28 protein-coding genes are annotated in these 49637 nt (G+C 45.5%); 16 read left to right on the top strand and 12 right to left on the bottom strand.

Features of this window, described 5'->3' with window-relative positions; genetic code table 11:
* Positions 1-64: 64 nt before the first annotated feature.
* Complete coding sequence (locus QZ135_RS14025) at positions 65-1675, bottom strand: DUF6377 domain-containing protein (RefSeq protein ID WP_294610412.1); 1611 nt, start codon at positions 1673-1675, stop codon at positions 65-67.
* Between the two features lie 270 nt (positions 1676-1945).
* On the opposite strand from QZ135_RS14025, the gene QZ135_RS14030 reads away from it, so the two are divergent.
* The 4 genes from QZ135_RS14030 to QZ135_RS14045 all read left to right on the top strand — a co-directional run bounded on the left by QZ135_RS14030 (position 1946) and on the right by QZ135_RS14045 (position 10387).
* Positions 1946-4234, top strand: coding sequence for a TonB-dependent receptor (locus tag QZ135_RS14030; RefSeq protein ID WP_294610415.1), 2289 nt, complete (start codon positions 1946-1948; stop codon positions 4232-4234).
* Between the two features lie 42 nt (positions 4235-4276).
* Entirely contained in the window at positions 4277-6466 is a 2190-nt protein-coding gene (locus QZ135_RS14035) for an alpha-galactosidase (protein WP_294610418.1), read from the top strand.
* A 150-nt stretch (positions 6467-6616) separates the two neighbouring features.
* Complete coding sequence (locus QZ135_RS14040; RefSeq protein WP_294610477.1) at positions 6617-9436, top strand: substrate-binding domain-containing protein; 2820 nt, start codon at positions 6617-6619, stop codon at positions 9434-9436.
* A 66-nt stretch (positions 9437-9502) separates the two neighbouring features.
* Positions 9503-10387, top strand: coding sequence for a PfkB family carbohydrate kinase (locus QZ135_RS14045; protein WP_294610421.1), 885 nt, complete (start codon positions 9503-9505; stop codon positions 10385-10387).
* 80 nt (positions 10388-10467) lie between these two features.
* Here the strand turns inward: QZ135_RS14045 and QZ135_RS14050 are convergent, their stop codons facing one another.
* From QZ135_RS14050 to QZ135_RS14060, 3 genes are all read right to left on the bottom strand, one after another.
* Entirely contained in the window at positions 10468-10656 is a 189-nt protein-coding gene (locus tag QZ135_RS14050; RefSeq protein WP_009132724.1) for a hypothetical protein, read from the bottom strand.
* 107 nt (positions 10657-10763) lie between these two features.
* Positions 10764-14321: a pyruvate:ferredoxin (flavodoxin) oxidoreductase gene (gene nifJ / locus QZ135_RS14055; protein ID WP_294610426.1), complete on the bottom strand. Its 3558-nt coding sequence runs from the start codon at positions 14319-14321 to the stop codon at positions 10764-10766.
* A gap of 33 nt (positions 14322-14354) precedes the next feature.
* Positions 14355-15533: an AAA family ATPase gene (locus QZ135_RS14060; protein ID WP_294610428.1), complete on the bottom strand. Its 1179-nt coding sequence runs from the start codon at positions 15531-15533 to the stop codon at positions 14355-14357.
* A gap of 119 nt (positions 15534-15652) precedes the next feature.
* Here QZ135_RS14060 and QZ135_RS14065 point away from each other — a divergent pair, with 119 nt between their 5' ends.
* On the top strand, positions 15653-16843 hold the full coding sequence (locus QZ135_RS14065) for a hypothetical protein (protein ID WP_294610431.1): 1191 nt from the start codon (positions 15653-15655) through the stop codon (positions 16841-16843).
* A gap of 15 nt (positions 16844-16858) precedes the next feature.
* Here the strand turns inward: QZ135_RS14065 and QZ135_RS14070 are convergent, their stop codons facing one another.
* Complete coding sequence (locus QZ135_RS14070) at positions 16859-18334, bottom strand: family 10 glycosylhydrolase (RefSeq protein ID WP_294610434.1); 1476 nt, start codon at positions 18332-18334, stop codon at positions 16859-16861.
* 146 nt (positions 18335-18480) lie between these two features.
* Between QZ135_RS14070 and QZ135_RS14075 the strand changes: the two genes are divergently transcribed.
* Genes QZ135_RS14075 through QZ135_RS14085 form a run of 3 tightly spaced genes read left to right on the top strand, consistent with a single transcriptional unit; the run spans position 18481 to position 20638 of the window.
* Positions 18481-19908: a carbon starvation protein A gene (locus QZ135_RS14075; protein ID WP_294610436.1), complete on the top strand. Its 1428-nt coding sequence runs from the start codon at positions 18481-18483 to the stop codon at positions 19906-19908.
* A 2-nt stretch (positions 19909-19910) separates the two neighbouring features.
* Positions 19911-20150 (top strand): hypothetical protein, encoded by a 240-nt coding sequence (locus QZ135_RS14080; protein ID WP_294610439.1) that lies wholly within the window; start codon positions 19911-19913, stop codon positions 20148-20150.
* Positions 20151-20152: 2 nt separating this feature from the next.
* Complete coding sequence (locus tag QZ135_RS14085; protein ID WP_294610442.1) at positions 20153-20638, top strand: outer membrane beta-barrel protein; 486 nt, start codon at positions 20153-20155, stop codon at positions 20636-20638.
* A gap of 421 nt (positions 20639-21059) precedes the next feature.
* On the opposite strand, the gene uvrA is transcribed toward QZ135_RS14085, so the two are convergent.
* Positions 21060-23837: an excinuclease ABC subunit UvrA gene (gene uvrA, locus QZ135_RS14090; RefSeq protein ID WP_294610444.1), complete on the bottom strand. Its 2778-nt coding sequence runs from the start codon at positions 23835-23837 to the stop codon at positions 21060-21062.
* Between the two features lie 163 nt (positions 23838-24000).
* On the opposite strand from uvrA, the gene QZ135_RS14095 reads away from it, so the two are divergent.
* Together QZ135_RS14095 and QZ135_RS14100 are read left to right on the top strand one after the other, a co-directional pair.
* Complete coding sequence (locus tag QZ135_RS14095; RefSeq protein ID WP_294610447.1) at positions 24001-25947, top strand: ATP-binding protein; 1947 nt, start codon at positions 24001-24003, stop codon at positions 25945-25947.
* A 19-nt stretch (positions 25948-25966) separates the two neighbouring features.
* Entirely contained in the window at positions 25967-27472 is a 1506-nt protein-coding gene (locus QZ135_RS14100) for a family 10 glycosylhydrolase (RefSeq protein ID WP_294610449.1), read from the top strand.
* A 67-nt stretch (positions 27473-27539) separates the two neighbouring features.
* On the opposite strand, the gene QZ135_RS14105 is transcribed toward QZ135_RS14100, so the two are convergent.
* From QZ135_RS14105 to QZ135_RS14125, 5 genes are all read right to left on the bottom strand, one after another.
* On the bottom strand, positions 27540-28088 hold the full coding sequence (locus QZ135_RS14105) for a chromate transporter (RefSeq protein WP_294610452.1): 549 nt from the start codon (positions 28086-28088) through the stop codon (positions 27540-27542).
* Positions 28089-28157: 69 nt separating this feature from the next.
* Positions 28158-28694, bottom strand: coding sequence for a chromate transporter (locus QZ135_RS14110; protein WP_294610455.1), 537 nt, complete (start codon positions 28692-28694; stop codon positions 28158-28160).
* A 6-nt stretch (positions 28695-28700) separates the two neighbouring features.
* Positions 28701-32705 (bottom strand): response regulator, encoded by a 4005-nt coding sequence (locus tag QZ135_RS14115; RefSeq protein ID WP_294610458.1) that lies wholly within the window; start codon positions 32703-32705, stop codon positions 28701-28703.
* A 186-nt stretch (positions 32706-32891) separates the two neighbouring features.
* Positions 32892-36662 carry a phosphoribosylformylglycinamidine synthase gene (purL, locus tag QZ135_RS14120; RefSeq protein ID WP_294610460.1) on the bottom strand — a complete coding sequence of 1257 codons (3771 nt, stop codon included), beginning with the start codon at positions 36660-36662 and terminating at the stop codon, positions 32892-32894.
* A gap of 194 nt (positions 36663-36856) precedes the next feature.
* Positions 36857-38941, bottom strand: a complete 2085-nt coding sequence (locus QZ135_RS14125; protein ID WP_294610462.1) for an LruC domain-containing protein — start codon at positions 38939-38941, stop codon at positions 36857-36859.
* A gap of 218 nt (positions 38942-39159) precedes the next feature.
* On the opposite strand from QZ135_RS14125, the gene QZ135_RS14130 reads away from it, so the two are divergent.
* The 4 genes from QZ135_RS14130 (at position 39160) to QZ135_RS14145 (ending at position 42940) form a co-directional block, all read left to right on the top strand.
* A complete protein-coding gene (locus tag QZ135_RS14130) occupies positions 39160-39813 on the top strand; it encodes a LysE family transporter (RefSeq protein ID WP_007664434.1) in 654 nt (217 codons plus the stop codon).
* Between the two features lie 16 nt (positions 39814-39829).
* Positions 39830-40372, top strand: a complete 543-nt coding sequence (locus QZ135_RS14135) for a DUF4924 family protein (RefSeq protein WP_294610464.1) — start codon at positions 39830-39832, stop codon at positions 40370-40372.
* A gap of 54 nt (positions 40373-40426) precedes the next feature.
* Entirely contained in the window at positions 40427-41281 is an 855-nt protein-coding gene (gene rfbD / locus QZ135_RS14140) for a dTDP-4-dehydrorhamnose reductase (protein ID WP_294610466.1), read from the top strand.
* A 90-nt stretch (positions 41282-41371) separates the two neighbouring features.
* Complete coding sequence (locus QZ135_RS14145; protein WP_294610468.1) at positions 41372-42940, top strand: peptide chain release factor 3; 1569 nt, start codon at positions 41372-41374, stop codon at positions 42938-42940.
* 172 nt (positions 42941-43112) lie between these two features.
* Here the strand turns inward: QZ135_RS14145 and QZ135_RS14150 are convergent, their stop codons facing one another.
* On the bottom strand, positions 43113-45335 hold the full coding sequence (locus QZ135_RS14150) for a beta-N-acetylglucosaminidase (RefSeq protein ID WP_294610471.1): 2223 nt from the start codon (positions 45333-45335) through the stop codon (positions 43113-43115).
* Between the two features lie 166 nt (positions 45336-45501).
* Between QZ135_RS14150 and QZ135_RS14155 the strand changes: the two genes are divergently transcribed.
* Both QZ135_RS14155 and QZ135_RS14160 read left to right on the top strand, forming a co-directional pair.
* The gene (locus QZ135_RS14155) at positions 45502-46482 is read left to right on the top strand and encodes a hypothetical protein (RefSeq protein ID WP_294610479.1); all 981 of its coding nucleotides are present in this window, start codon (positions 45502-45504) and stop codon (positions 46480-46482) included.
* A gap of 179 nt (positions 46483-46661) precedes the next feature.
* Entirely contained in the window at positions 46662-47987 is a 1326-nt protein-coding gene (locus tag QZ135_RS14160) for an ATP-binding protein (RefSeq protein ID WP_294610474.1), read from the top strand.
* Positions 47988-49637 lie beyond the last annotated feature (1650 nt).

The following is a 49637-nucleotide window of genomic DNA, read 5'->3' on the forward strand; positions in this document are numbered from 1 at the left end:
CAAGCTACAAGTAGCTGCGCTATGTTCCGAAAGGTACTTGTAGCTTGTAGCCCGTAGCTCGTAACTAATTCATAACCGCACAAAGCTCCTCCACCTGTTTCTCAAAGCTATCCCTCATCTTTGCCTTATTCTTCACCACACTCCGGTGATTATAAATCGTCTGCGGAGAATAGAACAGGAGGGTTGCTATCCTGGAACTATCCTTAATCCCCATCCGTATTAAAGCAAATATCCGAAGTTCCGTAGTCAGTATTTCCCCCCGCTTGGGCATAATCTCTTCTCCTTCGCGCAACAGGGAATTGAATTCCTTTATAAAGTTAGGATACAGATTCAGGAAAGCCGTATCGAAGTTCATAAAGAACTCCTTGGCATCCGTGTCCGAAAGTTTGGTTGCATTGGCCAGTCTCAGTAAATCATCCGTTTGCTTTGCCTTTACTTTGCGCTTCACTAAATCCTGATATTTATTCAGTTTATCTATATAGGCGGCACATAAATCCATAAACAGACTCACATACTCTTCGCGCGTATGATTCGTATCTACCAACGCTTTATTCAGATGTTGTAGTTCCTGGTTCATATCCGCCAATATCTTTCTTCGCTTATGCAACTGGTTCATCTGCCGGTAAATATAAACCAGAGAAACCACCAGTCCGATAGACAAGAGACTGATACATATCAACGATCCTTGCAACCGCCGGCTTTTGATAAGATTTTGTTCCTGATAGGAAAGCACGATGGAAGGGAACTTCCTTGCTATTTCGAGCATACGGAGGCGGTTGTTGTAGAACATGGCATCTTCCAGAGAATGGTTTAAATAGCGGTTAGCGCGTGAAACTTCTCCACTTCTGTTCTTGAAGATGTATAGAGCCAGTTCCTGTAAAGCCAGATTCTCTTTCAACGGGCACACCTGGTCGGAGATGGCTGCCATTATCAGGTAATTTTCATATTCTTCCCAATTATTGGTTTGTGAATATACCAATGCCAGTCCGTAAGTCACCATAGCATACAACCGGACATTGACAGGCAATCCCTCCAATGCCTTTTTATAGCAATCTTCCGCTTCGGCATACCTGCGGTGGCGATAGAGACTTTCTCCTTTCCAGTAATGATGCAACGGTGAACCGGCAGGCAGCACACTGATAAGTGAATCCTGATAAAGCATCTCCTTTTCATAATAGCGGGGAGCATAAACTTTATCGTTGGAATATTCGGCCCACATACTGTAAGCCCACTCATAAGCGGCATAATATTCTATCCGCAGTGCGTTGTCCAGTGTACGGCTGTCTATCTGTTCCAGGTTTTGAATGGATTCACTGAAATATCCCGAAGTGGAGAGGAGTATGGAACGGTGGATGATGCTCAGGTTACGATAGGCAGGATTGGAAAGTTTCATAGCCACTTCTTCTTCCCGGTCTACGTAGAGCATCGCCGAATCGAACCGGTAAGTATAATATTCTTCATAAATGGCATTGTACAGCCGGAAACGCTCATCATCTCCCATAGCCGGATAGAGTAAATGCTTGAGACTGTCAATCCGTGCCTCCTTCTGATGTGAATATTGACTGCGCAGTTTCAAGGCAGCTTCCAGCTCTCCGGACAAGTCAACTTTGTTCGCAGCACGGAAAGGCAGGAGTACGAATAACAGAAATAATCCCGATAATAAGCATTTCTTCATAGGGTATATTCATTAAAAGTAGACAAACACAAAGATATTAAAAGTTTCCGGTAAACGGGTACATCTACTTGCTTTTCTAAAATGGGTGCTGGCAAATAATTAATTATAAGCAGTTTATCCTTTGTGTTCCTCTCCTGTCAATCTACCTGGCGGCTACTTGCAGAAACAGTGCGTTATTATACCCCCTAACTTTGCCCTCGTTGAAAGACAAGGAGTGAAATCCTCTCCGGTTCCTTCTTCAGAATGTTTAATTTTAAATCAATGAATATTATGAAAGTCAATCTCTTTTCTTGCGTCATGTCGGCGATACTCTCATTCGCTTCTTCTGCAATGGCAAGCAATCCGGTGGAAGTAAACGACACCATTAGTACAAAGAAATCGGAAGGTAGCGAACGAAATGTGATGCTGAACGCTTCGGATGCCAACAAACCCCGTGAAATTCAAATCGGACTCCCCAGTGAGGATGTGAATGTATATGAGAACGGACTACCTGCCGTATATTCTTCGGCTGTACACAAATTGGCTACTCATTGGCGCAGTGATGCCAGTCTGGGAGAAGTGGGACTGATGAACCCGTCCGAATCTGCCATCACTACCGGAAACATCGCTTACTCGGTGAACGCTTTCTCCAAGTTGGGGCAGAAAGAATTTAAAGGAGTACTGAATTACCACACCAACCACTTCGGTTGGCAAAATGTGGATATGAATGTATCCGGTGGCATTGGCGATCGCTGGTTATATACCGCCAGCATTTATCAGAACTTCGATCCGGGCAGCTTCGCCCCTAAGTTTGAGAACTTCAGCGACCGCACCCAACTCTATCATGCCGGACTGACCCGGTTGTTCAATAACAACCGTGGCAAATTCTCCGTCATCTATAAATTCTCGAAAAGCAATGCGCTCGGTTCGATGATTAACGCAGCTCCCTTTATTTATGTGGGAGATGGCAGTGTGAAAGAAATTCCGGGCTTCAAGCTGGGTACTTCCTCGTATGCTCCCGAAGGTGGACGCTTTCAGTACATGGACGTGATGGATGGTAAGATGAAGAGCGGACGCTTCGGCGATTTCACCGATAATAAGGCGCACGAAGTAGCTATGTTGTTCGACTATACCTTCCGCAACAACCTGAACTGGACACTTAATGCCAAGTTTATGAATGCTCCCGAAGCCAATTATGTAGACTTCGGCGGTAGCAATATCAGCGAAGTAACGGTGGCAGACGGTCTTTTTATGGACGGTTCTAAAGGTGCTTACACCGGATTGGTGGAAGGAAGACGCACTTGGTTGCACTTCGGAAAAGTGAAGAACGTCCTGCTTACTTCCGAACTGAAAAAGAAAGTGGGCAATCACGATATGAGATTAGGATTGAACGAATGGTACTATCATTTGGATTATCATTCTTCCTCTTTCCAATGGATAGGCACCGTCACCGAATACCCGCAGATACTGGACCGTCGGGAAGCCGACGGAAGTACCGATAAGTTCAGAGGCTTCAATGAACTAAGTCCGGAATATACCAAAGGAACTGAAAATAAACTGGCTGCCTACTTCACGGACAACTGGCAGGTCACTCCGAAGTTTAATGTTTATTACGGTGCCCGTCTGGAATACTACCGCATGTCTGCCGACCAGATACCTTACGGACGTTATGCAGGTTTCCATATCGGCGATACCCACCAATATACAGATAATGAAGGCAACGTCCTCTCCACAGAAAAGATAGAACCGCATAAAGTGGTGAAAGATAAGCTGAATTATGCAGCAACCGCACAATTCACTTATAAGATATCAAAGAACTTCGGACTTACAGCCGATGGAACCGTTGCCACCCGCTTCCCCCGCATCAATGAATATGCCGGAACGGGACCTACTGAGGAGCAGTACAAGCGTGTCACCATCCCTTTGCTGCGTGGCGGATTGTTTTATCATAACAACTGGATGAATTTGACTTCCATGATTACATATATATCCAAGTCGAACAACATCGACCAGCAGAACGTAACGAAACCCGGTACGACGCAATCTAAAACCACCTTGCTGATATATGATATCAAGACTCTGGGTTGGACCACCTCGGCGGAAATTAATCCGTTCAAAGGTTTCCACCTGCACGCCCTGTTCACTTACCAGAAGCCGACTTATAACAACTACTTCATCAAATCTCCCTTTGAAGGAGTGCCCGACTTAAATGCCAATGGCAACATCGTGAAAGAAATTCCGCAGGTACTTGCTGAAATAGATCCCAGCTACAACATTACTCCCGATCTGCGTGTATGGCTCAGCTTCCGTTATTTCGGAAAGACATATGCCAATCTGACCAATGCCCTCTACTTCAACGGTCGTTGGGAAACCTTCGGCGGCGTGAACTGGAAGGTGAACAAGCATCTCGCATTAGGAGCTACGATTGTGAACTTCCTGAATCAGAAGGGAGCCAGCGGTACTATCAACGGCGCTGAGTTGTTGAGCAAGGAAGAAGCCGGAAAGTTCAAGGATCACTATATGAGCGGTAATTATTTGCGTCCGCTCACTCTGGAATTCAGCGCAAGTCTTTCATTCTAAATTATATTTAATCTATTTTTGTAACTAAATTCATCGTACACCATGAAAAATTTACTTGTAACTCTCTTTGCATTCGCATCCCTTACGTATGCCGATGCAGCGGAAAAAGAAACTATCCGCATTTCTACGGACAACACCGACCTGGTGCTCCAGGTAGGCGAAAACGGTCGCTTGTATCAAACGTACTTGGGCGAGAAACTCTTGCATCAGCAGGATTTGCAGAACTTCCGTTGGAATATACATGCCGGGTCGGACGGCAGTGTGAGCAAGCGCGGCTGGGAAGTATATAGCGGCTCCGGTAATGAAGATTATTTTGAACCTGCCATCGCCATCACTCATAATGATGGCAATCCGTCGACGATTCTTTATTACGTTTCTTCCTCATCCAAGTCTGTAGAAGGTGGCACGGAAACCGTGATAAACCTGCGCGATAACCAGTATCCGGTAGACGTGGCACTGCATTATGTGGCCTATCCCAAAGAGAACGTCATCAAGACGTGGAGCGAGATAAAGCATCAGGAGAAGAAACCTGTCATGCTCTCCACCTATGCCTCTACCATGCTTTACTTCAATAATTCCAGCTATTACCTGACCGAGTTTAGCAGTGACTGGGCGAAAGAAGCGCAGATGAGCAGTCAGCAATTGCAGTTTGGCAAGAAAGTGATTGACACGAAGCTGGGAAGCCGTGCTGCCATGCACACTCATCCATTCTTTGAAGTGGGACTGGACCAACCGGTGAACGAACACCAGGGCGATGTCTTGATGGGTACATTGGGCTGGACGGGCAACTTCCGTTTCACTTTCGAAGTGGACAATGTGGGTAATCTCCGCGTAATCCCTGCCATCAATCCTTATGCATCGAACTACGAACTGAAACCGAATGAAGTGTTCATCACCCCCGAATTCATCTTCACTTTAAGTTATGATGGTGCCTCGCAAGGCAGTCGCAATCTGCATGAATGGGCGCGCAACTATAGTCTGAAAGATGGTAAAGGCAGCCGCCTGACTCTTTTGAATAACTGGGAAAATACAGGTTTCAATTTCAATCAGGAGATACTTGCCGAACTGATGAAGGAAGCCAAGCATCTGGGAGTGGATATGTTTCTGCTGGACGACGGCTGGTTTGCCAATAAATACCCGCGTAAGAATGACCATGCCGGTTTGGGCGATTGGGAAGTGACCCACGATAAATTGCCCGGTGGTATTCCTGCCTTAGTAAAAGCTGCCAAGGATGCGGATGTGAAGTTCGGCATCTGGATTGAACCGGAAATGGTGAACCCCAAGAGCGAACTCTTTGAGAAACATCCGGACTGGGCCATTCATTTGCCTAACCGTGAAACGTATTATTACCGCAATCAGTTGGTACTGGATCTTAGCAACCCCAAAGTGCAGGATTATGTATATGGTGTTGTCGAAAACATTATGCAGGAAAATCCCGATGTCGCTTTCTTCAAGTGGGATTGCAACAGCCCCATCACCAATATCTATTCCGCTTATCTGAAAGACAAGCAGGGACAACTTTATATAGACCATGTGCGTGGTATATACAACGTTCTGAAACGTGTAAAGGCGAATTATCCCAATGTACCGATGATGCTTTGCTCCGGTGGCGGTGCGCGTTGCGATTACGAAGCATTGAAGTACTTCACGGAATTTTGGTGCAGTGACAATACCGATCCGGTGGAACGTGTTTATATCCAATGGGGTTTCTCCCAGTTCTTTCCGGCAAAGGCTATGGATGCCCATGTGACGAGTTGGAACAAGGCGACTTCTGTAAAGTTCCGCACCGACGTGGCCTCTATGTGCAAACTTGGCTTCGATATTGGTCTGAAAGAACTTACTGCCGATGAACTGACTTATTGCCAGACAGCGGTAGCCAACTGGAAGCGTCTGCAGAACGCCATAATGGATGGTGACCAGTATCGTTTGGTTTCTCCGTACGAAGGGAATCATATGGCGCTGAACTATGTAAGTAAAGATACAAATAAGGCGGTTCTGTTTGCTTATGACATTCATCCGCGCTTTCAGGAAAAGCTGTTGGCGGTGAAGTTGCAAGGTCTGGACCCGAACAAACAGTATAAAGTGGAGGAAATCAACCTGATGCCTGCTGCAAGTTCCGGGTTGGCAGCTAATGGGAAAGTATATTCCGGTGATTATCTGATGAAAATCGGGTTGGATGTATTTGGTTTAGGGCAAACTCAAAGCCGTGTTGTTGAGCTGACTGCTCAATGATAGGCGGCTGACAAAGTTTTTCTTTCATTATCTTGATTTGCACTGTCATAGTGCAGAATATTCAATAAATTGCACTGTTATAGTGCAATTTATTTTTATATTTGCGATACTAATGCCCTAAAAAATATGGATGATATCGCTATATATTGTATGTCGGGTGGATATAAAAATGTGTTCACGCATGGTGTTCTGAGAGCTTTTAAGGAGAAAGGATACAATGTTTACTTGTTGCTAACTTTACTTTCCCTCTTCGGGCTGGCAGCTTCGTGCGCCCGGCATGAACCCCGTTTCCGTATCGGGGTATCCCAGTGCAGCGACGATGAGTGGCGCCACCAGATGAATAACGAGATGCTGCGCGAAGCACTCTTCTATGATGAAGTGGAAATCGACATCCGCACCGTGAAGGATGATAATGCCCGTCAGATAGAGGACATCCGCAATTTCATTGAGGAAGGGGTGGACTTATTAGTCATTGCTCCCAACGAAGCCGCCCCCATCACCCCGGTAGTGGAAGAAGCATACGACCGCGGCATTCCCGTTATTGTCTTCGACCGCAAGATACTTTCCGATAAATATACCGCCTACATCGGTGCAGACAATTATGAGATAGGAAAAGCGATAGGCCGCTACGTGGTTAATATGCTCCAGGGAAAAGGAAATGTAGTGGAAATATCAGGCTTGACCGGTTCCACATCGGCGATAGACCCACATAAGGGCTTTGTCTCTGCCATTTCCCCTTACCCCGGCATCAAGCTTCTGGGGCGCGAAGATGCCGGATGGTTACGTTCTGAGGCTGGACAGAAGATGGATACGCTGCTGTCGCACTTCCCTCAGATAGATGTGGTGTATGCGCAGAATGACCGGATGGCGGCAGGGGCTTACGCTGTTGCCCGGCAGAAAGGCAGGGCGGGGGAGATGCGTTTCATTGGTACGGATGCCCTGTCCGGCGAAGGATATGGTGTGGAACAGGTGTTGAAGGGCGAACTGGATGCCACATTTATTTACCCCACCGGTGGCGACCGGGTGATACAGATAGCAATGGACATTCTGAATAAACGCGACTTCCCGCGCGAAACGATATTAAATACCTCTGTTGTGGACAGTACCAATGCCCAGATTATGCAGATGCAGACCACGCATATTGCCACCCTTGACGGAAAAATAGAGACGCTGAACGGAAAGATGAATCATTATCTTGACCGCTATGCCACACAGCAGGTGGTGCTGTTTGGTAGTCTGTTAGTGCTCCTGTTGGTTGTTGGTCTGTTGGTTGCCGTTTACCTTTCGCTGCGCACCAAGAACCGCCTGAATCGGGAACTCTCCCGGCAGAAGGAGAAACTCGAAGAACAGAAGCAACAGTTGACGCAACAGAAGGAGCAACTTATCCAGCAAAAGGAGCAGTTGGAACAATTATCCCATGAATTGGAAGCAGCCACTCACGCCAAGCTGGTGTTCTTTACCAATGTTTCTCATGATTTCCGTACTCCGCTGACGCTGATTGCTGACCCCATTAACCAGCTTCTTGCTGATAAATCCCTCGGGGAACATTCCCGTCAGTTATTGGAACTGATGAAGAAGAACGTTAATATCCTTCTTCGTCTCGTCAATCAAATCCTCGATTTCCGTAAAGTAGAGAACGGGCGTATGGAACTCCATCTGGAGCCTTTCGACCTGTTAAGTAATTTTCGTAGCTGGAACGATTCCTTCCGCATGGCCCTGCTGAAAAAGCATATCTCTTTCTCCTTTGAGGCCATGCCCAACAAAGACTTCCGCATCATGGCAGACTGTGAGAAGATGGAACGTATCTATTTCAACCTCTTGTCCAATGCTGTGAAATATACTCCTGAGAATGGAAAGATAACCGTGAAACTGGAAGGCGATGCTACGAGCCTGCGCTTCTCCGTCTTCAATTCCGGCAGTCATATTTCTTCCAAAGAAGTGGATGCCATCTTTGAGCGTTTTTATCAGATAGATGGTCATCAGGCGGGCACAGGCATCGGACTGGCTCTTGTACGCGCCTTTGTGGAGATGCATGGCGGGCAAATCACTGCTCAGAGTGATGAAAAGGGAACGACATTTACCGTCCTTCTTCCGGCTCAGAGCATTTCCCAATATCATCCTACCGTGGTGACACTGCCTGCCGGAGAGACGGAAGTTTCCGCTACGTTAGTAGAAAGCGAGTTATCGGCTGATGAAGAGGAGGCAGGAGCAACGGGACGTCCCACAGTATTGGTTATTGATGATAATGCCGATATCCGTCATTATGTAAAGACGCTGCTCGCCGAAGAATATCAGGTACTGGATGCACCGGAAGCGGCAACAGGCATACGCCTTGCCATGAAGTACGTCCCCGATGTGATTGTTTCCGATGTAATGATGCCCGGTATGGATGGCGTGGAGTGTTGCCGCCGCCTGAAAACGGAATTGCAGACTTGCCATATCCCTGTCATTCTTCTCACTGCCTGTTCGCTCGACGAGCAACGCATACAGGGGTACAATGGAGGTGCGGACTCTTATATCTCCAAGCCTTTCAATTCGCAGTTGCTCTTGTCCCGCATCCGTAATCTGATAGATTCCCGTCGTCAGCTTCGACAGTTCTTCGGTGATAACCAGACGTTGGCGAAAGAGAATATCAGCGATATGGATAAGGATTTCGTTTCCCGTTTCAAGGCTCTTGTGGAAGAGAAGATGAGAGACGCGGAACTGAATGTAGAGGACTTGGGTAAGGATATGGGATTGAGCCGCGTACAACTTTACCGTAAGTTGAAGTCACTCACCAACTATGCGCCCAATGAACTGCTGCGTCAGGCACGCCTTAAAAAGGCGGCTTCTCTGCTTGCTTCTTCGGAGATGACGATTGCGGAGATTGCCTATGAGGTTGGTTTCTCTTCTCCCTCTTATTTCACGAAGTGTTATAAGGAGCAATTCGGTGAAAGTCCTACGGATTTCTTAAAGAGAAAGAATTTATAGCTTTACAGGGGGAGGAAACAATAATAATTGCCTACTTTTGTAGTCTGAAACAGGAATAGATATTTTATGAAATACAATCTTTGTTGCATTGGATATATTACTTTGGATAAAGTAGTTACTCCGAAAAAGACAGTGCACATGCCGGGGGGAACATCTTTCTATTTTGCACATGCCATCAAACATCTGAGTACGGAAGGATTCCAACTTGTCACTGCCCTGGCGGATAGCGAGATGTCGGTGGTGGACGATTTGAGGAAGCAAAACATCGAAGTGAAAGTGCTTCCCAGTGCCCGTTCCATCTGCTTTGAGAATATCTATGGTGAGGATACCAACGAACGGAAACAACGGGTGACAGCAAAAGCGGATCCTTTCACGGTTGAAAGTCTGCAGGATGTGAATGCCCACATTTACCACTTGGGTAGTCTGTTGGCGGATGATTTCTCGTTGGAGGTCATTAAATCTCTTGCAGGTAAAGGTTTGCTCTCTCTTGATGTGCAAGGCTACTTGCGTGAAGTGCAGGGGGAAGAAGTGCTGGCGGTGGATTGGACTGAAAAGGAGGAAGCTCTGAAGTATATCCATATCCTGAAAGCTAATGAACATGAGATGGAAATGCTTACGCAGTGCGCAGACCCTTATGATGCTGCACTCAAACTGGCTGCTTGGGGGGTGAAGGAAGTTTTATTGACTTTGGGAGATAAAGGCTCGCTTATTTACGTGGACAATCGTTTTTATGAAATTCCTGCCTATCCGGTAGAGAACGTGGCGGATGCCACCGGTTGTGGGGATACGTATATGGCTGGTTATTTGTATATGCGTAATAAAGGTGCTTCTTATCAGGAGGCCGGTTGCTTTGCTGCCGCTATGTGTTCGGTGAAGTTGCAAAGCTATGGTCCGTTCAGTGGAACGGAAGAGGAAGTTCTGGAACTGATAGGAACAGTTATCAGTCAATAATATCAATCAAATAGTATCTCAAATTCCTTCTCCCGGAGAGGAGGGAAATTTGAGATACTACAGTTTACAACAATACTTGCTTATTTCAACATCTGCGGCAAGTTTTCCCTTCCCCAGAAGTAATAGACAGCCAGACCTATCCAGCTAGTCAGCAATACAAGGATGGCAACCAATAGTTTTTTCACTCCATCCACATTCCATCTCATAATTTCGAGTACAGCCTTTATGGCAAGTACTACACCGATGACCCAAATGATAAATCCAATCATAATGTTCGTTGTTTAAATTTGATTTAGAAACAAATAAAGGCTACAACCGGTTCGCGGTGCAGCCTTTATTTCTTAGAGTTTATTATTTCTTATTTCAATAATTGAAATTATTCGGCATCTGCACCCCAGTTTCCTTTAGACAGACGCTTGTAGCTGTTATAACGCCATTTAGCATTGTCTTCGGCAGCCTGGAACAGTTCAGCGGCTTCCGTAGGATATTGTTTCATTACAGAAGAGTAACGAACCTCGCTCTTCAGGAAGTCCTGGAAGCCAGCCCAATCCGGTTCTTTGCTATCCAACTGGAACGGATTCTTGCCTTCAGCTTCCAAAGCCGGGTTGTAACGCCACAAGTGCCAGTAACCGCACTTAACAGCCTTTTCTTCCTCAGCCTGGCTCTTACCCATACCTGCCTTCAAACCGTGGTTGATACACGGAGCGTAAGCGATGATGAGTGACGGTCCGGGATATGCTTCAGCTTCGCGGATTGCTTTCAGAGTCTGAGCCTGGTCAGCACCCATAGCAATCTGAGCTACGTAAACGTAACCGTAAGTAGTAGCCATCAAACCGAGGTCTTTCTTACGTACACGCTTACCGGCAGCAGCGAACTTAGCGATAGCACCCACCGGAGTAGCCTTAGAAGACTGACCACCTGTGTTAGAGTAAACCTCAGTATCCAGAACCAGGATGTTAACGTCCTTACCGCTGGCGATTACATGGTCGAGACCACCGTAACCGATATCGTAAGAAGCACCGTCACCACCGATGATCCACTGGCTGCGTTTTACTAAATATTGAGTCAAGCCTTTCAGTTCCTTGCTGATCGGGCAGCCGGCAGCGATGCCTTGCTCGATGATAGCCTCGATCTGAGGTGCAAGTTCTTTAGTCTTGTCTGCATCGTACATGTTTTCAATCCATGCTTTCAATACTTCCTTAGCTTCAGCAGGAGCATTTTCGCCTTCAAGGATCTGGTTGAACAGTTTCACAATACGGTCACGCATCTTTTCGTTAGCGAGTTCCATACCCAAACCGAATTCACAGAAGTCTTCGAACAGTGAGTTAGCCCATGCAGGACCTTGACCTTTTTCGTTCTTAGTATAAGGAGTAGAAGGTACTGAACCAGAGTAGATAGAAGAACATCCTGTTGCATTAGCTACCATTTCGCGGTCACCGAACAACTGAGTGATCAACTTCACATACGGAGTTTCACCACAACCGGAGCAAGCGCCTGAGAATTCAAACAACGGAGTAGCGAACTGAGAGTTCTTTACGTTAGCCTTAACGTCAACCAGATGTTGCTTGCTTGCTACCTTTTCAGCGCAGTAATCCCAGTTAGGAACTTGGTTCAACTGGCTTTCCAGATGTTTCATAGTCAAAGCCTTGCCACCCTTCTTCGGATTACCCGGACAGATGTCGGCACAGTTACCGCAACCCAGACAGTCGAGAACATCAACCTGGATACGGAATGTCATACCGTCGAATACTTTACCTACAGCTTTCAGCATCTCGAAGTTTGCACCCTTCTGCTCTTCAGCATCCAGAACGAACGGACGGATAGAAGCGTGAGGACAAACATAAGCACACTTGTTACACTGGATACAGTTTTCAGCATTCCATTCGGGAACGAAAGCAGCTACACCACGTTTTTCGTATTTAGCTGTACCTTGATACCAAGTACCGTCTTCGATGCCCTTGAATGCAGATACCGGCAGCAAGTCACCATCTTGTGCGTTGATCGGACGAACTACTTCGTTGATGAATGCAGGATCGTTGTTTTCAGTCTTAGCGTCGTCAGCCAGATTAACCCAAGCAGGATCAACAGTCAATTGCTTGTATTCACCACCACGGTCAACGGCAGCATAGTTCTTGTTTACGATATCTTCACCCTTCTTACCGTAAGACTTCTGGATGAATTTCTTCATCTGTTCTACAGCCAGGTCAACAGGAATTACACCTGTGATACGGAAGAATGCGGATTGCAGGATTGTATTGGTACGGTTACCCAAACCGATTTCCTGTGCAATCTGAGTTGCGTTGATATAGTATACAGAGATATTGTTCTTAGCAAAATACTTCTTCACGCGGGTAGGCAGGTTCTTAGCCAGTTCTTCGCCTTCCCAGATTGTATTCAGCAGGAATGTACCGTTCTTGCGCAAACCACGGGTTACATCATACATGTGCAGGTAAGCCTGAACGTGGCAAGCCACAAAGTTCGGAGTGTTTACCAAGTATGTAGAACGGATCGGAGTATCACCGAAACGCAAGTGAGAACAAGTGAAACCACCTGACTTCTTAGAGTCATAAGAGAAATAAGCTTGGCAGTGTTTGTCGGTGTTGTCACCGATGATTTTTACAGAGTTCTTGTTAGCACCTACCGTACCGTCAGCACCCAGTCCGTAGAATTTAGCTTCGAACATGCTTGCGCCGCCCAATGCGATTTCTTCTTCCTGAGGAAGTGAAGTGAAAGTTACGTCGTCTACGATACCGATAGTGAAGTGGTTCTTCGGCATCGGCATAGCCAGATTCTTGAATACGGCAATGATCTGAGCAGGAGTGGTATCCTTAGAACCCAAACCGTAACGACCGCCTACGATTACCGGAGCATCCGCTGCACCATAGTAACAGTCTTTTACATCGAGGTACAACGGTTCGCCGTTGGCACCCGGTTCCTTCGTACGGTCAAGAACTGCAATAGTCTTAGCAGTCTTAGGCACAGCAGCCAGGAAGTGCTTAGCAGAGAACGGACGATACAGGTGTACGGCAACCATACCTACCTTTTCGCCATTAGCTACCAAGTGGTCGATAGCTTCGCGGGCAGCCTCAGTTACAGAACCCATAGCGATGATAACGCGTTCTGCGTCTTCAGCACCATAGTAATCGAACAAGCCGTATTTACGTCCTGTGATTTTAGAAATTTCATTCATGTATTCTTCTACAATAGCAGGAACTGCTTCGTAGTAGTTGTTGCATGATTCACGGTGCTGGAAGAAGTGGTCGGGATTTTCAGCCATACCACGGGCAACCGGATTCGTCGGATTCAATGCACGGGCACGGAATTCAGCCAAAGCTTTCTGGTCGATCAGCGGAGCGAGATCTTCGTTCTCCAGCATTTCAATTTTCTGGATTTCGTGAGAAGTACGGAAACCGTCGAAGAAGTTGACGAATGGTACACGAGCTTTGATTGTTGCCAGATGAGCAACACCTGACAGGTCCATAACTTCCTGTACAGAACCTTCTGCCAACATAGCGAAACCAGTCATGCGGGTTGACATAACGTCCTGGTGGTCACCGAAGATACACAAAGCGTGAGAAGCCAGTGTACGGGCTGATACGTGGAATACGCAAGGCAGGAATTCACCGGCAATCTTGTACATATTCGGAATCATCAGCAACAGACCTTGAGATGCAGTGTAAGTAGTTGTCAGTGCACCGGCTTGCAATGAACCGTGAACAGCACCTGCAGCGCCGCCTTCCGATTGCATTTCCTGTACCAATACTGTTTCGCCGAAGATGTTTTTGCGTCCTGCGGCAGACCATTCGTCTACGTACTCAGCCATCGTAGAAGAGGGAGTGATGGGGTAGATAGCAGCTACTTCTGAGAACATATACGAAATATGCGCAGCAGCCTGGTTACCATCACAAGTAATGAATTTCTTCTGTTTAGTCATAACTAAATTGAATTATTATTAAGTGAATAAATCTCAATATAAAAAGCCGAACATCCAGAGTGGAATCTGATTCCCTCTTCCTATTTCTGCTTTGTGCAGGGCGTAGGTGACGCTGGGATTGTTCTTAATCTTCATTCCTTCCGGACAGATCTTGAAAGGCATCACATCGTCCACCAGGAACGACATATTCTTGTCGCCTTTGTTCACTTTATGGTCTTTCCACAAGGTGTTGACGAAGAAAGTGTCCAGTACGTCCTGTTCTTCCACTTTCACGGGATAGATGGAATACATCAGGTTGGAGTTGTGCATCATTATCTTCGATGGTTTCTTGGGGAATTCTTCTCCCTTGGGATATACCATATTAATAAGACGTGCATCTGCCAGATATTTGATGTAGTTCATCACCGTAGCGCGGGAAGTCTGTATATCGTTTGCCAATTGGCTTACGTTCGGAGCTTTTGGTCCGTCCACTGCCAGCATATAGAGCAACTTCTTTATTTTCGGAAGGTATTTCAGCTCTATTTGTTTAACAAGCAGGATGTCTACTTCTACCATCATATTCATGGTTTTCAGCAGATTTTCCGAGAAGTTGCGCTTCTCCAGAAAGAAAGGATAGAAACCATGATGCAGGTAATCCTGCAAATGATCCAACGGGCGCACCTTAGAGAGGATGCCTTTGGCTATCTGTTCGTGATTACTCAGAATCTCTTCCAGTGTATAAGCGCGGAACTTCATTCCGGTTTGCAGGTTCAGATATTCACGGAAAGAGAAACCACGCAGGTTGTAGCTCTTCACAATGTCCCGCAGTTCCAGATTCTCTTCTTTCAGTCGCATTACGGACGAACCGGTGAATACGATTTTGAGATTTGGAAAACGGTCGTAGCACATACGCAACTCCCGGCTCCAGTCCGGATGCTTGAATACCTGGTCTATCAACAATACTTTTCCACCGCGGCGCTGAAATTCATAGGCGAAGTCAACGATGCTGAAATAGGAAAAATAAAAGTTGTTCATGTTGATGAAAAGGCAGGAGCGGTCGGTGCCGAATTTCTCTTTAGCGTATTGCAGCAGAAACGTGGTTTTACCTACACCACGCGTTCCTTTAATACCGATAAGACGGTCGTTCCAGTTAATCTCATCCATGAGGTCACGGCGAACAGGGGCATTGGTATGCTCAACAAGATAGGCGTGTGTGCGGTAGAATGCTTCCATGCTGTTAAATTCGGTTTATCGGGCGACAAATATACGTCTTTTTTATAGAATTGCAAAGTAGAGATGGCAAATATTATGTAAATTTGCACCCTCAAATCTAATTAAGAACAATATATTGTATGAAACTCTACGTATTTAACCCTGACACAGACATGGCAATGGCTAACAATGAAGAAAACTATATGGCTCCCGCTTCTGCCCGCCGTATGGCTCAGGATCTTGCTATATTACCTATCTGGTATGCTCAGCCCGGCAGTGCAGTACTTGCCCCTTCAGCTTATAATGCTGATTTCCTGAAGATGATGAAGAATGTGTTTTCGCTCTCTGTACAGTTGGTTACCGAACCGGAGTTGCCTGATTACGCAGAATCTCAGATTATGCCGTGGGGATGGAATCCGGCTTTTCGTAAGCGTATGCTGAAGGGTGGCATTGTAGAGTGGAAACTACCGACGGCGGATGAACTTTGTGAGTATCGTGGGTTGTCTTCCCGTATCCACACAATATTCCTTTGTCTTATTTTTGATGTTCATAAAGTGGACTATGTTTGTGGGAAACACCGTCTGGTGGAAAGGAATGGAAAGGAGGAGTTCTCTGATGCGGTAGCTAAAGGCTTCGGTGAAAGTTATGTCTTTAAGTCGGTGTGGTCGGGTAGCGGAAAAGGATTGCGCTGGTGTCGCCGTGGACTTACAAAAGCTACCACCGATTGGTGTAAACGTGAATTGGATGAGCATGGGGCTATCATTGTGGAGCCTGTATATAATAAGGTGGGGGATTTTGCTATGGAATTCTATTCCAACGGCCAGGGAAAGATACTTTTCACCGGTTATTCACGGTTCATTACCAATGAGCAAGGTGCTTACCATGGCAATATCCTGATTTCGGATGCGGAGGTAGAACAGTGGTTACAACAATATGTTCCTTTGCAGGCAGTGGTAAATATACGCGAGTGCCTGCAGAAAGGGCTTGAGACTATTTATGCTGAATCGTACACTGGACCTTTGGGTGTGGATATGATGGTTTGCCGACAGGAAGGCGAACATCCATATGCCATCCATCCACATGTTGAAGTCAACGTGCGCATGACGATGGGAATTGTTGCGCACCAACTTTACAAAAATTTCGTTGCTCCAGGCAGCGAGGGCTTTTTTTCTATTGATTATTACCCTTCTAATGAAGCGCTACGGGTACAGCATGAGCAGGATACAAAGGATTATCCTCTGATAGTGGAGAACGGCAGAGTGGTTTCCGGTTATCTGGCTTTGACGCCGGTTACTCCTCAAAGCAGGTATAGAGCTTACATGCGGATATAGCCGGAACTTTAAGATTTATCTGCACGCTTCGCTCTCGTTGCCGCAACGGTCCACGGCGGTGACTGCAAAGTATTTCTTTGCAGTCCACAAACGAATGGGAGCATAGGTATATTCTGTTCCCTGTACACGCTGAGCAATGATATTTTCCGGGTTAGATGTGTCTACCGGATGGGTATCTGAGCCGTAGATGACGTAAGTCGGCACATTGCGCTTATCATTATCCGTGGACGGCATCCAACTCAAATGGGTATATCCATCCGGTTGACGGGTGACAATGAGGTGAGTGGGAGCTGTAGGTGGTACATTGTCTATCCAGGGCATGGCGGGTTGCATGGCAGGGGCGGTGTAGAAGTCCTCTTCCAGTGCGTCGTACAATCCTTGTGTGTTGTCCATCAGGTATTTCGTGCGATAGTGAGCTTGTCCTGCCAGTTTATGGGCACGGATAAAGTTCATCTGACGTTCCACCTCGTCCAGCGTCCAGTTGCCTTCGCTGGGGTCGAGGAAATAGATGCCCAGACCGGGAATGATTTGACGTCCGTTGCTCTGTTCCTGCCAGTCGAGAACGAAAGGATAAAAATGATTGCCACGGAAGTAGAGCATTGGGTATATCTGGTCTTGAATGCCCTCGCCCAACCAACCTTGCGCATCTTGATAAACAGCGTGGAAAGCATTCCAACCTCGGGAGGGATAGCGGGAAGTATCACGATATTTGCCTACGGGGCAGGTGCTTACTTTTACCCAAGGTTTCAGTGCTTTCACACCTTTATAGAGGTGGCGGACTATTTCAGTAATGTTGTCACGACGCCATTGGGCAAGGTCGCGGCCTTTACCATATTTGCGGAAATCGTAACTGTCGGGAAAGCGCGGAGCATTCTCCGGATAGCGCAGGTAGTCGAAGTGAACACCATCCACATCGTAGTTCGTCACTACTTCACGAACAAGGCCCATCAGGTATTCTTTCGTGTCCGGATGTCCGGGATTGAGAAAATATTCCCGTTTATAAGGCACACAGATAGATGCTTTCTTTTTGGTAACGGATTCTTTGCCCAAGGCAGTGACATGTTTGCGGTTACCCAGTGGAATAGCCACCATCCAGGCATGGCATTCCATACCGCGTTTATGGCATTCTTCTACGGCGAAGGTCAACGGGTCGTATCCGGGGTCTCCACCGGCTTTTCCGGTCAGGATGGAGTTGAAAGGCTCTATCTTTGAACGGTAGAGCACGTCACCGCGTGTACGTGTCTGAAACAGAACAGTGTTGAAGTTGGCGGCTTTCAGCCGATCCAGTATCTCGATAAGCTCTGCTTGCTGCTTTCGGATGCCTTCGGGGGTAGTGGCGCGGGAGCGGGGCCAGTCCAGTCCATAGACGGCAGTCACCCAGGCGGCGCGTACCTCGTATTTGGGCGGATGGGCAGGTGTTTCACCGGCGGATTGCGCAGCAAGGGGCAGGATAAATGTTATGAATAGTATAGTAAGTAATAGCTGTTTCATGATATGATGGATTTATATATCTGTCATTTACTTCTTTTTTTCTGTTATTTTTAGCGGCGAAGATAAGTAAAACACTCGAGAAAGTTGTGCAGTTTCCTAAGAAACTGTTACATTTGTGACCATTAAAATTAATCAATTGACACGCCATGATTACATTTACGCTCTGCCTGCTGGCGTTGATAGCCGGCTATTTTCTTTACGGGCGTTTTGTTGAACGGATTTTCGGTCCGGACGATCGCAAGACACCTGCTCTGACTAAGGCTGACGGAGTGGACTATATTCCTCTGCCCACTTGGAAGATCTTCATGATACAATTTCTCAATATTGCCGGACTGGGACCGATTTTCGGTGCTATCATGGGGGCCAAATTTGGAACTGCATCTTATTTGTGGATTGTACTTGGTAGTATCTTTGCCGGTGCTGTTCATGATTATCTGGCGGGTATGCTCTCCCTGCGTAATGGTGGCGAAAGCCTGCCGGAGATAATAGGTCGCTATCTGGGGATGACTACCAAACAGGTGATGCGTGGTTTCACCGTGCTGTTGATGATATTGGTGGGAGCTGTTTTCGTAGCCGGTCCTGCTGGATTACTGGCTAAGTTGACACCTGCTTATATGGATGCTACTTTTTGGATTATTGTAGTGTTCGTCTACTATATTCTTGCCACCCTGTTGCCTGTCGATAAGATTATTGGCAAGATATATCCGCTTTTTGCTGCCGCACTGCTGTTTATGGCTGTGGGCATATTGGTGATGCTCTATGTGAAGCACCCCGTCTTGCCGGAAATCTGGGACGGATTGCAGAATACGCACCCCGATGCTGCCGCACTTCCCATCTTTCCTATGATGTTCGTCAGTATTGCCTGTGGTGCTATCAGTGGTTTCCATGCTACGCAAAGCCCGTTGATGGCACGTTGCATGACGAGCGAACGCCACGGTCGTCCCGTGTTCTATGGTGCCATGATTACCGAGGGCATCGTTGCCCTGATATGGGCTGCTGCTGCCACTTACTTCTTCCATGAGAATGGGATGGGTGAAAATAATGCTGCCGTAGTGGTAGATGCCATCACCAAAAACTGGCTCGGAACTGTGGGCGGTGTGCTTGCCATACTGGGTGTGATTGCTGCGCCCATCACCAGTGGTGACACCGCTTTCCGCTCCGCCCGTCTCATTGTGGCGGACTTCCTGGGGATGGAACAAAAGTCTATGCGCCGCCGTTTATATATATGTATTCCGATGTTTCTCGTCGCTATCGGTCTGTTGCTTTACAGTCTGCGCGACAAAGAGGGCTTTGACATGATTTGGCGTTACTTCGCATGGACCAACCAGACGTTGTCCGTATTTACGCTTTGGGCGATAACGGTCTATCTGGTGCGTGAGAAGAAAGGACGCTATTATTATGTGACCTATCTTCCGGCTATATTTATGACGGCTGTTTGTACAACATACATTTGTATAGCTCCCGAAGGATTCGGGATGAGGGCTGGATTCGCTTCCTGCATTGCTATACTGTCTGGCTCAATAGCTGTAATCTGGTTCAATATCTGGTATTTCAAGACAACTAAAAAACTTTGATAATGAAGAAATTCAAGAAATCTACAAGCATCACGCTTGCCTTGCTTATTTATGTGAGTGCCACGGCAGCCTACTTCCTGCCGCGTAACACGGTCATCAGCAATACGGAAAAGTACGTCACAGTTGCGGCGTCCTACGTTATCGTGTTTATCCTCTGGCTTGTGTTACGCAAAAAGGAAGAGTTGCAGCGGAAACGTCGTGAAGAAGAAGAACAGTACAATAACACCAAAAACGATAAGTAACAATGAAAAGATTAGCATTACTCGTATGTCTGCTTGTGGCCACAATGGCTGCTCAGGCGCAGTTTGAAAAAGGAAAGTGGATTTTGAATCCCTCAATTTCAGGTTTAGGTCTGTCGCATAATACAGGGACGGACAAGACTTCTTTCGGCATTGAAGCCAAAGGCGGTGCGTTCTTGCTGGATAATGTGGCATTGCTGATACATGCAGGTGCTGCCTGGAATAATGGAGGTTCGGATACGGATGTCTATACCCTTGGTGTAGGTGGTCGTTATTATTTCAGCAATATAGGTGTATATCTGGGTGCCGACGTCAATGTGGACCGTTGGGACTGGGGAACAAGCGACGACACCAAGTTTTCATTTGGAGCAGAAGCAGGCTACGCTTTTTTCCTGACGAAGACGGTGACGCTTGAGCCTGCTGTGTATTGGAATGTGAACAGTGACCGTTCGGTATTCGGGTTGAAAGTAGGTTTCGGCTTTTACTTCTAAAACTTTTGCTGCTTTCCGCAGTAAATGAAATAAAAGAAACTTCCCTTGTGGACATCTCTGTCGCAAGGGAAGTTTTTTATTGAATTGTTTCATTGTGGCATCTTGATTTTGATTCAGATGCGCTCTGTTATGAACACAATGATACATTGATTATTTGTCGGAATTTATTGATGTCGGTACAGCGTTTTGTAACTTTTTGATTATCAATGTTGTTGAACGGTGCTGTATTCAGTATACGACAGAACCCTATTCAGTATACGATTGAATGGCATTCAGTATACGACTGAATTAGGTTCAGTATACGACTATTCCTGAAGTATGTGCTGTTTGTAAGCAATATGTATCATTATCGGTTTCTTCTTTGGCTCACAGCCTGCAAGGAAGGAGATTAACTCCGCCAATGGGCAATATTCGTATGATATTATTGTTCGTGCAACTTCTCTTGCAGAAACTGTCCCGTATAGCTTGCCGCACATTTCGCCACTTCTTCCGGTGTACCTGCTGCAACAAGGTTTCCACCTTTGTCGCCACCTTCCGGACCAAGGTCTATCACATAGTCGGCACATTTGATGACATCCATATTATGCTCGATGATGACGATAGAGTGCCCACGAAGTATCAAGGCATCGAATGCTTCCAGCAGTTTGCGTATGTCGTGGAAGTGTAATCCCGTGGTTGGCTCGTCGAAGATGAACATGGTAGGATCCGCCTTTTCCTGACTGAGATAGTAAGCCAGCTTTACGCGTTGGTTCTCACCGCCGGAAAGGGTAGAAGAGGACTGGCCGAGTTTGATATAACCCAATCCCACATCCTGCAGTGGAGCGAGTTTCTTCACGATTTTCTTCTGTCCATGCTTGGTGAAGAACTCCACAGCTTGATTGACGGTCATTTCCAGCACATCATATATGTTGACATCGTGGAATTTTACTTCCAGTGTGTCTGCTTTGAAACGTTTGCCGTGACACGTCTCACACTCCAGCACGAGGTCGGCCATGAACTGCATCTCTACGGTGATGGTTCCGTCTCCTTTGCACTCTTCGCAACGTCCACCTTCACTGTTGAATGAAAAGTGTCCGGCACTATAGCCCATCTGTTTGGCAAGCGGCTGTTCTGCCCACAGTTTGCGTATCTCGTCATAAGCCTTAAGATAAGTCACCGGGTTTGAACGACTCGATTTGCCGATGGGGTTCTGGTCTACGAACTCCACATTCCGCAGATTCTGAAGGTCGCCGCCGATAGAGGCAAATTCGCCCGGGCGCTCGCTACATTCATCCAGTTCGCGTTTCAGAGCGCGGAAAAAGATGTCGCGTACCAGCGTACTCTTTCCTGAACCACTGACACCGGTCACCACAGTCATCACATTCAGTGGGAAACGTACATTTACCCCTTTCAGATTGTTCTCTCTCGCTCCGGTCAGTTCTATGTAGTTATTCCACGGACGACGGTGTTCCGGAACGGGAATTTCTTCCTCGCCCAGCAGGTAGCGGACAGTATAACTGTCACTGCCCGACTGCAAATCCTTCATGTCTCCCTGGTAGACCACTTGTCCGCCCAGGCGTCCGGCTTTCGGACCGATATCTATAATGTAGTCCGCTGCACGGATAATCTCTTCATCATGTTCCACAATGACCACCGTGTTGCCCAGTTGTTGCAACTGGCGCAGCACATGTATCAGCTTGTCGGTATCACGGCTATGCAGTCCGATACTCGGTTCATCGAGGATATAGAGCGATCCCACCAGGCTGTTACCTAATGATGTTGCAAGATTGATACGCTGGCTTTCACCACCCGAGAGCGAATTGCTGAGGCGATTCAGTGTCAGGTATCCCAAACCTACATCGAGCAGGAAACGGATGCGACTATTGATTTCTGTTAGAATGCGGGTGGCAACTTCCGTATCGTGTTTATCCAGTTTCAGATTATCGAAGAACGTCTTTAATTCTGTAATGGGCAAGTCCACAAGCTCGGAAATGTTGCGTCCACCCACCCGTACATAACCGGCTTCGGGTTTCAGGCGAGTGCCGTGACATTTCGGACAGATTGTTTTACCACGATAGCGAGCCAGCATCACACGATATTGTATCTTATACTGATTTTCTTGCACCATCTTGAAGAAAGCATTGATACCCTGAAAATAGGGAGTGCCTTCCCACAGCATCCGGCGTTGTTCGTCCGTCAACTCAAAGTAAGGGGTGAAAATCGGGAAGCCGGCTTTCTCGGCACCACGTATCACCATGTCTTTCCATTCGCCCATTACTTCGCCACGCCAGCACACCACGGCGCCGTCGTAAACAGATAGTGAACGGTTGGGCACCACCAGATGCTCGTCAATGCCGATAACCTTACCGAAACCTTCGCACTCAGGGCAGGCTCCGATGGGAGAGTTGAAAGAGAACATCTGGTCGTTCGGTTCTTCAAAAGTGATGCCGTCGGCTTCAAATTTTGTGCTGAAACGGTAGAGACTGGTCGTTCCATCGGCCTGATAGAAACGCAGCAGGCAGGCACCATCTCCCTCGTACATCGCTGTCTCGGCAGAGTCTGTCAGACGGCTGATTGCGTCCTTCTCTTTAGATGCCACCATACGGTCTATCAGCAAGAAAACCGTATCTTTCTCTTCCGGCTGGTATTCATCGATGCGTACCATCTCTCCATTCACTTCGAGGCGGTTGAAGCCTTGCTTCATATCAATATCCAATTGCTGTTTCATCGTGCGCCCTTCGCGCAGCAATATTGGAGTAAGCACAGTATACCTTGTTCCTTCCGGATAACCCAGCATACAGTTTACGATATCTTCAGTGGAATGTTTTTTTACTTCCTCACCGCTTACGGGACTGAATGTCCGTCCGATGCGGGCATACAGCAAACGCAGGTATTCGTAGATTTCGGTAGAGGTGCCGACTGTGGAGCGCGGATTGCGGCTGCTCACCTTCTGCTCAATGGCGATGGCAGGCGGAATTCCCTTTATAAAGTCGCATTCCGGCTTACTCATACGTCCCAGGAACTGGCGTGCATAGCTGCTCAGGCTCTCTACATAACGGCGTTGCCCCTCGGCATACAGCGTGTCGAATGCCAGGGATGATTTACCCGAACCGGATAGACCGGTGATGACGACAAGCTTGTTGCGGGGAATTTCTACGTCTATATTTTTCAGGTTGTTGACGCGTGCGCCTTTGATAAGTATGGAGTTGTTTTTTGTCATAATCAGAGTCACTAAAGTGAATTACAAGCTACAAAGATAATCACTGTCGTTCAAATATGTACAATGATTGGCAGGTTAAGATTTGTTATACTTTTAAATAGTTACTGATATACAAGCAGGAAAAGCATTATTTTTATGCGATTTTTTTAAAACAAACATCCTTATGCGATACCCCCGATTATGCTTCTATGCAACTTTGGTATGCTTGTTCTATTGTTTCGAGACAATCACCGGACAAGAGACCATTGATTTGAAATCATTTGCCGACAGTGCACGGAAAGCTGCTGGCAAACCGGATTTCCTTCCTTTGGGCACGCGCTTTCTGGAACTGGCGAAAGAACAGAAAGACACGACACAAATTGCTGATGCTTATGCTTGCATTGCAAGCCACTATTATGATTTGGGCAATATTGACAGTTTGCGCCTGATTACCTACGAATATATGGACTGGGCCGACCGTTGCCACCGTAATACTGACCGCTATCAGGCATGGCGGCAGTACATTCAGCGAATGACGGAGAAAGGTATGCAGGAGGAGGCAATGCGGGAAACGGAATTGCTGTCTAAGGATGCCGAGAAGCGGAAAGATAAATATGGTATGGCATCCGGAGAGATGTGTATAGGCTATAATCACCGCATATTCGGCCAGAATGTGAAACTTTGTCTGGAATATTATGATAATGCCTTGAAACACTTCGAGGAGGGCAAATACTATCGTGATGCTTATGTTGTATCTCTCAATATTATTCAAACTTATTTGGCACGTCAGGCTTATGCTGATGCCCTCCCTTATCTGGATAGACTGGAACAGTTGAAGAAGGCCACTGAAAATAAAAATTATGGAATAGGGGCGGCTCTGCACATGCGTTATTATCAGTTTCGTGTGATCGGCGCTTTAGGAACAAAGGGTAAAGCAGCCGCAGAATCTTATGTGAAAGAGGCTGATGCTTATTATCGTAAGCATAAAGAGGATATTTCTCCGGAAGGCTGGTTTGGTTACAAACTTATGTGCAGCCAGATATTGGGAGATATACGTACTGCCGTATCTTACATGGATTCGCTGATTGATTATCAGAATTCATTGGGGAATTATTATCCGGGCAATTATCGCCAGAAGGCTATTATGCTGGAACAGATTGGAAATTACAAGGAGGCTTGCCATGCTTTTGCCGAGTATGCTCAGTTGAATGATTCTATCCGTACAGCAGAAATGGATGAGCAATTGAACAAATATACCGCTCAGTTTGAAGTAGACCGTCTGAAGATGGAAAAGTTGGAACTGAGCGATAAGATGAACCGTGAACGCCTGATCATTGTATTTACAGCAGGCTGCGTAATTCTGATCCTGCTTTTACTGGTCACTTACCTTTACGTTCGCACCCTTTCCATGAATAGGAAACTGGATAGTGCCCATAAAGAAATACAGAAGATGAGCCGTATCAAAAGTTCCTTCATTCAACATGTTACGCATGAATTGCGTACTCCGCTCAACTCTGTGGTCGGTTTCTCGGCCTTGCTTGCCGAAGAGGGATTAAATGCCGAAGAAGCGCGTGAATATTCCGATCAGGTGGAGAAGAATAGTTCATATTTGTTGGGACTGATAGATAATATCATTGATATAGCTGATATGGATTCACAGACGGCGGATATGCCTAAAGAAGCGATTGATGTCAATGCCTGCTGTCTTGAATGTATAGATGCATTCGGTGGTAAACAGAAAGAAGGGGTGGAAATTCAGTGGATACCATCTCCGGAGACTCCTGTGGTGCTGACTGTTCGCGCTTGGATGAAGCGTGTGCTTTCTCTTTTGCTGGATAATGCAGCGAAGTTTACGGAGAAAGGCGTAATTTGTTTGCGGTGTGAGGAAGACAAAGCCCATGGCGTTGTACGCTTTATTTTAGAAGATACAGGTATCGGTATCGATTCGCAATATAGAGATACTGTGTTCGAGCGCTTTTTTAAAGTGGATACTTTTACGCCCGGTACCGGACTGGGACTTTCCATCGCTCGTCAGGTAATGGATATTGTAGACGGGAAAATATATCTGGATGCTGACTATACCCAAGGTACCCGCGTCATTGTGGAATGGCCTATTAATAGCAATCACTAAAAATAATGGACTTATAAGAATGAAACTGAGAACCTTTTTATGCGTATGCGCCTTACTCCTTTCTTTGGGAGTTGCTGCGCAATTACAACCTGAGAGATATCCCAAACGTGAATTCCGTGCAGCATGGATACAAGCCGTCAACGGACAATTCCGTGGAGTTCCTACCGAAAAGCTGAAGCAAATTCTGATAAATCAGTTGAATTCCTTACAAGAAGCCGGCATTAATGCCATAATCTTTCAGGTGCGCCCCGAGGCAGACGCATTGTACGCTTCGCAATATGAACCCTGGAGCCGTTTTCTGACAGGTGTGCAAGGCGAGGCTCCAAAGCCTTACTGGGATCCGATGCAATTTATGATTGAAGAATGTCATAAGCGGTGTATGGAGTTTCATGCCTGGATTAATCCTTATCGAGTGAAGACTTCTCTGAAAAATGAACTTTCTCCTATTCATATTTACAGGAAGCATCCCGAATGGTTTGTTACTTATGGCGATCAGCTTTATTTTGATCCGGCATTGCCCGAAAGCCGCAATCATATCTGCAAGGTGGTGACTGATATTGTTTCCCGTTATGATGTGGATGCTATCCATATGGATGATTATTTTTATCCCTATCCTAAACCGGGAGTGGACTTTCCGGATGATGCCAGCTTTACCCGCTATGGCGGTGGTTTCTCCAATAAAGCAGACTGGCGGCGCAGCAATGTCAATGTATTGATAAAGAAAATACATGAGACGGTGCGTGAATTGAAGCCGTGGGTTAAGTTCGGTGTTTCTCCATTTGGTATCTATCGCAATGAGAAGAGTGACCCGTTGGGTAGTAAGACCAATGGATTGCAGAACTATGACGACCTTTATGCCGATGTACTCCTTTGGGCTCGCGAAGGTTGGATAGACTATAATATTCCGCAAATATATTGGCATATCGGTCACCCGGCGGCTGATTATGAGACATTGGTGAAGTGGTGGGCGAAGAATACGGAGAACCGCCCTTTATTCATCGGACAATCTGTAATGAACACAGTGCAGAATGCTGATCCGCAGAATCCATCCATAAATCAATTACCCCGTAAAATGGCGTTGCAGCGTGCTTATCAGACGATTGGCGGAAGTTGCCAATGGCCTGCCAGTGCTGTGGTGGAGAATGCCGGGAAGTATCGCGACGCTTTGATTGCGGAATATCATAAGTATCCTGCTCTGCCGCCTGTTTTTGAATTTATGGATAATGAAGCACCGGGCAAAGTGCGTAAGGTGAAACCTGTATGGACGGCCGACGGATATATCCTGTTCTGGACAGAGCCGAAGTATAAAGATGAAATGAATCGTGCCGTACAATATGTAGTCTATCGTTTTGATGCTAAAGAGAAAGTGGATATCAGTAATCCTGCTCATATCATAGCCATCACACGGGATAATTTCTATAAGTTGCCCTATGAGGATGGCAAGACTAAATACCGCTATGTAGTGACGGCACTCGACCGACTACATAATGAATCAAAAACAGCGGCTAAAAAGGTGAAATTATAAGGAAGATATATTGAGATGTTGCTTTATTCGGGCGAATAGTTATTTGTCCGAATAAAGCAACACTCTTTTAATACAGTATCAGTCCCGCTACTCCGCAGGCCACAATCATCACAATCGGATTGATTTTATATTTTCTGGTTCCCACAAATGCCACCAGGAATATAATACAACTGACAATAAACGCATATATATCTTCTTTGGGCGAACTGAAGTTTTCCGTATTCATCAGCACCAATGCCGCCGAAGCCAAAAGACCCACGACTGCCGGGCGCAATCCACTGAATACCGCCTCTACTGCGGGATGTTTCTGATATTTCAGGAAGAACTTGCTGATAGCCAGCATCAATATAAACGAGGGAAATACTACGGCAACAGTAGCTATAATAGACCCCCAGACATTTCCCGTAGCCGTGAAGCCTACATATGTTGCCGAATTGATTCCGATAGGTCCCGGTGTCATCTGGCTGATAGCCACAATATCCGTAAACTCTTGCGGTGACAGCCACCCGTAGCGAGTGACTACTTCACCTTGTATCATTGAAAGCATGGCGTATCCACCGCCAAAGCCAAACAGTCCTATTTTGAAGAAGGTATAAAACAACTGGAAATAAAGCATGGAAACAGTTATTAGTTATTAGTTATGAATGTGCAGCTCATTTTTAATTTTCAATTCTCAATTTTTAATTTACGAACGTCGTAGCCGTCCGTACAAGTATCCTCCCACTCCGGCAATAATGATGACCCAAATAGGAGAGAAACCGAACAACCAGATAATCAAAGCAGATACCACAGGTATCCAGATGTTGTAGCGGCTAATTTTAGCAGATTTCGCCATACTGAATGTAGGGGCTGCTATAAGCGCAACTACTGCCGGACGAATCCCTTTGAAGATACGCTCTACAATTACATTATCCTTGAAGTTATGAAAGAACATCGCTATAGCAAGTATAATGAAGAATGAAGGCAGAATTGTGCCCAAAGTAGTGACTAAACTTCCACGAAAGCCCCGTAACTTATAGCCGATAAAAATGGAAATATTGACTGCAAGGATACCAGGTGTTGATTGAGAAATAGCGAGTAAATCAATAAAGTCGTCTTTGGCAATCCATTTCCGTTTATCTACAATTTCTTCTTCTATCAGTGGAACCATCGCATAACCGCCTCCGATAGTGAAAACTCCTATTTTAGAAAAGAGGCCGAATGCCTCAAGGTAAATATTCATGTTCTCTTATTTATCGTCATTATTATCTTCTTTCTGTTTTGCATACTGGCTCGGACTGACATTGAAGTGTTTCTTGAATACTTCACGGAAGTACTTCGCGTCACTGAATCCTGTCATTTCTGCAACTTCTGTTATGCTGTACTGCTGCTCTTTCAGTAACTGTGCTGCACGTTTCAGGCGAATCAGTCGGATATAATCCGCCGGGGCCTGGTCGGTCAGAGCTTTTATTTTATTATAGAAACTTGTACGGCTCATATTCAGCAAAGCACAGAGCATTTCTACATTGAGAGCGGCGTTGTCTATATTCTCCTCTACATTCTTTTTGACGGAAGATATGAATTTCCAGTCGAGGTCGGTGGAGCAGTTGAGGCAAGTAGCATCGTCCTCCTCATCTTCCAGGTTGGCATATTTGTGCCGTAACAAGGAACGATTGGTGAGTATATTGGCAATTGTGGCACGCAGAATACCTATATTGAAAGGCTTCACAATGTACTCGTCCGCCCCGGTCTTCAACCCTTCAATGATGTTCCGGTCATTGTTCAGTGCCGTAAGCAGTATGATGGGAATATGTGACGTTTCAATATCATTTTTCAATATGTGGCACAATTCGTCTCCGCGCATTTCAGGCATCATGATATCCGAAATAATCATGTCGGGCATGTATTCTTTAACTATATCAAGAGCCGGTTTGCCATCATTGCATACTTGTATGTTGTAATTATCCGATAGCGTATTGCGCAGATACTCCCTCAACTCATCGTTATCTTCAACAATGAGGATTTTCGGAAGGTCACCATTCTGTTGCTTCTGTTGGGTACTTTCGTAAACGGTGTTGGATGGCATATTTTTAGGTACCCCCGACTCTGCATAAACCACCTTTTCACTTCCCGGTTTCGGAGTGTGAATAGCTTTGCGATAATACTTCTCTCCCTTCGGGAAGGTAACCTTGATACAGGAACCCTTACCTTCCGTACTGCTGAAGTTTATTTTTCCCTTATGCAGGTGGACGAGCTTCCATACCAGTAACAAGCCGATGCCACTACCTGTGACTTTCGAATTAATGGCATTGCTGCCCCGGAAGTGTATTTTAAATAGCTTCTTTTGTTCGGAAGCCGGAATACCGATACCCGTATCTTTTACCTCCACACTCCAACTGTCTTCTGTTTCGGCAGTAAAGATATGTACGCTACCACCCTCCGGCGTATATTTCAGGGCATTGGATATTATATTTTTCAGAATAGAGTCCATTTTGTCCTTGTCGAGCCAGATATTCATGTATCGGAAATTACTTTCATAAGTCAGACTGACCCGCTTCACATCAGCGTATGCGCGGAAAGCATTTATCATCTCCTCCATATACGTACTCAGTTCGTATTCTGATACATACAGTGAACCGGAATATGTGTCTGCACGTTCAAAATTAATTAGATTGGTGGTCAATCTCAGCAAAGCATTCACGTTTCTTATGGCGGTATTCATGTTGCTGCGTCCGTCCGGAGTCAGGTTTTCTTTTTCATAAAGATCTTCCAGCGGTGCTTTTATCAGTGTCAGCGGAGTACGGATGTCATGCGCCGTATTAATAAAGAAGCGTATCTTTTCGTCCGAAGCTTTTCGCTGTTTACGCAAAATGATGATGCGTAATGCGATAATGGCAATCGCCGCAATGACTGCCGCATAAACCAGTAATGCCCACAAGCTGAGCCAGACGGGTTGTTCTATCACAATATCCATACTGCGTTCTTCGAGAACAACCCGTCGGTCTTCACTGGAGATGGTACGCACCCGTAATGTGTATTTTCCTGGGTTCAGGTTGGTGAACCGGATCAGACAATCCTTTTCCGGGCGACTCCATCCATCGTAAAAACCATCCAGTTTCCATGAATAAAGGAGTAGTGACGGATAGTCGTAATTGATAGAAGATACTTTTAGAGAAAATATATTTTGATTATATTTTAGTCTCAGCGTTTTTGTTTCATCTATATCCATTTCCAGTGGTGAACTCTCATCGCCCGGATAAACGGTTTGGTAGAATACCCTCAAATCACTGAATACCATCTGAAACTTATAGTCGCGTGGGATCATCATGTCTTTATCAAACTCTATTGCTCCGTCTGTACTTCCGAGGATAAAGTTCCCGTTCTTGCGAAGTGTCCCCGATGTTGCGTTGAAATGATCGCTTTTCAATCCCTGTTCCTTTGTCCAGTTATGGAATACCTTTGCTGTCGGATAGTAACTGGTCAGACTGTTTTCGGTACTTAGGAGGATGTTTTTGTCTCCGTCTGAAAGAATGGTATATATATTATTGGAGATAAGGGCACAATTATCTTTGTGGAAATGCTCGAACGACTTGTTATTATGATTATAGATAAGTAGTCCGGAATTGCTGGTTCCTATATACAGCAGACCGTCTTTATCCTGATAAAGTGCATTAATATAGAAAGATTCTATTGGCATCTCTATATATTGATACTCACCGGTTTCTTTATCCAGCAGATTCAAGCCTGTGACAGTGCCTATCCACATGTGTTGTTCATCCTTTTCTTTGATATCCGTGATGCCGCTCAAACCGGGATATAGCCGAATTTCTTTAGTTTTGAAATTAATCTGCTTTAAGTTGTAATAGCCACCCGACCAGATGCTACCGTCGGATGATTTCATAATGGAACGTATATACTTATCCGGTCGGATATTGCTACCGCTAAAAGTTGTAGGAGTGAAAAACTCAGCCTTCATCCGGTTTTTGTCTATCTGGTAAATACCGGAACTGTATCCCCCTGCCCAAATGACGCCCGGTGAAACTTCACACAAAGAAATGAATACATGATTCTTTGTCAGACTTGTATTGTCGAATACGCTGAGGAATGAGTGCCATTGTTGGGTTTTGGTAACATAAAGGCTGATGCCGTTGTTGGTGGCGAACCATAAATCACCATCATGGTCTTCAACGATGGCATTCACCTGGTCATTGATGAGCGATTGCTTGTTGCCAATGGAATGTTTAATCCATTGGTAACTGGTATATTGATTGTTTCGTATCGTGATTCCAATAGGATAATTTGCCATCCAGATACGGTCACCGTCTACATAGAAATCATAGATACTGTTGCCGTTCATGGCATTATAACTGTTGTAATCGGCCATGATATAAGGCTCGCATTTATACGTCTCCACATCCATTTTATAAATACCGGCACCATCCGTTGCTATCAATATTTCTTTGTCATTGAAAGCTTTGATACGTGTGATGCTGACGTCTTCCAGACCAGCATTGAGTTTGATGGTCTGATGGAGGTTCATGTCATATGCATAGACACCTCTCTGAAAGGTCCCTACGAAAAGCTTGCGGCTTCCTTTGTGAAGGAATAACTCATTGACCTGCATCTTCAGATTATCGAGCTTTTCGCAAGGAGAAAGGCTGAGGACATTATCTTTTAACTCAGCATGATGTATGCCGTCATCCGTACCGATGAAATAGTGTTCAGGGTCAATCTGTTCGACGTCTGTAATGCTTTCGCCAATCAGATTCTGGATGACGGTAGTCTTTCCGGTTTTGGTATCATAGAGGTACAACGCTTCTTCATTGCACAACCATACTACGTTGTTGGTGTCAATGAAGCCATAGCTTACGGGAGAAGGATTCCCTTTCACTACCTCGTCCGGCAACTTGTATACGAACTGGAAGCGGTCGTGCGTACTATCATAGCGGAATACTCTTCCCTTTTTGCCTATTTCCCACAGAGTTCCGTCTACGCCTACATAGAGCCAACTCAGATTCAGCATTGAGTTAACTTCTATCTCGCTGTCTATTAGGCGGTATTGTTTGAAGTCTTTTCCGTCATAACGGTCGATGCCATTATGTGTAAGAAACCACATATAACCCTTCGGACCTTTTTGGATGGCATATACCCTGCGATTGCTCAATCCATCTTCTACGCCAAGATATTTATATGTTTGGGCGATGCAGAGGGAAGATATATATATGAATAAAAAGAAAAGAACAAATTTTCTCATAACAGTTACGGTCGTTTTGTTATTGGGGGCATTTGTGAAATTAACGCAAAAATATGCATTTTGTTTGATAAAAGCAAAATGAAAGTAGAATAATAATGGTCTATTTCTCTGATAGTTTGCATGAAAAAGGCGCAAGTTGTAAAATGTAACCTGCGCCTAATCTATTACTTGAATAATCGGAGAACTCTACTTAACTTTCTCTTCTATCCATTTGCGAGCATTGACGAAGGCTTCCATCCACGGAGTGATTTGATCACTGTGCAGACGTTCTGCCGGGTAACAACCATTCTGCCATGGGAAAATGGCACGTTCCAAGTGGGGCATGATTGCCAGATGGCGTCCGTCGGCGCTGGCTATACCTGCTGCTGAGAAGTCCGAACCATTCGGGTTGGCGGGATACTCATCATAGCTATATTTAGCCACCACATTATATCTGTCTTCATCATACGGCAAAGAGAATTTACCTTCTCCATGAGCTACCCAGATACCGAGTTTGCTGCCACTCAACGAACCGAACATTACGCTGCGGTTAGTTGGGATGGTGAGGCCGAGGAATCTGGACTCGAACTTGTGGGACTCGTTGTGCAACATCTTGCCTTGTTTCTTATGTTCCGGAGTGATAAGGTTGAGTTCCATCATCAACTGGCAACCGTTGCAGACACCCAGTGAGAGCGTGTCTTCGCGTGCATAATATTTGTCGAGTGCCTCTTTCGCTTTCGGGTTGAAGAGGAATGCACCTGCCCAACCTTTGGCCGAACCCAATACGTCGGAGTTAGAGAAACCACCACAGTAAACAATCATGTTCACATCTTCCAGTGTTTCACGTCCGCTGATGAGGTCGGTCATGGTCACGTCTTTCACATCGAAGCCTGCCAGATAAAGGGAGTAGGCCATTTCGCGTTCACCGTTCGTACCTTTCTCGCGGATGATGGCTGCGCGGATACCGGAGGGTGTACGGCGGTTCGGGTCGATGCCATATTGTGAGAATTTGCCTTTGAAGCCCGGCATGAAAGCGAATTCAAGTGGCTGCATCTTATAATTCTCAAAACGTTTCTTGGCACAGCCGTTCATAGACTGTTTGCGGTCGAGAAGGTAAGAAGTAGAATACCATACATCGCGCATATAGTCGATGCCGAACTGATAAGTGGCATCATCTTTAGTGATGAGGATGTGGCGTTCGTCGGTCGGCTTACCAATCTTCACGAAACCTACACCGGCATCTTCCAGTATTTGTTTCACCTGGTCTTTATGCTTGTCGCTCACCTGGATAACAATACCCGGATTCTCGGCAAACAGAAGTTTCACGAGATCATGTTCCTTCATTTTGTCGAGGCTGATTTCCATACCGCCTTCTACGTTGGCGAAGCACATTTCCAGCAGGGTAGTAATGAGGCCACCGGCTGATATGTCGTGGCCGGCAAGAATCAGGCCTTTGTCCACCAGTTCCTGTACGGCAAGGAAAGCGTCGCGGAAATATTCGGCATCCTGCACTGTAGGTACTTCATCGCCTACCTTGCCCAATGATTGTGCAAAGGCGGAGCCACCCAGTTTCAATGTATCGAAACTAAAGTCGATGTGATAAATCGTAGTCTTTTCATCATTAACAAGAACGGGAGAAACCACTTTCTTTACGTCTGAAACTTCGCCACCTGCTGAAACAATTACTGTTCCCGGAGAAATCACTTTGCTGCCGTCGGGGTATTTCTGTGTCATGGATAGAGAGTCTTTTCCGGTAGGCACGTTGATTTGCAGGGAACAACAGAAATCACTCAAAGCCTTCACAGCAGTGTAGAGACGCGCATCTTCACCTTCTTGTGAGCGGCAAGGCCACATCCAGTTTGCAGAGAGTGATACGCTGTCCAGTCCTTCGGCAAGCGGAGCCCATACAAGGTTAGTCAATGCTTCGCTCACGGAAAGTACAGAACCGGCAGCCGGGTCGGCAAGCGCAGCCTGTGGGGCGTGTCCCAGTGAAGTGGCAATACCTTTCTCGCCACGATAGTCGAGGGCTACCACACCGCAGTCACTCAACGGCAATTGTAATTCGCCCTGGCATTGTTGGCGGGCAATCTTACCTGTTACGGAACGGTCTACTTTGTTGGTCAACCAGTCCTTGCAGGCAACTGCTTCCAGTTGCAATACGTTCGTCAGGTATTCGTGCAACTTGGCTTGCTCGTATTTAGGCATTTCATAGTGACGTTCTACGGTCTTATCTATCATGTAAGTCTTGGGAGACGAACCGAACATCTGTTCAACGGCAAGGTCGAACAGACGTACACCGTCAGCCTGCTGGAAAGCGAAGCGATGGTCGCCGGTAGTTTCACCTACTACGTACATCGGGGCGCGTTCGCGTTCAGCCACTTTGCGCACGTGCTCAATGGCTTCTTCCTGAATGAGCAAGCCCATGCGTTCCTGACTTTCGTTGGCAATGATTTCTTTGGCGGAGAGGGTTTTGTCGCCAATAGGCAACTTGCTCATGTCAATTACACCACCACATTCTTCCACCAATTCAGAAAGGCAGTTCACATGTCCTGCCGAACCGTGGTCGTGAATGGATACCACTGGGTTTGTTTCTTCTTCGCAGAGGGCGCGCACCACATTATAGGCACGTTTCTGCATTTCAGCATTGGCGCGCTGCACAGCGTTCAGCTCAATGCCACTACTGTAGCGTCCGGTATCTACAGAAGATACGGAACCACCGCCCAAACCGATGCGGTAATTATCACCACCGATAACGACTACTTTGTTTCCGGCTTCGGGGGCACCTTTCAAGCAGTCACGTTTGGTACCATAACCCACACCACCGGCAAGCATGATAACTTTGTCGTAACCGTAGAAAGTTGGCGAGGTTTCAGTTGGCGAGTTGACAAGGTCTGCCTTGTCCCCTTGTCCCCTTGTTTCCTTGTTTCCTTCTTCACGGTGTTCGAAGGTCAGCACAGAACCGCAGATTAGCGGCTGGCCGAATTTGTTACCGAAGTCACTGGCACCATTGGATGCTTTAATTAGAATCTGTTCCGGAGTCTGGTACAGCCATTGGCGTACAGGCAGGATTTCTTCCCAGGGACGCCCTTCATCGGTGCGGGGATATGAAGTCATGTAGACAGCAGTTCCGGCAATGGGCCATGAACCTTTACCACCACCCATACGGTCGCGGATTTCACCGCCTGTACCGGTGGATGCACCGTTGAACGGTTCTACGGTTGTGGGGAAATTGTGTGTTTCTGCTTTCAGTGAGATAACGCTCTTGATGTCTTTCACCTGGAAGTAATCGGGCTTGGAGTGGTCTGCCGGAGCAAACTGTTCAATCACCGGACCTTCGGCAAAGGCTACATTATCTTTGTATGCTGAAATAATCTTATTGGGATTTTCCTGAGTAGTCTTTTTAATCATCTGGAAGAGGGAAGACTCTTGTTCTACACCGTCGATGATGAATGTTCCACCGAAGATTTTGTGGCGGCAGTGTTCGGAGTTGATTTGGGCGAAACCGAATACTTCGGAGTCTGTCAACTTACGTCCAAGGTCTTGTTCTACTTTTTTGAGGTAGTCCATCTCTTCTTTAGAGAGTGCCAGGCCTTCTTTCTCGTTGTAAGCTTCCAAATCTTCGATATGGATGATTGGTTCCGGCTTACGGTTGGTGGTGAATACTTCCTGATCCAGACCCTTATACATGCGTTGCAGCATCGGATCGCGGTCAGCGTTTTCATCTTTTACGGGGAAATACTCCTCAATACGGATAATGCCGTTCAGTCCCATATTCTGGGTGATTTCTACAGCGTTCGTACTCCATGGAGTAATCATTTCGCGGCGTGGACCTACGAAATGTCCTTTCAGGTTGTCTTCACTTTCGGGGGTGGCTTCTCCAAAAAGCCAGCAGAGTTTGTCGATGTCTGCCTGGGAAAGTACGTGGTCGCAGTCTACGGCTATCACGCTCTTGGATGGGGTCTTGAAAAAAAGAATCATACTGAATATTTATGATTTATGATTTATGATTTATGCTTGGGGTACTCCGGAAAAGACTGGGAAGTGCTTACGGAAGTACCGGCTTTTTTTCTTTGGCGCAAAGATACATAAAATCGTTGGGGAGAGAAAGAAAAGGAAATAAAAAACGCATGCAGATTTGCTTGCATGCGTTTTTATCGGGAATCCTTATTGTTTTACTTTACTTTATCCGGGAAGGGGTGGTTATACCAATCGTAATCCGGCTTGGTTATCCATAGTTCGAAATTCTCAAAAGACTGGCGAAGATTGTTACCCTCTAAAGGGAAACTGAATTCGCCGGGAATTCTCATAACCCAGCAGAAATTGCCTTCTGCCCTGAATGGGGTATTGGGGGATGCAACCACTCCGCCAATGGTGGATGTGTCAAACAAGTTGGTTGCTTTTTCATTGATCTGGTGGATTTCCATACGTTTGCCTTGTGATGCGTTACAAGTGATGAAGAAGTTCAAATTGTCTAAAGTTAATTTGGACTCTTCCACGCTGTTCTCTTTGAAATGAATGGTTACGGTGAATACTTTAGGATTGAATTCAGCGTTCTTATAGGTACCTACGATGGGAGTGCCGGTATAGCCTGCAAAAGCGTGCGCATGGTCGAATAGAGGCACAACTGCAAAAGTTTGTTCTTGTTCTGTGCCATTGGCATTGGTTTTGAACATATTTTCTGTGAAATTATTACTCGTATCATATTGGATACTGCTAATGTTGTCGGCAGTGAGTTCGTCCAACTGTACTGCTGCAGAAATGCGTTTACTCGCTCCGATGGCGGCAAGTTTGCACTTGAGGGTGGCTTGGGTTGCATAGTTACCTGTGACCTTTAGTGTAGCTTCGGTAACCAATACAATGTCATTCATGTCGTAATCGCCAAAGTTAGGCCACAGGTCTTCAAAGGCGTAGGTATACTGACCTAAAGTATATTCTTTGTCTTTGCCGGGCTCTTCCGGGGTACCCCCTTCTTCTGGGTTGTAGGCGGGAGCGCAATCAGATCCTGTTGTCTTCACACCCGTGTTGGCGGCAGCTTTTGTATTACCCCATCGGGCGTCATCTTCCAGATGGATGTTCTTTGGCTTTTCCCCATTGTTATGGTCGCATACGATAAATACCCGGTCTTCAATTTGGGGAGTCTTACCATTGTGTTCGTTTATTACTGTTGCATTCGTTAGTTTGACCACGGCCCATTTGCCATCATCATCTCCTTCTATTTTACAGTCATTTTTAAACTCTAAAGTTTCTTCAACCTCTAAAAGAGAGTTCTTTTCCATCTCTAAAGTGGCTTTTTGCATCCACATCGTTTTGGAGAAAACGTATCCCTTCTCTTTTATTTCAAGTGGTGAATCATCTTTTCCGTTACCATCTAATTCTATTCTTTTGGCGTGAAGGCATCCGTAGTTGTCAATTTCACCGCCATTTTTAATGGCGAGTGTTCCGCTCACTGTCATAGTGCCGTAATTCTCTATTTCAAATTCATCTTTAACAGTGAAGTCGCCTAAGCATTGAAGTCCTCCTGCTGTTTCTCCCTTGGACTGTTCCTTACTTAAGATGATAAATTTGGCATTTTTGTGGTTCTGAAATGCATTTTTCGCTGAAATGTTTAATATTCCTGCAATATAAATTTGACCGCCTTCCATGATATTAATATTGTCATTCAAATTAACCATGTTTCCGGCAGAAACTTTGTACTTTTCATCCTTATTTATCTTGGTGATGTCCGCTGTTAGCTCTTTCGCTTTATTCCAATCTTTTAGGTCGTCGTTACCACGTGTAGTTGTGCTGGTAACCCGGGTGGGGATGGCTGTATTGTCGGATTCTCCCAGATGTACTGTTGCTTTTTTATTGACTATCGGGACGTTGCATTCCAATGTCATTTGGCTACCATCTGTGTAGCGCAATGTTTGAATTACGGTCACTATTGTATCACTGGCAGGTAGTGTGATTTCTTTGTTATAAGGATGGTTGGAGTTGGCTGTGCCAATAGCTACAGGCAAGCTTTCTTCATCAGCTCCTTGTGGATAGACGGAGATAGTGTAAGTGTGGGGCGTATTATTACCGATAGCTGCATGAACGGCAACCTGTGCAGTAGTAGACCACGGGAAATCGGAGGGGATAGTCAGGTCGGTGACATTTCCGTTGTCTGGTTCTTTGTCTGGCTTGCTGTCAGGATTATATACATCATTGTCCATACAGCCGATAAGTGCAAGTAGTGTAATGAATAAAAGATTCTTTAATTGATGAGTTGTTTTCATAAGCATGTTTTTTCTGTTTGTATTAATTAACGATACAAAGATAATGAAAATCTTGATATAAAACTACGGTAACTTGCTTTTTTTGTTCTTTTAAGTTGGTGTATTGATAGGAGTTATACTGAATTATTTTGTACTTGACTTAGGCGTTTTATGATAATCAGTCGAAAAAACGTTAACACAATTGGTTCGTCTCACAAAAAAGTACGATATTTGCAGCCATGATTGAAATAAGGACCATATTCGATATATTATGGAAGGGCTTTATTATCGGGGTAGTTGTGTCTGCACCGCTGGGGCCTGTCGGCGTGCTGTGCATTCAGCGTACGCTGAACAAGGGGCGTTGGTATGGTTTTATAACGGGACTGGGAGCTTCGTTGAGTGACATTGCCTACGCCTTGCTGACAGGATACGGAATGAGTTTCGTATTTGATTACGTCAATAAAAATATTTTTTATTTGCAGTTGTTCGGAAGCATTATGCTGTTGGCATTTGGCATTTATACGTTTCGCAGTAATCCCGTCTCGTCCATTCGTCCTGTTTCTACCAATAAAGGTTCTTATTTTCATAACTTCATAACGGCATTCGCCGTCACACTATCCAATCCACTTATTATATTCCTCTTTATCGGACTCTTTGCACGCTTTGCCTTTGTCAGCGAAGGGGTATTGGTGTTTGAGGCGGTCACCGGATACCTGGCTATTGCATTGGGAGCATTGGCGTGGTGGTTCGGCATTACTTTCTTTGTGAATAAAGTCCGTACACAATTCAACCTGCGCGGCATCTGGATATTGAACCGTATCATCGGAGGCATTGTCATTGTTGTGTCTGTGTTTGGATTGGTGTTTACGCTGATGGGCGAATCACTTTACTGACAAGAAATATAAAATCATGAAGATAGCACAACAATTGAAAGCGAAGAATATCGCAGAATACCTTATATATATGTGGCAGGTGGAAGACTTGATACGTGCCAACGGTTGTGATATAGATAAAATCCGCGAAAGCATTATCTCCCGTTATCCCGAAGAGGAACGCCCTGCACTTGAAGAATGGTACGGTAATCTGATTGATATGATGCGTATTGAAGGGGTGAAGGAGAAAGGACATCTGCAAATCAACCGTAACGTAGTGATAAACCTGACGGAGTTGCATGGTGAATTGCTGGCATCACCTAAATACCCTTATTATAGTGCAGCTTATTTCAAAGCACTGCCCTTTATCGTAGAGTTGCGCCAAAAGAATGGCAAGAAGGATGAACCGGAATTGGAAACATGTTTCGAAGCTTTGTATGGTGTTCTGCTGCTGCGTTTGCAGAAGAAGGAAATCACGCCGGGAACGGCGAAGGCGATAGAGGCTATCAGCAGTTTCATATCTTTGCTTGCCAACTATAATGAGAAGGATAAGAAGGGGGAGTTGAAGCTGGAAGAGTGATGAAGTGTGGTAATTTCAGTCGTGAATTGTAATTAATTGAATCTAAATATAGAGATGAGAATATTAGTAACCGGAGCCAACGGACAACTTGGCAACGAGATGCAAGTTCTTGCAAAAGAGAATCCGCAACACACTTATTTTTTTACTGATGTACAGGAATTGGATATCTGTGACGAACAAGCTGTACGGGCATGTATTGCTGACAATCAGATTGATGTCGTAGTGAATTGTGCTGCTTTTACGGCAGTTGATAAGGCGGAAGACAATGAAGAACTATGCCGCAAACTGAATGAGGAAGCTCCGGGAATACTGGCACGTGCTGCACAGGCCAATGGTGCGGCAATGATACAAGTCTCTACAGACTATGTATTCGACGGTACGGCGCATATACCTTATAAAGAAGATTGCACGCCGTGTCCTAATTCCGTTTATGGTTTCACCAAGCTAGGCGGGGAGAAGGAAGTCATGCAGAACTGTGAGAAGGCGATGGTGATTCGTACTGCCTGGTTATATTCTATTTATGGAAACAACTTTGTGAAAACGATGATTCGTTTGGGACGTGAACGTGATTCTTTGGGAGTTGTTTTTGACCAGATTGGTACGCCAACGTATGCGAAAGACCTGGCAGTTGCCATCTATGCAGCCATCAATCAGGGAATTGTACCGGGTATTTATCATTTCAGTGATGAGGGCGTATGTTCCTGGTATGACTTTACAGTTGCTATTCACCGCATTGCAGGCATTACGACTTGTAAAGTAAATCCGTTGCATACGGATGAATATCCGGCAAAGGCTCCACGTCCGCATTATTCGGTTTTGGATAAGACAAAGATAAAGAAAACATTCGGCATTGACATTCCGCATTGGGAAGAGAGTCTTGCAGACTGTATTAAGAAGCTTGAGGTATGAGTTCGAAGAAAGCTTTTGGGTAGCCTTAAGTGCTGCACTCAACGCCAAAACAATTAGTAAAAATAAAAATAGTAATAACGATAACGACGAATGAACCAAGAAATTCAGAGAAGACGAACCTTTGCGATTATCGCGCATCCGGATGCCGGTAAGACGTCATTGACTGAAAAGCTATTGCTTTTCGGTGGGCAGATTCAGGTGGCTGGTGCCGTAAAGAGCAATAAGATAAAGAAAACGGCTACATCCGACTGGATGGATATAGAGAAACAACGTGGTATCTCTGTAACCACCTCTGTGATGGAGTTCGATTACAAAGATTATAAGATTAATATCCTCGACACACCCGGTCACCAGGACTTTGCCGAAGATACTTACCGCACGCTGACCGCTGTAGATAGCGTTATCATCGTAGTGGATGGTGCAAAGGGTGTGGAAACGCAGACGCGTAAGCTGATGGAAGTCTGTCGTATGCGTAATACGCCGGTAATCATCTTCGTCAACAAGATGGACCGTGAAGCAAAGGACCCTTTCGATTTGCTGGATGAATTGGAGGAAGAACTTTCCATTCATGTGCGTCCGCTGACGTGGCCTATTGAGAGCGGTATCCGTTTCAAGGGGGTTTATAATATCTATGAGCAAAATCTGAATCTCTTCCAACCTTCCAAGCAGGTGGTTACGGAGAAGGTGGAAGTAGATATCAATACCGAAGAACTGGATAAGCAGATTGGTGCTCAGTTGGCGGATAAACTGCGTGGTGAGTTGGAACTGATAGACGGGGTTTATCCTGAATTTGATAAAGAAGACTATCTGAAAGGAGAGTTGGCACCTGTATTTTTCGGTTCGGCACTGAATAACTTTGGTGTGCAGGAATTACTGGATTGCTTTGTGGAAGTAGCCCCAAGTCCCCGTCCCGTACAGGCGGAGGAGCGTGAGGTGGAACCGGAGGAACCGAAGTTCACAGGATTTATCTTTAAGATAACGGCTAATATCGACCCGAATCATCGTTCCTGTATTGCATTCTGCAAGATTTGCTCAGGTAAATTCACGCGTAATGCACCGTATCTGCATGTGCGTCACGGAAAAACAATGCGTTTTTCTTCGCCCACACAGTTCATGGCACAGCGTAAGACGACTGTCGACGAGGCTTGGGCAGGTGATATTATCGGCTTGCCGGACAACGGAAGTTTTAAGATTGGTGATACGCTGACGGAAGGGGAGATGCTTCATTTCCGTGGCTTACCGAGTTTCTCGCCGGAGATGTTTAAGTATATAGAGAATGCCGATCCGATGAAGCAGAAACAGCTCGCTAAAGGTGTCGACCAGTTGATGGACGAAGGTGTGGCGCAGTTGTTTGTTAACCAGTTCAACGGGCGTAAGATTATCGGTACGGTAGGGCAGTTGCAGTTCGAGGTTATCCAGTATCGTCTGGAGAATGAATACAGTGCGAAGTGCCGTTGGGAGCCGTTGAGTTTGTATAAGGCTTGCTGGATAGAGAGTGATGACCAGGAAGAACTGGAGGCATTTAAGAAACGTAAGTATCAGTATATGGCGAAAGACCGTGAGGGTAGGGATGTATTTCTGGCGGATAGCGGATACGTGCTGCAAATGGCGCAGATGGACTTTAAACATATTAAATTCCATTTCACGAGCGAGTTCTAAAAAACATCGTTATGTGAGGTTGTATCAGAATAGAAATAAGTTTATCGCTTTGTCATCCTGAACGCAGTGAAGGAGCTACTCGCCTGAATGCACAGAGAGGAGATTCTTTACTACGTTTAGGATGACAGAATGATATGATTATCAGTGTTTTGACTTTACTTCTTCTTCTTCTTTATTCCTTTGCTATGGTCAGCATAAATTGCCGTAAATAAACTTGTTGTTCTTCGGCACTCACATTGGTGAAGCGTATGAATTTCACGGGAGTATTTTGCAAGTCAGCCGTTAGTTTATTCTCCTTTTGTTTTAAATTTGCCGTTTTCCATTCTTTGCCATCCGTAGAGATTTCAAGATGTCCCCATGTACAAGGGGCATCCTTGCCAAAGTTGATTTGTATGCTCTCTCCCGGATAATCATTGTCCAGTTCGATTTCAACACTGTTTCCGGCTGCCCATTTCACTACTTCGTTGGCAGGAGAAATGAGAATACGATTGCCTTTTATCTGCAATGGTAGATTCTTTATTTGTTCTACGTTGCTGATTAACCGGTGTGGCATGTAGTCGGCAGTGGCATCCAGCCGGGTTCCGTTCTTTTGATTGTAGCGTTTGGTAGCGGTTGCAAAAGTTTGGTCTATCAATGGTTTTATCACTTTTGTAGCAGTCTTCACTCCCGGCTGATAAGGATTCTGATTGTAGTTCTGGTCTACGTTGAACATCAGTTGCTGCAAGGCCTTTACATGCTTATACTTCTGCATGAAATAAGATTGGGAGTTGCCTTCCCGGTTTTCTACCATCTTCAACACTTCTTCTCCGGTTTCGGCCAACAGTTTAAACTGATGCAACCAAGGAGTGATTTCCGTAATCAGGGGCTTGTTTTCTTTATCCGCCAGCAGGATATCGGCGGATTCTTTCATTTGCTCGAAAGTCTTTTGTAAGGCTTCAATGTCTGCTTTATCGTAGCTGCCATCGTTTATATAGCTTTGGAGGAAGCGTTCGGCAACAGGTTGGATGTTCTGTGATTCTTCGCGGCGATATTTATGCCCGTTGATACCCAGGTCGGCATTGTGGGTGGCAAAACATTCCAGTTCTTCGGCTGCATCCGGCAGAATGGCGTGGATGGCATCTTTCCATGTCTGCATGGCATCATATTTAGCCGGATTCCATGCATAGCTTGCTACGCTGTAAATGGCTATCTTAGATGCTTCGGCGTGTTCCATCGGATTGGTTACGAAGCCGGACATCTCTTTGGCAATCGTGGTGTCGTTGCCATAGACGGGACCAAGAAGTAAGTGGTCGCGCACGTAGTCGGACACGGGGAAATTCCACCAGATGTAGGCGGGACGTTTGATGCGTTCGTTAATCCAGGCAATGCCGTCGCGGGTAATGTCGGATACTACACGGTCTCCTGTCCACATAATCTGAATGGAGGGATTCAGTTGTTCGCCCAGCGTAGTGAGGTAGTTTCCATTAGGGTTCGACCAACTTTTGTTGTACTCCGTGGGGCACATGATGAGTGGGGTGACATCGGGCTTGGTCTGCACAAAATGCTCGTCAATGTAGTTCAGCAGTTCCGCTTGCTTTTGGGGATTGGTGCCTTCGCCGGAAATATCATCAAAGAATACGGCAAAGGAACGGACACCAAGCTGATACATTTTCTCGAATTTGGAGAGCAGGAGGTTGCGGTCTTCCTGATTCCACTTAATATCTTGTCCCGGATGAATGGCCCATACGAAGTCGACTTCGTTTTCGTGGGCCACTGTTACCAGCTCCTGCAATTGGGCGGCTTCTTTTTCGGGATAGGGCATGCGCCAGTTGGGGGCGCTATGATACGGGTCGTCTTTCGGGCCGTATATATAGGTATTCATTTTGTTCTTGCCGTAGAACTCGAGTTGGCTGAGGCGTGCCCGGTGGCTCCAGGGAGTTCCGTAGAAACCTTCTACCACACCACGGCGACGCACGGAAGGATAGTCTTTTATTTCCACTTCGGGCAGCCTGCCGTCTTTTATCAGTTGCGCAAAGGTTTGCAGGGCATAATAGGTGCCCCGTTCATCGGCTCCTGCCAGTACGATTTCCTTTTCGTTGACAGAGAGGTAGTAACCTTCGTCGTAATCGGGAATGAGGCGACTGTATTTGCGCACGCTTTTATCCCCTTTTTCTCCTATGTAAATACGGAGTCCTTCGCGGGTGCTTTGTTTACCCGCGAGCAGGCCCTTCAACACCCTTACTGCATGAGGGTTTGCTTCTTTCTCGCCATCTATCTGGTAGATGGCGGGCAGACTGATGTTGTTGTCCCGCGTAATGAGTTCTTGCGGAGAGGGTTGCGGACTTGTGTTCTGTGCAAACACAGTAGCGGCACACAGGAGGCTGGCTCCCAATAAAGAAATCTTGTAGTTTTTCATAAGTAGTAATGATGAGGGCTCGTTGCCATGATTTATATGATTGTACAAAGAAATGCAAATTTATCACATAAAACAATTTTATGGGTAAAAGCTTTGCATTCTGTCTTTATTGTGGGGAGAATGCTTTATCTTTGTGTCCCGAATAAAATAAACACATCGAACCATGATGAAACCTATGCATTTCTTCTCCTCCTTGATTCTCTTGCTGATTTTGACAGCCTGTTCAAGTCCTGCCAATCCAATCCTGTTGAATTATGAACAATCCCTTGTCCGTGCCGACTCGCTGGCGAATGCCGGTGCAGCCGACAGTGCTCATGCCGTACGTTTGTTGGCGGATTTGCACCGGGAATATGACCGGGTAAAAGAACTCTCTGGTGGAAAGCGCGTCCGCCTGATGCCTGCCGACAAACGGAAGCAATTCTTCTTGGGAGCATTTACTGCGTTGATGATAGGTCTGAACGTATGGCTCTCCATAAGAGATATCAAGTTTTCGACTGACCGTAAGCACCGCCGCTATCTTATTGAATTGAGCGAGAATGAACAACGTCTGCGCAACAACGAGCTTGAAAAGAATGAATTGCAGGAATGCCTGAAGGAGATGTCGCTGACGGATGAAGAACGGGAAGAAATACACCGATCGTTGACCAATCTCATGGTGCACGGCAATCTGCTGTGTGATGAAAATGAGTCTCTTCGTACACGTCTTAAGGATTATGAAAATCGCCCTTTACCCCGCGAACTGGAAGTGCTGCGGAAGGAGGGGGAGCGTGCGCACGTGCTGGATGGCCAGGTACAGGCACTCACTTCTGCCTTGATAGACCGCGACGGGGTAGTGGGACAACTGCGCAGCCATCCCAAGTTCCTCACGGACGAACAGTGGAAATACCTGCAAACACTTACAGATCGTGTGTACGAAGGGTTTACCACCCGCCTTGCCGGACGTTTCCCGAAACTTACGCCTGCCGACCTTCAACTTTGCCTGCTCATCCGGTTGCGCTTTACCAACGCGCAGGTTGCTACGTTGACGGCCGTGTCGCCCGCTTCGGTATCTCAGCAGAAGTTCCGGCTGAAGAAGAGACTGTTGCAGATGGACGAGGCGTTGTTTGCTAACGGTGAAACGGTGGATGCGGTGGTGGAAGGGTGCTGAACTCCTTGTATGAGTCTGTTTTTTATATCATTATTTATTCTTTTCTTGATTTTCAACGTCTTAATAGTGCTGTATTCTCGATTTTATTACTAATTTTGCTATGGGTTTAAAATTTACCGTCGTAAATTTTACAATGGTAATGTTTCTTGTTATAAAGTCAGATATAATCAAGATAGAATATGAAATTTTACAATAGAGAAAAAGAATTAGCCTCATTGGAAAAGATTCGCGGAGTATCTTTTTCGGTGCATTCACAAATGACTGTACTTACCGGACGGAGGCGCATTGGTAAAACCAGTCTTATTTTCAAAAGTTGTGAAGGTACGCCTACGGTGTATCTGTTTGTCAGTCGAAGTAATGAAACAGATCTTTGTTTGCGGTTTACTTCTGAAATCCGGCAGTCACTCAATATTTACGTGCCGGAACTTACTAATTTTGCAGAGATGTTCCGCTTCTTGATGGATTTGGGTACACGGATGGAATACAATCTGATTATAGATGAGTTTCAGGAGTTCTACTATATAAACCCGGAAATATACAGTTTGATGCAAGATACCTGGGATCGGTTGAGGAAGCGGAGCCATGTCAATCTTATTGTCAGCGGTTCGGTTTATACGCTTATGAATACAATTTTCAGGGACTCCAAGGAACCGTTGTACGGTCGTGCCGATAGTATAATGAAATTGGCTCCTTTTACTACTTCGGTGTTGAAAGAAATCATGTCGGATCATAAACCGGACTATACTAAAGATGATTTATTGGGACTTTATACTTTTACCGGTGGTGTCCCGAAGTATATCGAGCAGTTTATGGACAATGGATGTACGGATGTGGAAAGTATGGTGGACTTTATGCTACAACCTGATTCATCCTTTCTGACAGAAGGGCAAGCTTTGCTGGTGCAAGAATTCGGTAAAAAGTACGGCAATTACTTTTCTATTCTATCCGCAATTTCCAATGGCAGGAATACTTTGTCGGAGATGGAGACGGTTATGGGAGGGATCAGTCTGGGCGGACAACTGAAAAGATTGGAAGAAGACTATGGGCTGGTAAAGAAGAAACGGCCGATACTTTCAAAAGAGAGTTCTCAAACAGTCCGTTATGAGGTATCGGATCTTTTTTTGCGTTTCTGGTTCCGGTATTTTATCAAGTATCAAAATTATATAGAGATACAGAATTTTGAACGCTTGGCTGATATTATTAAAAAGGATTACCCCACTTTCTCCGGTTTGGCATTGGAAATGTACTTTCGCCAACAGATGATGGAGAGTAAGGAATTTGCAGACATAGGCTCATGGTGGCAGGGTAAAAACAATAAAGATCAGGATGAAATTGATATTGTAGGACTATATGCGGAGGAGAAGAAAGCTTTGGTGGCAGAGGTGAAAAGGCAATCCAAGAATTTCAAGCCGGATTTGTTTGCATTCAAAGTAGAGGAATTGAGGAAGAAAGCCTTGTTTAAGTATGAGATAGAGAGCAGATTGTTCTCAATGGAAGATATGTAGATATACTTTATCTTGAATGGAAATAAGATTAAACCTTTGTGTGATTGTACGGATAAAGAATTGAGATTTGGGCACAATATCGAAAAGCTTTTTCGGGGTAATACTTTTAAAATATGATACTATTCAGGGAACCTTAATTAAGACATTAGATATATGAATCTGCAACAGTCTGCAAATAAAATCTACCATTAGCGAACATATTAAAAACGTATTTGAAGAAGGAGAGTTACGGCGTGATTCAGTTGTTCGGAAAATCCGAACAACTGCCGCAGAGGGGAAGTCATACGAAACATTATATTACAATCTGGACGTAATCATATTTCAGCATCTTGATGCAATTCTCTCTTCTACAGGAGAACAACTCTTGAATGGTAGTGGAACTGTCAGTCATGAGCAAGCTATGGAAAAAGCAGAAAGGGAATATAGGCAGTTTGATGTCCGTACACTCTCTCCCGTAGAGAAAGCCTATTTGGATAATATAAAGATTTTGAACAAAAAGGTTAAAGGGAAGAAATAGCAATGGAGAATAGCAGCATAAACAAAGACTGGATGTCTGTTCACTTTGAGCAGATAATAACATTGATTCGTCATACGCATCAAACCGTTTTTCGTGTAGCGAACAAAGCCCTCATTGATTTATATTGATTGGACTATTCCGGGAATGTGTAACATCTTATCGTTGTTTGTTTTAGAAATATTCCGACAAATAATGGGCGGTGGAACCTTGTATTTGAACTTTTTCCGGAAGTGATGTTATCTTGATCTTGTATCGAGGGTATCTAAGTATCATACTTAGGTAGTCTCAGTATGATACTTAGGGTACCTCAGTATGATACTGAGATACCCCCACTGTAGAAGGTGTTCTGAGAGGGGTGGGCTTGTGGTCGATCGGTAGTGGAAACAGGATACTTTTGGTTTTGATGTTTTTTTTACAGTATAAGTTTCTCTTTACACTGATTGTACGAAAAGCGTTTGCTGATTTATTTTTGTTAATCTATTACCTGTAATGTAGCTTTTATAGGAATAAAATACTATTTGAAATAAAGCTGCCGTATGCCATTCCCAGTTCCGTAATAATCAGCTTGCGAAGCTCGCTATCGAACTTATAGATATTGTAAGCGACATTGAACATACTGTCGGGCTTGAACAGATGGCTTAACTGATATTGCGTAGCAGGTGCAAGGCTTTGGCTTTGTCAGTGAAAACAAGTCCACGCTGTTTGCAAAAAAAACTTTGCCATTCATTATCATTTATAAATTTTTTTTTGTGGTTTTGCGATGTTTCCTACGCCGATACCTCGAATGAGGGTGAATGGGGTGGGGAGCGGACATATATTAAAGAAAGACGTTTACTTGACGTTTTGTCTTTGGCGCATAGGAACTTCGCAACTTCTGAATCGTAGCCGGGACAGAGCAACAGTGGATGTCTGCGGGATATGTTTATATATTTTTAGTGTACCTTATTAAACAAATAAGCGTATATTAAGTCTCTATACATATCGGCGTGGGCTTCTGCGTTGCTCGTTCAGCTACGATGGGCAATGCGAAGGCCTCTATGCGCGGGACGAGTAACAGGTACAGATTCCCGCGCTTTTTTTTTTTATATAAATCAATTATTTATTTGCAGTTTGGGGAATTTGGCTGCTATATA

This window comes from uncultured Bacteroides sp. (assembly GCF_905207245.1).
Lineage (GTDB): Bacteria > Bacteroidota > Bacteroidia > Bacteroidales > Bacteroidaceae > Bacteroides.

Bases quoted from the DNA above. Each gene is read 5' to 3' on its own strand.
- QZ135_RS14025 (WP_294610412.1), bottom strand. From the start codon at position 1,675: ATGAAGAAATGCTTATTATCGGGATTATTTCTGTTATTCGTACTCCTG.
- QZ135_RS14030 (WP_294610415.1), top strand. From the start codon at position 1,946: ATGAAAGTCAATCTCTTTTCTTGCGTCATGTCGGCGATACTCTCATTC.
- QZ135_RS14035 (WP_294610418.1), top strand. From the start codon at position 4,277: ATGAAAAATTTACTTGTAACTCTCTTTGCATTCGCATCCCTTACGTAT.
- QZ135_RS14040 (WP_294610477.1), top strand. From the start codon at position 6,617: ATGTCGGGTGGATATAAAAATGTGTTCACGCATGGTGTTCTGAGAGCT.
- QZ135_RS14045 (WP_294610421.1), top strand. From the start codon at position 9,503: ATGAAATACAATCTTTGTTGCATTGGATATATTACTTTGGATAAAGTA.
- QZ135_RS14050 (WP_009132724.1), bottom strand. From the start codon at position 10,656: ATGATTGGATTTATCATTTGGGTCATCGGTGTAGTACTTGCCATAAAG.
- nifJ (WP_294610426.1), bottom strand. From the start codon at position 14,321: ATGACTAAACAGAAGAAATTCATTACTTGTGATGGTAACCAGGCTGCT.
- QZ135_RS14060 (WP_294610428.1), bottom strand. From the start codon at position 15,533: ATGGAAGCATTCTACCGCACACACGCCTATCTTGTTGAGCATACCAAT.
- QZ135_RS14065 (WP_294610431.1), top strand. From the start codon at position 15,653: ATGAAACTCTACGTATTTAACCCTGACACAGACATGGCAATGGCTAAC.
- QZ135_RS14070 (WP_294610434.1), bottom strand. From the start codon at position 18,334: ATGAAACAGCTATTACTTACTATACTATTCATAACATTTATCCTGCCC.
- QZ135_RS14075 (WP_294610436.1), top strand. From the start codon at position 18,481: ATGATTACATTTACGCTCTGCCTGCTGGCGTTGATAGCCGGCTATTTT.
- QZ135_RS14080 (WP_294610439.1), top strand. From the start codon at position 19,911: ATGAAGAAATTCAAGAAATCTACAAGCATCACGCTTGCCTTGCTTATT.
- QZ135_RS14085 (WP_294610442.1), top strand. From the start codon at position 20,153: ATGAAAAGATTAGCATTACTCGTATGTCTGCTTGTGGCCACAATGGCT.
- uvrA (WP_294610444.1), bottom strand. From the start codon at position 23,837: ATGACAAAAAACAACTCCATACTTATCAAAGGCGCACGCGTCAACAAC.
- QZ135_RS14095 (WP_294610447.1), top strand. From the start codon at position 24,001: ATGCGATACCCCCGATTATGCTTCTATGCAACTTTGGTATGCTTGTTC.
- QZ135_RS14100 (WP_294610449.1), top strand. From the start codon at position 25,967: ATGAAACTGAGAACCTTTTTATGCGTATGCGCCTTACTCCTTTCTTTG.
- QZ135_RS14105 (WP_294610452.1), bottom strand. From the start codon at position 28,088: ATGCTTTATTTCCAGTTGTTTTATACCTTCTTCAAAATAGGACTGTTT.
- QZ135_RS14110 (WP_294610455.1), bottom strand. From the start codon at position 28,694: ATGAATATTTACCTTGAGGCATTCGGCCTCTTTTCTAAAATAGGAGTT.
- QZ135_RS14115 (WP_294610458.1), bottom strand. From the start codon at position 32,705: ATGAGAAAATTTGTTCTTTTCTTTTTATTCATATATATATCTTCCCTC.
- purL (WP_294610460.1), bottom strand. From the start codon at position 36,662: ATGATTCTTTTTTTCAAGACCCCATCCAAGAGCGTGATAGCCGTAGAC.
- QZ135_RS14125 (WP_294610462.1), bottom strand. From the start codon at position 38,941: ATGAAAACAACTCATCAATTAAAGAATCTTTTATTCATTACACTACTT.
- QZ135_RS14130 (WP_007664434.1), top strand. From the start codon at position 39,160: ATGATTGAAATAAGGACCATATTCGATATATTATGGAAGGGCTTTATT.
- QZ135_RS14135 (WP_294610464.1), top strand. From the start codon at position 39,830: ATGAAGATAGCACAACAATTGAAAGCGAAGAATATCGCAGAATACCTT.
- rfbD (WP_294610466.1), top strand. From the start codon at position 40,427: ATGAGAATATTAGTAACCGGAGCCAACGGACAACTTGGCAACGAGATG.
- QZ135_RS14145 (WP_294610468.1), top strand. From the start codon at position 41,372: ATGAACCAAGAAATTCAGAGAAGACGAACCTTTGCGATTATCGCGCAT.
- QZ135_RS14150 (WP_294610471.1), bottom strand. From the start codon at position 45,335: ATGAAAAACTACAAGATTTCTTTATTGGGAGCCAGCCTCCTGTGTGCC.
- QZ135_RS14155 (WP_294610479.1), top strand. From the start codon at position 45,502: ATGAAACCTATGCATTTCTTCTCCTCCTTGATTCTCTTGCTGATTTTG.
- QZ135_RS14160 (WP_294610474.1), top strand. From the start codon at position 46,662: ATGAAATTTTACAATAGAGAAAAAGAATTAGCCTCATTGGAAAAGATT.